Origin of the sequence: Bradyrhizobium diazoefficiens, assembly GCF_016616235.1 — a bacterium.
Classification (GTDB): domain Bacteria; phylum Pseudomonadota; class Alphaproteobacteria; order Rhizobiales; family Xanthobacteraceae; genus Bradyrhizobium; species Bradyrhizobium diazoefficiens_H.
The window spans coordinates 1078468-1134489 of sequence record NZ_CP067100.1 but is presented as its reverse complement, the minus strand read 5'-3'; the positions used below and the strand labels follow the sequence as shown (position 1 = coordinate 1134489).

Here is a 56022-nt window from a genome sequence, read left to right as displayed (position 1 = left end):
AATGATGGCCCACCCCGAGCCGGCCGGGCGAAACTTTGACGTCACGACGAAATCCCCACTACGCGGGGCGCACCATACACAGATTGGCGCGCTCTGGCGAGAGCCGGATGACCATGAAACATCAGCGAAATTTTGCCTTCAGCCCGATTTTCGCTCTTTTTCCAGCCGCTTCAGCCAGCTCTTCGCCTGCGACGCCACGTTCTTCGGCGCGGTGCCGCCAAAGCTGGTCCGGCTCTTCACCGACGATTCGACCGAGAGCACGCCGAGCACCTCCTTGGTGATCCTGGGCTCGATCGCCTGCATCTCCCTCAGCGGCAACTCGTGTAGCGCGACGCCGCCCTCGGACGCCTTGGCGACGATGCGGCCGGTGACATGATGGGCGTCGCGGAACGGCATCTTCAGCGTCCGCACCAACCAATCGGCGAGGTCGGTCGCGGTCGCATAGCCCTCGCCCGCCGCCGCCTTCATCCTGGCCTCGTCGGGGACGAGGTCGCGGACCATGCCGGTCATGGCGCGGATTGCCAGCGACAGCGCGGCAAAACCCTCCATGGCGCCCTGCTTGTCCTCCTGCATATCCTTTTGATAGGCGAGCGGCAGGCCCTTCATCACGATCAGCAGGCCATTGAGCGCACCGATGACGCGGCCGGTCTTGGCGCGCACCAGCTCGGCGGCGTCAGGATTGCGCTTCTGCGGCATGATCGAGGAACCCGTGGTGAACTTGTCGCTGAGCCGGATCAGCCCAACCAGCGGCGAGGTCCAGATCACGATCTCCTCGGCAAAGCGCGACATGTGCACGGCGCAGATCGAGGCCGCCGACAGCGTCTCCAGCACGAAGTCGCGATCGGACACCGCATCGAGCGAATTTGCCATCGGCCGGTCGAAGAGAAGCGCCTTGGCGGTGGCGTGGCGGTCGATCGGGAACGAGGTGCCGGCGAGCGCAGCGGCGCCGAGCGGCGATTCGTTGAGCCGCTTGCGCGCGTCCTGGAAACGGCCGCGGTCGCGCGCCGCCATCTCGACATAGGCGAGCAGGTGGTGACCGAAAGTCACGGGCTGCGCGGTCTGCAGATGCGTGAAGCCGGGCATCACGGTGCCGGCATGCTCGAGCGCGCGCTCCACCAGCGCCTGCTGGAACTCCGCGAGCGCCGCATCGGTCTCGTCGATGATATCGCGCACGAACAGGCGGAAGTCGGTCGCGACCTGATCGTTGCGCGAGCGCGCGGTGTGCAGGCGACCGGCGGCGGGGCCGATCAGCTCGGACAGGCGGCTCTCGACGTTCATATGGATATCTTCGAGCGCGCGCTTGAACGTGAAGTCGCCCTTGCCGATCTCTGACAAAATCGTGTCTAGACCCTTGCCGATATTTTTCGCATCAGAGCCAGTAATGATGCCTTGGCTGGCGAGCATCGCGGCGTGGGCCTTGGACGCGGCAATGTCCTGGGCAAAGAGGTGGCGATCGACGTCGATGGACACGTTGATCTCTTCCATGATCTCATCGGGACGTTCCGAGAACCGGCCGCCCCACATCTTGTTGCTCATGATCCCCTGCTCACGCCTTGCCTTGCCGCATGTTTGCTGGCCGCGGCCAGCCGTATTAAGAGGCCCCTGATAGCCATATCTGCGACCGGATGACAAACGATATGCTCGACCCAAAACCCTCCGCCACGCGCCGCATCCCCATCGTCGCCGCCACCGTGGTGGTCGGCGGCCTTGCCGGCTTCGCCGCGCTGTACGGGCTGGGCCTGAGCCGGGCTCCCTCAGGCGATCCGACCTGCAAGCCGGCGGTGGCCACGGCGCAAAAGATCGCCCCGCTGGCCCATGGCGAGGTGGCTGCCCTGACCATGGCGAGCGCGCCGTTGAAGCTGCCCGACCTCAGCTTCGAGGACGCCGACGGCAAGCCGAAGAAGCTCTCGGATTTCCGCGGCAAGACCGTGCTGGTGAACCTCTGGGCCACCTGGTGCGTGCCCTGCCGCAAGGAAATGCCGGCGCTGGACGAGCTCCAGGGCAAGCTGTCGGGCCCGAATTTCGAGGTGGTGGCGATCAATATCGATACCCGCGACCCCGAAAAGCCCAAGACCTTCCTTAAGGAGGCCAATCTGACCCGGCTCGGCTATTTCAATGACCAGAAAGCCAAGGTTTTCCAGGACCTTAAGGCGATAGGCCGGGCGCTGGGTATGCCGACCTCGGTGCTGGTCGATCCTCAGGGCTGCGAGATCGCAACGATCGCAGGGCCGGCGGAATGGGCGAGCGAAGACGCGCTCAAGCTGCTTCGCGCGGCGACCGGCAAGGCCGCCGCATTGCTTTAGGAGTTAGGCGGTGACATTCAGGTTGCCGCCGACGCCGGGGCCGACATTGGCAAGCGAGGGCTGACCGGCGCCCAGCAGCGTCAGCACGGTGGATTTCTCCATGTCCATGTTCTGCTTGGTCAGCGTCGCCGCAATATTCGACTGCAGCGCGCCTTGCTGAGCGGCCAGCATGGTGCTGACCATCGCCACCATGTCCATTACGCGAACCCTCGTACTCGGCACAGCCTAGAGGCGAGCGGTTAACGCGACATGAATTGTCACAAGTGCCGTTGGGGGGTTGTCCGTGTCCCGGACGCGGCGCGGCACGAAGTGACGCACCGCAGAGCCGGGACCCAGTGGTCATCGTGCACGCAGCTTCTGGACCCCGGCTCTGCAGCGCATCGCTGTCGCGCTGCACTGCGTCCGGGGCACGAGAGAGCCTTACCTCGTCGGAACCGGCTTGGCGCCGCGGTAGTCGTAGAACCCGCGCTGGGTCTTGCGGCCGAGCCAGCCGGCCTCGACGTATTTCACCAGCAGCGGGCACGGGCGGTACTTGGAGTCGGCGAGGCCCTCGTGCAGTACCTGCATGATCGACAGGCAGGTATCGAGGCCGATGAAATCGGCAAGCTCGAGCGGGCCCATCGGATGATGAGCGCCGAGCTTCATCGCCGCGTCGATTGCCTCGACGTTGCCGACGCCTTCATACAGCGTGTAGATCGCCTCGTTGATCATCGGCAGCAGGATGCGGTTGACGATGAAGGCCGGGAAATCCTCGGAGACCGCGACCTGCTTGCCGAGTTTGGCGACGAATTCCTTGGACGCCTCGAAGGTCGCATCGTCCGTTGCGATGCCGCGGATCAGCTCTACCAGCTCCATCAGCGGCACCGGATTCATGAAGTGAATGCCGATGAAGCGCTCGGGCCGGTCGGTGGCCGCGGCGAGCCGCGTGATCGAGATCGAGGAGGTATCGGAGGCGACGATCGCCTCCGGCTTCAGGATCGCGCAAAGCTCGTGGAAGATCTTGCGCTTGACCTCTTCCTTCTCGACCGCAGTCTCGATCACGAGGTCGCAGTCGGCGAGGTCGTCCAGCTTCTCGGCGAGCTTGATGCGCGCAATCGCCTTGGCCTTGTCGTCTTCACTGACAGCCTTCTTGGAGACCTGGCGCGCCAGATTGCCGTTGATGGTGGCCATGCCCGATTTGAGGCGGTCAGCCGAGACGTCGTTGAGTACCACATCGAAGCCGGCTAGCGCCGCGACATGCGCGATGCCATTGCCCATTTGACCCGCGCCGATCACGCCGACCTTCTTGATCACTGCCGCCATAATGTCATCCACCGGAACGGCGCGCATATCGCGCCCTGCCTATCCCCTGAGCCGGGAGGCCTGATTTGATCAGAAGCTTGATTTAATCAGAACCTTGGCTGGAAACCTAGATTGGATCGCTTCGAAGGCGTGCCCCACGCCAAAGAAAACGCCTCGAAAAAGCAACACCGGCCGGAGTTTATACCTCCGGCCGGTGTTTTAGTGCGTTTACTTGCCGAGCTTGCCGAGTTCGGCCGTCAGCTCAGGAACCGCCTGGTAGAGGTCGGCGACCAGGCCGTAATCGGCGACCTGGAAGATCGGCGCGTCCTCGTCCTTGTTGATCGCGACGATCACCTTGGAGTCCTTCATGCCGGCCAGATGCTGGATTGCGCCGGAAATGCCCACCGCGACATAGAGCTCGGGAGCCACCACCTTGCCGGTCTGGCCGACCTGCCAGTCGTTCGGCGCATAGCCGGCATCCACCGCCGCGCGCGAGGCACCGACGCCGGCGCCGAGCTTGTCGGCGAGCGGCTCGATGTATTTGGCGAAATTCTCGCGGCTCTGCATGGCGCGGCCACCGGAGACGATGATCTTGGCCGAGGTCAGCTCCGGACGGTCGCTCTTGGCGACTTCCTCACCGACGAAGGTCGACAGGCCGGGATCGGCCGCTGCCTGAACGCTCTCGACCGGAGCACCGCCGCCTTCGCCGGCAGCGGCGAAGGTGGAGGTCCGCACCGTGATCACCTTCTTGGCATCCTTCGACTTCACGGTCTGGATGGCATTGCCGGCATAGATCGGACGCTCATAGGTGTCGGGTGCGACCACCTTGGTGATCTCCGAGACCTGCATGACGTCGAGCAGGGCTGCGACGCGGGGCATCACGTTCTTGAAGCGCGAGGTCGCAGGCGCGACGATGGCATCATAGGACGGCGCCAGCGAGACGATCAGCGCGGCCAGCGGCTCGGCGAGATCGTGCGCATAGGTCTCGCCATCGGCGAGCAGCACCTTCTTGACGCCGGCCAGCTTGGCAGCGGCGTCCGCCGCGGCCCTGGCGTTCTGGCCGGCCACCAGCACCTCGACGTCCGCACCAAGCGCGGCGGCTGCGGTCAGGGCCTTGTTGGTCGCATCCTTCAACGACGCATTGTCGTGTTCGGCAATCAGCAGCGTCGTCATCAGAGCACCCCGGCTTCGTTCTTGAGTTTCGACACCAGCTCGGCGACGTCCTTGACCTTGACGCCCGCCTTGCGGCCTGCCGGCTCCGTCGTCTTGAGGACCTCGAGACGCGCGGCGATGTCGACGCCGTAATCGGCGACGGTCTTCTCCGCGATCGGCTTCTTCTTGGCCTTCATGATGTTGGGCAGCGAAGCATAGCGCGGCTCGTTGAGACGCAGATCGGTGGTGACGATCGCCGGTCCCTTCAGCTTGACGGTCTGCAAGCCGCCGTCGACTTCGCGGGTGACCTTGAAGTCAGAACCGTCGACCTCGAGCTTCGAGGCGAAGGTCGCCTGCGACCAGCCGAGCAGCGCAGCCAGCATCTGGCCGGTCTGATTGCTGTCGTCGTCGATCGCCTGCTTGCCGAGGATGATCAGGCCCGGCTGCTCTTCTTCCGCGACCTTCTTCAGGATCTTGGCGACGGCGAGCGGCTCAACGTTGCCGTCGGCCTTCACCAGGATGCCGCGATCGGCGCCCATGGCAAGACCGGTGCGGATCGTCTCCGACGCCTGCGCCGGACCGATCGAGACCACCACGACCTCGGTCGCCTTGCCGGCTTCCTTCAGGCGCAGCGCTTCCTCGACCGCGATCTCGTCGAACGGGTTCATGGACATTTTGACGTTGGCGAGTTCAACGCCCGATCCATCGCCCTTGACGCGGACCTTGACGTTGTAATCGACCACCCGCTTTACCGGCACCAAGACCTTCATCGATCCTCTTTCACTCAATTTGGGAGGGGGATTATCAACTGGCGCGGAACCTAAAGGCCTGATCCGGCCCGGTCAACGCGCGACCGGGCCAAATTTTAGACCTTGGAAATGCTGGGCTCAATGGGTCAGCGACCCTTGGGGTCAGCGACCCTTGGGGTCAGCGACCCTTGGGGTCAGCGGTTCTGGCCAGGAACCCAGAGCACGTCGCCGGCGCCGTTATGGTTTGCGGCGCGGCTGGCCACGAACAGGAAGTCCGACAGGCGGTTCATATACTGGATGCCAGCTGCGCCAATGGGCTCGCCAGGCTGCGCCGCCAGTTCCACCATCACACGTTCCGCCCTGCGGCATATTGTGCGAGCGACGTGGAGGTGAGCGGCGGCCGGCGTGCCGCCCGGCAGCACGAAAGAGGTCAGCGGCGCGAGCTTGTCGTTGAGCGCGTCGATCTCGCGCTCGAGCCGCTCGACTTGGCTCGCCACCACCCGCAGCCGTTCCACCTTGCCTTGCCGTTCGGGCACTGCGAGGTCGGCGCCGAGATCAAACAGGTCGTTCTGGATGCGGCCGAGCATCGCGTCGAGCTCGGGCATGTCGTGGGTGTAGAGCCTGACAACACCGATCGCGGCGTTGGTCTCGTCGACCGTGCCATAGGCCTCGATGCGAAGATCGTATTTCGGACGGCGCTCGCCCGAGCCGAGCGCTGTCGTGCCGTCGTCACCGGTTTTCGTGTAGATGCGGTTGAGCGTGACCATGTTAGCGCCCCATCGCCCAGACCGCGATCATGGCGACGACGATCGCCACGAACTGAAGCAGCACGCGCAGGCGCATCAGCTTCTGCGACGTGTTGGGCGAGCCGCCGCGCATCATGTTGATGAGGCCGAGCAGCAGCACCAACGCTACGGCGCCGGCTGCCGCCGGCAGGATGAAGGTACTCAGGATAGATGTCATTAGGGGTAGATAACACCGTGTGCGCCGGTTCGCTATGGCGTTCCCGATCTGGCTTTCAAGCCAGGAATATCAGATGGTAGCTCGATGAATTTGGACCCGATGCAGCCGTCCTTCACCTCTCCCCGCCTGCGGGGAGATGTCGAATTCGATCGCAGATCGAATTCGGGTGAGGAGGGCTCTCCAGGAATCCGGCTCTCACCGTCGCCGCGGAGACTCCCCCTCACCCGCCGCGCTGCGCGCGTCGGCCTCTCCCCGGAGGCGGGGCGAGGCGAACCGCGCCGCAAGCGGTGTGAGAAGGCATCGGCCGCCAATAGTGGTGCTGCGTGAAAGCCATCCGCTATATCTACTGCGTCCTGGAGGACGCGTTCTATACGTTCCTGGCCGACGACGGCTGGGCGATCGCGAGCCACATCGCGCTGTCGACGCTGATGGCGCTGTTCCCGTTCCTGATCGTGCTGACCTCGCTCGCCGGCTTCTTCGGCTCCAAGGAGCTCGCCGACCAGGCGGCCAGCCTGATGCTCCAGGTCTGGCCGAAGCAGGTCGCCGATTCGATCTCGGGCGAGGTCCACGACGTGCTGACCACCACCCGCACCGGCGTGCTGACCATAGGCGCGGCGCTGTCGGTCTATTTCGCCTCCAACGGCGTCGAGGCACTAAGGGTCGCACTCAACCGCGCCTATGCCGTGGTGGAGATGCGGCGCTGGTACTGGCTGCGGCTGGAATCGATCGCCTACACGCTCATTGCAGCTTTCACCGCGCTCGCCATGGCGTTCCTGATCGTGCTCGGTCCGCTAATCATCGAAGCAGCGCGTCGCCACATTCCGCTGTTCGTCGAGTCCAACGAGAGCATCCTGACCTGGCTGCGCTATGGCATCACCATCAGCGCGCTGGTGGTGGCGCTGATCATCCTGCACACCTGGCTGCCGGCGGGGCGGCGCAGCTTTTTCCAGATCCTGCCCGGGATCGTCTTTACCATCGTGGCCTCGCTGATCTCGGGCATCGTGTTCGGACAATATCTGGCGCGCTTCGCCAACAATTACGTGACGATGTATGCGGGGCTGGCCTCGGTGGTCATCGCGCTTGTGTTCCTGTACTTCATCGCCGCGATCTTCGTCTATGGCGGCGAGCTCAACGCCGCGATCATCAAGTCGCGGCTACCTCACGGCGTGTCGCTTCAAGCAGCGCAGTCGCTAGGGCGCGCGGAGACACAGGCTTGACGAGGAAGGCGTCGGCGCCGGCCTCCCGAGAGGCCGCTTCGTCCTCGCCGCGGCCGGACACGCCGATGATGGGGATCTGACCCAGCGGCGCCGGCATGGTGCGGATCCGCCTGATCGCCTCGACGCCGTCGATGCCCGGCAGCACCATGTCCATCAGCACCGCGTCGAACGCGCCCTGCGCCAGCCGGCCGACAGCGTCCTCGCCGCGCCCGACAAACTCGGCATGATGGCCGAGTTCGGTCAGGATGGTGTTGAGCACGACGCGGCCGAACGGATTGTCCTCGACGCTCAGCACGCGCAGCGCTGCCATCGCATCCGCCTCGGGCTGGTCCTTCGCCTTGCGGGACCTGACCGGTCCAGCCGCATCCAGCGACACCGTCAACGTGAAGGTGGCGCCGCCGGCGCGCCGCGGCGCGACGGCAATGTCGCCGCCCATCGCGCGCGCCAGCTGCTTCACCGAGGACAGCCCCAGGCCGGCGCCGCCGAAGCGCGAGGCGATGGTGACATTGGCCTGGGTGAATGGGCGGAACAGCCGCTTGATCTCGGCCATGGTGAGGCCGATGCCGCTGTCGGAGACCGAGAAGGCGACACCGACCCTGCTCTTCTCTTTTGCTTTGCCCTTCGGCTTGCTCTTGGCAGGACGCAAGGGCGCGACCGCGAGTGCGACGCCGCCGTGCTCGGTAAATTTCACGGCATTGTCGATCAGGTTCTCGAGCGCGGCGCGCAGGCGGACGGGGTCGCCGACCACGAGCCCCGGCAGCTTGTCAGAGATCTCGACCTGGGCCTGGAGGCCCTTGGCCGCGGCGCGGCCGGCCAGCGAATCGCCGGCGCTGCGGGCGAGCGTCCTGAGGTCGAACAGGTCCTGCCGGAGGATATTCCCACCCTTTCCGGTCCGGGCAGCGTCCACGAATACCGTGGCAAGGCTCGCCAGGTGCTCGGCACCGGCCTTGATGGTGTCGGCCCAGCGCCGCTCCCGCTCGCCAAGATCGGAGGTCGCGAGCAGGTCGCTGATGGCGAGAATGCCGGTTAGGGGAGTGCGGACCTCATGGGCAAAGGCGGCGAGCGCGGCCTGGACCACGTCCGGCGCGCCCGCTTTGGTGCTGCGCTTGCGCACTTGTCCGGCCGTCCCGGAGCGCTTCCGAGGCAGTTGCCTCGACGTCCGCGTGGTGCGCGCTGGGCGCGTTTTCGCCGCCATAACTCCCCTTCGAAGAATTCCTTCGAACCCCAGGCTCAAGGCAAGAATGGCACGGCGGAACACCTGGAGTCACGGCGGCGTTTGGCTAAACCCCAGAGAAACTTAACCTAATCCCACCAGCTGGCGGATTCCGGCAGGCATCACGCCGGCCGTGCGCAACTCGCGCAGGCCGGTCGAGCGGCTCGACTTCGACAGCTTCCGCCCCTCCGCATCGCGAATCAGGGCGTGGTGGCGGTAGGCCGGTTCCGGAAGGCCAAGCAGGAGCTGGAGCAAACGGTGAACCGAAGTGGCGTGAAACAGGTCCTGGCCCCGCACCACCTCGCTGACGCCCTGGAGGGCGTCGTCGACGACGACAGAGAGATGATAGCTGGTCGGGGTCTCCTTGCGGGCCAGGATAACGTCGCCCCAAGCCTCCGGCCGCGCCGGGACGGTGCCGCGCTCGCCGCCGGGGCCCTCGCCGAGCTCGTTCCAGCTCAGGCCGGCGGCGCGGCGGCAGGCGGCGGCCATGTCGAGCCGCAGCGCGTAAGGCGCGCCTGACGCGATCAGGTGCTTCTGCTCGCTCGCAGACAGCGATTTGGCGTCGCCGGGATAGAGCGGCGCACCGTCGGGATCGCGCGGCCACGGCCCGTCGGCCTCGCGCGCAACCACCAGCTTGGCAATCTCGGCGCGGCTTTCGAACGCGGGATAGACGAGGCCCAGTGCAGAGAGTTTTTCCAGCGCGGCGCGATAGTCGGAAAGATGTTCGGACTGCCGCCGCACCGGCGTCTCCCAGGATATCCCGAGCCAGGCGAGATCCTCGTAGATCGCCGTCTCGAACTCCGGCCGGCAGCGCGTCGCGTCGATGTCCTCGATCCGCAGCAATAGCCGCCCGCCCGCCTCGCGCGCGCGCTCGAAATTGAGCAGCGCCGAATAGGCGTGGCCGAGATGGAGGTAGCCGTTGGGGCTGGGGGCAAATCGGAAAACGGGTGGCGGCATATGCAAAGATCTCGTCATGGCCGGGCCTGCAGCCACGGTCGTCGTCATTCCGGTCCGATGCTCCTGGGCCGCGCTTCGCGCGATCCCATCGCATCGCCCCGGAATGACGGAGTAAGATATTCGACACGGGGTCAAGCCCGCGCATGAGAAGTCGAGCCATATGACCATCCATCTCGAAACCCAGTCTGATCTCGAAGACGCCGTCCACGCGCTGGTCAAGCGCGATCCGCGCCTCAAGCCGGTGCTCGAGCTCGCGGGCATGCCGGCGTTGCGCCGCCGCGAGCCGGGCTTTACGGGGCTGGCGCACATTGTCTGTGGGCAGCAGCTTTCGACCGCGAGCGCGGCGGCGATCTGGGGACGATTATCCGCAGCGTTCGATCCGTTCGACCATGACGCCGTGCGGCGCGCCCGCACCGACCGGCTGGGACGGCTCGGCCTGTCCGCAGCCAAGATCAAGACGCTGAAGCATCTCGCGCGCGAGATCGGTGCGCGGCGGCTGAACCTCGACGTGCTCGCCGAAGAAGATGCCGACGCAGCGCATCACACGTTGATCTCGCTGCCCGGCATCGGACCGTGGACCGCGGATGTCTATCTGCTGTTCTGTCTCGGCCATGGCGATGCGTGGCCGGCGGGCGACCTCGCCGTGCAGGAGGGCATCCGCATCGGGCTCGGCCTGAAGGCGCGGCCGACCGAAAAGCAGATGGCCCCGCTCGCCGAACCCTGGCGTCCGCTGCGCGGCGCCGCCGCGCACCTGTGGTGGAGCTATTATCGCGCGATGAAGAAGCGCGAAGGCGTGCTGTCGGGGACGAACAGCGTTTAAAACTATGTTGCGGTTGCAAACGGCGCGCGCGTGAACGATGGAGATGCCGGAACGAACCAAACCGCGATCGACATCATGACAGCCACCGACTTCATCGTCGCGCGCGACGATTTCGAAACCTGCAAGACGATCACAACCGAGCTGCCCGCGACGGATACCCTGCCGCAGGATGCGCTGCTGGTGCAGGTCGACCGCTTCGCCTTCAGCGCCAACAACATCACTTATGCCGTGCTCGGCGGCGAGATGAAATACTGGCAGCTCTTTCCCGCACCACACGGATTCGGCAACATTCCGGTATGGGGCTTTGGCGAGGTGATCGCCTCGAAGCATCCGAACGTGCCCGTGGGCGAGCGCCTGTTCGGATATTTCCCGATGGCGACGCATCTCGTCATCGAAGCCACCGATGTCAGCAAGCGGACCTTGCGCGACGGCGCCATGCACCGGCAACGCGTGGCGCCGGTCTATAACGCCTATGGACGCGTCAGCGGCGATCCCGCCTATACCGGACGGCAGGGCGACTACCAGGCCTTGCTGCGGCCGCTGTTCATGCTGTCGTTCCTGGTCGACGACTTCCTGGCCGAGAACGACGATTTCGGCGCGCGCCGCGTGCTGCTCTCGAGCGCCTCGAGCAAGACTGCGTTTGGGCTCGCCCATCTGTTGCACGCGCGCGGCCGCAAGGTGATCGGCCTGACCTCATCAGGCAACACCGGCTTCGTCGGCTCGCTCGGCTGCTACAACGAGGTCGTCACCTATGATCGCGTGACGTCGCTGCCATCAGACGCCCCGGTCGCCTTCGTCGACATGGCCGGCAACAGCGCGCTGCGCGCCGCGCTGCACCGGCATTTTGGCGACCAGATGAAATGCTCGGTGCGGGTCGGATTGACGCATCGCGCCACCGAGCCCGAGGAGGGCGAGCTCCCGGGCGCCAGGCCGCGCTGGTTCTTCGCGCCCGACCAGATCCGCAAGCGTGCCAACGAATGGGGTCCGGGCGGGATCGAGCAGCGTTTTGGTTCTGCGTGGTCGGGCTTCGCACCGTTGCTGGAGCGATGCCTGAGCGTGGTCGAGAGCCGCGGACCCGAGGCGGTACGGCAGGTCTATCTCGACACGCTGAAGGGGCGCATTCCGCCGGAGCAGGGCCACATGCTGTCGCTGCTCGGGTAAACCGCTTTTGACATAACCTGATCCAGTATAGCGTCTCCTTCAAGGGAAACGCCGCGAAGACGGCCACGAGGTCGCGCATGCTGGATCGTACGAAGGATATTGCTGCCTCCGCACAGGCCTGGCTCGACGAGTTCGAGCGCGCGCTGGGTACGTCCGATCCCGCCGCGCTCGACCGCCTCTTCCTCTCGGACAGCTTCTGGCGCGATGTGCTGGCGCTGAGCTGGAACCTGCAAACGCTCGCGAGCAGCGATACGATCGCACAGGAGCTGACCAGGCTCGCACCGAAAGCGGCGCCTGCCAATTTCAAGATCGCCCCCAACCGCGCGGCGCCCCGCTGGGTGACGCGCGCCGGCACCAACACTATCGAAGCGATTTTCAGTTTCGAGACCGCCCTCGGCCGCGGCAGCGGCATCGTCCGGCTCGTTCCTGATGCCGTCGACGGCGACCGTCTCAAGGCATGGACACTGCTCACCGCGCTCGACGAGCTCAAGGGCTTCGAGGAACCGCTCGGCACCTCGCGGCCGCGGGGACAGGCCTATTCGCGCGATTTCCGCGGTCCGAACTGGCTCGATCTCCGCAACGCCTCTCGCGACTATTCCGATCGCGATCCGACGGTGCTGGTGGTCGGCGGCGGCCAGGCCGGGCTTGCGATCGCGGCACGGCTGAAGCAGTTGAACGTCGACACACTGATCGTCGATCGCGGAGCGCGCATCGGCGACAATTGGCGCAAGCGCTATCACGCGCTCACCCTGCACAACCAGGTGCAGGTCAATCATCTGCCCTACATGCCGTTCCCGCCGAACTGGCCGACCTACATTCCCAAGGACAAGCTCGCCAATTGGTTCGAAGCCTATGTCGATGCGATGGAGCTGAACTTCTGGACCGGCACCGAATTCGAGGGCGGCGCCTACGACGAGGCCAAGGGTCACTGGACGGTCACCCTGCGCCGCGCTGGCGGCAGCCAGCGCACCATGCATCCGCGCCATGTGGTCATGGCGACCGGCGTCAGCGGCATCGCCAACATTCCGGAGATTCCGAGCCTGGAGAACTTCAAGGGTACGCTGCTGCATTCGAGCCGCTACGAGGATGGCGAGAACTGGACGGGCAAGCGCGCGATCGTCATCGGCACCGGCAACAGCGGCCACGACATCGCGCAGGACCTTTATTCCAGTGGGGCCGAAGTGACGCTGGTGCAGCGCTCGCCCACACTCGTCACCAATATCGAGCCATCGGCGCAGCTCGCCTATGCGACCTACAATGAAGGCACGCTCGAGGACAACGATCTGATCGCGGCCTCGATGCCGACGCCGCTGGCGAAGAAGACCCATGTGATGCTGACCGAGCAATCGAAGGAGCTCGACAAGGAGCTGCTCGACGGCCTTGCCCGCGTCGGCTTCAAGCTCGACTTCGGCGAGGCCGGCACCGGCTGGCAGTTCAAATACCTCACCCGCGGCGGCGGCTATTATTTCAACGTCGGCTGCTCCAATCTGATCGTCGAGGGCGCGATCAAGCTCAAGCAGTTCGACGACATCGAAGGCTTCACGGCCGGCGGCGCGCAGATGAAGGACGGCGCGACCATTCCCGCCGATCTCATCGTGCTCGCGACCGGCTACAAGCCGCAGGAATATCTGGTGCGAAAGCTGTTCGGCGACGCCACCGCCGACCGCGTCGGCCCGGTCTGGGGTTTTGGCGACGGCTTTGAATTGCGCAACATGTATGCGCGCACCAACCAGCCCGGCCTGTGGTTCATCGCCGGGAGCCTGGCGCAATGCCGGATCAACTCGAAATATCTCGCGCTCCAGATCAAGGCGATCGAGGAAGGGATTTTGGAGCGTGAGGTGGGAGCCACGTAAACATGCCGTCATTCCGGGGCGCGCGTAGCGCGAGCCCGGAATCCATTCCTCTCCGATAATGCCGTACGATGGATTCCGGGTTCACGCTTCGCGTGCCCCGGAATGACAGAAAGGAATCCCCATGCCAGTCATTCTCGGCAGCGGCGAGCACCGCTACCGTGTCGTCGACAATTTCGTAAAGCTGCCCGAGGGCTGGCAGCTCACCGACGTCGCCTCGGTTGCGGTCGACAGCAAGGACCGCGTCTACGTCTTCAACCGCGGCGAACATCCGATGGTGGTGCTGGACCGCGAGGGCAATTTCCTGCGCAGTTTTGGCGAAGGCCTGTTCTCCCGTGCGCACGGCCTGCACATCGACGCTGACGACAATCTCTACTGCACCGATGACGGCGACCACACCGTGCGCAAATGCACCACCGCCGGCAAGGTGCTGCTGACGATCGGCATCCCGGCAAAACCGTCGCCGTCCATGAGCGGCGAGCCCTTCCATCGCTGCACCCATACTGCGCTGTCGCCGAAGGGCGAGATCTACGTCTCTGACGGCTATGGCAATGCGCGCGTGCACAAGTTCACCCCCGGCGGCAAGCTGATCAAGAGCTGGGGCGAGCCTGGCACCGATCCCGGCCAGTTCAACATCGTGCACAACATCGCCACCGATGCCGACGGTTGGGTCTACGTCGCCGACCGCGAAAACCATCGCGTGCAGGTGTTCGACGGTGAGGGCAGATATGAGACGCAGTGGAACAATCTGCACCGGCCCTGTGCGCTGTGCTGCTGCGGCGGGGGCAAGAATCCGACCTTCGTCATCGGCGAGCTCGGCCCCGGTATGGCCGTCAATCGCAAGGTGCCCAATCTCGGCCCGCGGTTGTCGATCGTCGACGCTAAGGGCAAACGCATCGCCCGGCTCGGCGGCGAGGAAGGCCCGGGTATCGCCAGCGGCAAGTTTCTGGCGCCGCACGGCATCGCGCTGGATTCGAAAGGCGACATCTATGTCGGCGAGGTCGGAGTCACCGACTGGAAAACGAGCTTTCCGGATGAGGAGATGCCGGCGGCGGTGCGCGGCACGCGGTGCCTGCAGAAGCTGGAGCGGGTGCGGGAGTGAGGCACCAGCGATGGCGTCAGGCAGTTCCGGCCCGGCCTCGCGTCAGTCCCTCCCAGATCGCGGCGTTTTTGCGCGCCTTGCCACCCCGCCGCCGCATTGCTTGCGCCTGAATAAGTCGCTCAACGGGCTTCACAATCCCGTCACGCTGCATGTAGTATGTCAATACATGCTGCTTCGCAGCGTACATTGGAGGCCGGGAGCGTTACTTGAACGCACATGTCTCGCAAGGCAGTTGGCCGGTGCTGGTCCTCAACGCGGACTTCCGGCCGCTGAGTTACTACCCACTGTCTCTGTGGTCGTGGCAGGACGCGATCAAGGCGGTGTTCCTCGACCGCGTCAACATCGTCGCGCATTACGATCAGGCGGTCCACAGCCCGACGCTGCAAATGCAGCTGCCGAGCGTCGTCTCGCTCAAATCCTTCGTCAAGCCGACCACCCATCCGGCCTTCACCCGGTTCAACGTCTTCCTGCGCGATCGTTTTGCCTGCCAATATTGCGGCTCGCCCGAAGACCTCACCTTCGATCACATCATCCCGCGCAGCAAAGGCGGCCAGACCACCTGGGAGAACGTGGTCGCGGCGTGCTCGCCCTGTAACCTGCGCAAGGGCAATCTCACGCCCGCGCAAGCAAAGATGTTTCCGCGCCAGAGCGCCTTCGCGCCGACCGTGCACCAGCTCCACCGCAACGGCCGCCTGTTCCCGCCGAACTATTTGCACGACAGCTGGCTGGACTATCTGTACTGGGATACGGAGCTGGATCCCTAAGGTTCAGAGGCAGCTCCTCACATCCCGATCGCATTCCGCGCCACCACGTCGCGATAGAACGCGGCGCTCAGCTTGGGCACCCGCGCCTGCGTCTCGAAGTCGACCCGGTAGACCCCGAAGCGCTTGCCGTAGCCAAAAATCCATTCGAAATTGTCCATCAGGCTCCAGAGGAAATAGCCGCGGATCGGCACGCCTTCGGCGATGGCGCGCTGCATCTGAGTCAGGTAGTTGCGCAGGAACATGATGCGGTCGAGATCGTAGACCTGGCCGTCGGCGGCGATCTTGTCCTCGGACGAGGTGCCGTTCTCGCTAATGTAGATGTTCTGGATGTTCCAGATCTTTGCGGCGAGGCGCGGCGCCCAATAGATCACCTCGGGACCGATGCGCAGCCATTCCGAGTTCATGTGCGGGAACGAGACTGGAAACGGCAGCACGTGGAAGCCGGGTGCGCGGTCGGAGGCGGTGATGTAGAACTGCGGCGCGTAGATGTTGAGGCCGACGAAATCGTTCGGCGTGCTGATGATCTTCAACTCCTCAGGCGTGAATTTTGGTGCATCTGCGCCGGCATAGGCGAGGAAGCCGTCGGTGTATCTGCCCTCCAGCACCACGCCGAGGAAGCCGGCATTGAGCTCGCGCGTCGCAATCTCGGCGGCGCGGATGTTTTCCGCCGTTGCGATCGCCGGCACGCATGCGGCGATGTTCTCGGCCGCGCCGACGCGGGTGCCGGCACGCCCGGAGGCGCGGATCGCCTGCACGGCGAGGCCATGCCCCAGCGCGACGTGATGGCGCGCCTGGTTGAGCTGCGCTGGCGGCAGCTTGAGGCCGGGTGCGTCGATGCCCCAGCCATAGCCGAAATTCACGAAGCGACCGACCTCGTTGACGGTAAAGATGGTCTTGACGCGGTCGGTCAGGCGGGCGGCGACATAGGCCGCGTAATCGGCAAAGGCCTTCGACGTGTCGCTCGACTGCCAGCCGCCGAGGCGATCCTGGAGCGCCTGCGGCAGGTCCCAGTGATAGAGGGTGGCGTAGGGCTCGATGCCGTTCGCGAGCAACTCGTCGACGAGGCGGTAGTAGAAGTCGAGCCCCTTCGGATTTGGCTGGCCCCTTCCTTCAGGAAACACCCGCGGCCATGCGATCGAGAAACGGTAGGCCTTGACGCCGAGCGCCTTGATCAACGCGACATCCTCCTTGTAGCGATGATAGTGCTCGTTGGCGCGGTCGCCGGTGGTGCCGTCCTCGATTTTGCCCGGCGTGTGGCTGAAGGTGTCCCAGATCGACCTGCCGCGGCCGTCCTCGTTGACCGCGCCCTCGATCTGGTAGGATGAGGTCGCCGTACCCCACAGAAACTCCTTCGGGAACGGTGCCGGCGCGTGACGGTCCGCCGCCTGCGCGTCGTTCTCCGCGGCCGTCTGCGCAGCCTTTGCACCGGCCGCAGCGCCGAGCGCGGCGAGGCCCGCAAACCTTGTCGCAAGCCTTGCAAAGTCGCGCCGCGAGAACCTTGCGAACATCGCTATCTCCGCGCCTGCACCATTTCGATCTGATAGACGGAAATCCGGTCGATCTCGAATGCGACGCTCGGCGGCGATTCCGCATCGACCTGACTGACGCCGGGAAAGAATTTCGATCCGATCGCCAGATTGACGATCATGTACATGGGATCGTCGAAGCCGATGGGGACCTTGATGTCCGAGACCGGATTACGGTCGATGAAGTAGACCAGCCGATCCTCCTCCCACAGCACACCGTAATTGTGGAACGCGCTCGAGGCATCGGCGACCGCGAAGTCGAAGCCGCAGGACTGGATCTTCTGGGTCGACGGAATCCGCCAGTGCGTGGTCATGACCAGATCGCCGGGCCGCTCGCCGCGGCCTTCCAGCACGTCGACCTCCGGCGGCCAGCCGCCATCGTCCGCCAGCATCCAAAATGCCGGCCACACCGCATGGCCGACCGGCACCTTGGCGCGGATTTCGAAATAGCCGTGCTTCTGCGCAAACGTCCCCTGCGTGGTCAGGATCCCCGAGATGTATTCGTTGTTGAACAAGACCTGCTTCAGTTCCGGCGGCGTGCGGCTGGCGACGATCGACAGCACGCCGTCCTTGACCCTGAACGGATCGAGCCCGAGCGGCGTCGCTGCGCGGCCGGAATAACGCGGATCGACGTAGATCTGCTGTTCGCCATTGGCGCTGGTCTTGCGCTTGAAGTCGGAGCCGTCGCCGCCCCAATAGCGGGCCTCAGGCCAGGCCGCGCCGCCGGCATAATGCGGCACCCAACGCCCCGTCGCGAGCGGATGCTCGTCGAAATCGTCGTTGAAGGTCCGGCGCAGCGGCAGGAAGATCAGCGAAGTGGGGTCGACCCTCTCGAGCCTGCGGCATTCGACCGTGGACGGATCGGTCGTCACTTGCAGCGCGATGCTGCCTGGCGCGCCATCGAGGTCGTCCTGCGCAACGCCTGGCACTGATGCCACGAGCAACCCGGTCGCGACCAGCGCGCTCCTCGTCCAACGGTCGATCATCATCGCACATCGTGCATGCGGGGAAGGAGGCGGAGGATAACTCGCCCCTCTTCGCGCGGGCAAGAGTGATGGGGACGTTATGGCGTGATGATGTCCAGCCTGTCCCGCGGCGGAATTGTTGCCTTGAACGCCACAAGCGCTGAATTCACCTCCGCCGCATCGGCTAACGGCGTGCGATAGAAGGCGACATCGCGTTGCGACAAGGTCACGGTTCTCGTTCGCAGCACGGCGACCTTCGTCCAGCTCGACGGCACACCTTGCGGAAACCACGCGTCATAGATCATGGCGAGGCCTACCCCGTGATCGCTGGCGAGCGCTTCCATCTCCGCGGGTCCATACTGCCCCGCGGTCCTTGCCTTCCGCACCTGTTCCGAACCAAGTCCCCAGAGATCCAGCGTGTAGCTGGAATTGCCATAGGCGACCATGCCGAGGTCGTTGACTGCAACCGCGCGCCGGTAGAACGATTTGGCGAAGCGGGCCAGCTGATATTGCTGCTCGTAGATGTCGCTCGCAGCAATCGGCGTGACCAGCGCGGTCGTCACATAAGGCAACGCCGCAATGCCGAGTCCAAGGACCAGCGCGAGCTTCATGAGTGACCACTGCAACGCGCCCAAGCGCGGCCGGGCCTGCGCGGCGCCCCATAGCAACGCGGCCGCAGCGAGCGCCATGATGTAGACCTCATAGCGGTTGAACCAGCCATATTGGCCGAATGCGAGGTGGGCGCCGATGGCTGCGAGAACGGCCAGACAGACGATCCGTGCCTTGCGGTCGGTGCGCAGCCTGGAGGCGCATCCGGCTAGGGCAAGACCGAGCAGAATGAGCCGCAAGCCATAGGAGGTGGTGATGCTCCGCATCAAGTTCTTGACGATTGCGGGCAAATTGCTCGCGGAGTCGTCGAGATTTGCGAGATAGCCCTTCAGCAGCACGGAGCTCGGCAAGAGCGGAAGGCCGCGCGACGCCATCAGCGCAACGTAACAGGACAGGCTGACAATGATGACGAGCGCGGCCGCAGCGGCAAAGCGCCGATAGCCGAGGAGCGCGAAACCTGCGATAGCCGCACAAGCAAATGCGGCGCCTTCGAAGCGGATCAGGGGAAGCAGCACCAGCCCGATAAAGTGCAGCGGCGTCGGCCGGCATCCGCGCGCCGCTGCAACGAGGCCTGCAAAGGTCACGATGGACGCCCACACATGCGCGCTGTGCTCCATACCGGTCATCGGCAGCGCGACGGCGCTGACGTTGAAGATGAGGAGCAGCACGATCAAATAGCTGAACGGGCGATCGCCGGCGTCGCTGAACAGCCCGCTCGCTTCCAGCATACGCAACAGCGCAAATACCGTCGCAGATGCCGCGGCGGCGTTGATCAGCAACGGACCGAATACACCGAGATGCATGGCCTCGGTCAGCGCGAGAACGTAGGGCCAGATAATCGAGGAGCTTGGCGACGAATATTCGCCGGCGTTGACACCGTATCCTCCGGAGAGAATTTGGTCGGCAACCGCGAGATGGATATACGGATCGTCCAGCGCGAAGACGAACCTGAAGTCGCACTGCGCCAGCATTGCCACGAACTCCGCCGCGAACAGCGACAACCACAGCAGCACGGCTACGGTCGAGGGACGGGTCCACAGGTCTGCGCCGATACCTGCGGGCGACAACCGGCTTGCTCGATCCAGGCGATCGTAACGGTTCACGGCAATCGTCAAGAGCTCTCCCCGCCGTCAAAGCCGGGCCGATGGCAGTTCCCGGCCCTCATCCACCGGACCGATACGATCAAGAGCTTAATCACGCATTTTCGTCCTGTAATGCCTGACCGTTACGTCATCATTTCGTTAATAGCGATGGGGGCGCCGGGGCGCAGCCTCCGCGGTGACGGAACCGAAACGGGGCTGCGTCCGTTCAGTTTGGCAGGCCACGCGGCGGCGCGTGCCGCAGCGCAACCGAGGAAGCTCACCATGCCCACAACCGAGAAGGATCACGTCTACAAGATCCTGGATCTGGTCGGATCATCCGAGACCTCGATCGAGGATGCGATCAAGAACGCGGTCAGCCGCGCCGCCAAAACCGTGCGCGAGATGAAATGGTTCGAGGTGGTGCAGACGCGCGGCCACATCGAGAACGGCACAGTGCGCCACTACCAGGTGACGTTGCGCGTCGGCTTCACGCTGGACGAATGACGCAGCGGACGCGAGGCGAAGCGCGGCGTCGTGGTTAACGCCCTCCGACGAGAACCCGTCGCAATATCGGGGATTCCCTCCGGCCGAATACGGGCTCGGCAAATCGTCACGGATGTTGCAACAGGCCGTTAAGGCCATAGTGAGAGGTTTGCGCCGATTTGGAGCAAACCTGATGGTCACAAGCCGCGAACTCGGCAAGACGCGCCTTCCGCTCTGGGCGGCAGGCTTCGTCGTGCTGATTTGCGTGGCTATCCTCGGCCTGAGCGCCTGGCGCGAATGGGAGGCGCGCAATGCCGATCTCAGGAACGCCGAAGTCGACGTCGCCAACCTCGCGCATTCGCTGATCCAGCATGCCGACGACACGTTCGAGCTCGCGGACACGATCCTGGTCGGACTGGTCCACCGGCTTGAGCTCGACGGGACCGGTCCCGACACGATCGCAAAGCTCCAGACCTATCTGCCCACGCGCAGATCATCCGACCGCATCCGCGGAATTTTCGTCTATGACGAGACCGGCCGCTGGCTCGCCACGACCGAGCATGTCGATTTCTCCACGCTCAACAACAGCGACCGCGACTATTTCAGGCAGCACCGCGACTCCCCGGACAAGGGCACGCTGATCGGGCGGCCGGTCAAGAGCCGCGCCGGCGGCCAATGGATCATCACGGCGTCACGCCGGATCAACCATCCTGACGGCAGCTTCGCCGGCGTCGCGCTGCTCACGATCGACGTCGCCTATTTCGCGAAGTTCTACGCGCGGTTCGACGTCGGGCCGAATGGCTCGGCATCGCTGCTCAACAACGACGGTATCATGCTCGCGCGCAGCCGCGACGAGAGCGGCGCCTTCGTCGGACGCGATCTGTCCAATGCGCCCTTATTCAGAGAATGGAAAAGCCGACCCACCGCGGCCGTGTACTATTTCAAGTCGCCGATCGATGGCGTGCAGCGGCTGAGCTACTATCAGCGCAGCAACCGCTATCCCCTGATGGTGCTGGCGAGCAAATCGCAGGACGACGTGCTGGCGCCGTGGCAGCGCGCGGCCGCCGCGCGCATGACCTTCGTTCTCGGCCTGGTGCTGCTGATCGCGGTGATCGGCTGCTATCTGGTCCGCCAGTTGTTGCAGCGGCAGCGCATCGCGCAGGTCCTGGTCGCCAAGGAAGCGAATTTCCGCCTGCTGGCCGAGCAATCCAGCGACATGGTGACCCGGATCGGACTGGACAACCGCCTGCTCTACGTCTCTCCCGCATGCGTGCGCATCACCGGCTGGTCCGCCGAGGAACTGGTGAACACGTCATCCCTGGCCGGCATTCACGTGGAGGACATGGAGCGGGTCGAGCAGGCCATCACTGCGCTGAAGAACGGCGACGCCGAGGAGGCAAGGTTCGTCTACCGCCAGCGTCATCGCGACAAGGGCGAGATCTGGGCCGAAGCAGCGCTGCACGTGACTCTCGCTTCGGACAGCGGCGCAATCGACGGCGTCGTCGCGGTCGTGCGCGACATGACCGAGCAGAAGGATCTTCAGGACAAGCTCGCCTCACTGGCGACGACCGACGGTCTCACCGGCCTTGCCAACCGGCGCGCATTCGACGAACGCCTCGCCGACGAATGGACGCGTGCCCGCCGCGACGGCACGCAGCTTTCGCTCCTGCTGATCGATGTCGATCATTTCAAGAAATTCAACGACCATTACGGACACCTGGCCGGCGACGGATGCCTGCGCGCACTGGGCCGGATTCTGTCTAACCAGGCCAGGCGCCCGGCCGATCTCGCCGCGCGCTATGGCGGCGAGGAGTTCGCCCTGCTGTTGCCGAACACCGGCCCGGACGGCTGCGCCGAGCTCGGCGAAGGGATTCGCCGGGCGCTGCAAGATCTCGCCATGCTGCACGCGCAAAATCCGCCTTCCCGGCTGGTAACTGCCAGCATCGGCGCTGCGACGAGCCTGCCCTCCCAGACCGCGATGGACTGCAGCTCGCTGGTCGCTGCCGCCGACCGCGCGCTCTACGCCGCCAAGGACAACGGCCGTGACCGGCTGGTGATGTCGGGACAGGTCCTACCGTGGCCCGCGAAGAGCGCGTGAGGGGACCGACCGCTCACCAGGCGTAGCGAACGCCGCACTTGCCGGCGTAGCTGCGGATGACGCTCGAGAACTCGCCTTCGAAACTCGCGGCCGTGGCTCGGCACGAGCATAACGGCATTCGGCGAACGCGCTGTTCCGTCAGGCCAGATCGACGCCGCGCCGCTCCGGGATCAGCACGAGCAACGCCACGATGTCGATGAGGTAGAGCAGCGCAAGGCCCGCGATTGCGGTCGGGAAGCCGTAAGCAGCGCTGATGATGCCGACGACCAGTGGGCCGAAACCGGCAACGGCTCGACCGATGTTGAAGAACACATTCTGCGCGGTGGCGCGCGCCGCGGTCGGATAGAGCTCGCTCATCAACGCGCCGTAGCCGCCGAGCATGCCGTTGACGAAAAAGCCCATCACGGCTCCGCCGATCAACAATGCCGTGGCGCTCGTCAATTGCGAATAGACCACCACCATGATGGCCGCACCTGTCATGTAGGTCAGGAACGCAGGACGGCGGCCGAAGCGGTCGGCGACATGGCCGAACAGAAAGATCCCGATCGCCATGCCGGCGACGGTGACTGATGTCCATAGCGCCGATTGCGTCAGACCATAGCCGAAACGCGTCGAGAGATAATTCGGCAGCCAGATCATGATGCCATAGTAGCCAAAATTCTGCACCGAGCAGAGGATGATCATCCCGAGGCTGATCCGGGTCGTTTCGCCGTCGGTCACCAGCGCGCGCAACGAGGAGCCGGCATCCGCCGTCTTCGCCTTGTGCGCCATGAAGACATCGGGCTCGTGCAGCTTGCGCCGGATCACATAGGCGACCACGGCTGGAAACACGCCGAGTGCGAACATCGCGCGCCAGCCGAAAATCGGAAGCAGAATCGGTGTCGCCAGCGCCGCCATGAGCACGCCGAACTGCCAGCCGAGGCCGACATAAGAGCTTGCCCGCGCGCGCTTGCTCGCCGGCCAGGCCTCGGCCACTAGCGCCATGCCAATGCCGAACTCACCGCCGAGACCGATGCCCGCGATGGCACGGTAGGTCAGCAGGTCCCAATAGCCCTGCGCGAGTGCGCAGAGTCCGGTAAAGACCGCGAACAGGACGATGCTCCAGGTCAGGACGCGTACGCGACCGAGCCGGTCCGACAGCACGCCGAAGACGAGTCCTCCGACGACCGCGCCGACCAGGGTCCCGGTCAGGAGCGAGGCCGCCTGCGGCTGCGTGAGATGAAGGTCCTTCGAAATCGCCGTCAGCATGAAGCCGAGGATGAGGAGGTCGAACCCGTCCATGGCGTATCCAAGCGCCGATCCCCACAGCGCCCGGCGTGCTTCCGCGTCACGATCCCCCGTGCGCGCTGATGTTGCAGCTCCGAGAGTGACGTTCCTTACCTGGCTCATGACCCCCCTTTCGCCGGCCGATCCCACCGAGATCGCCCCTCGACTGCTCCCTCAGGCGAGATGGCACGCCACGACATGCCCACCCGCCCCCTCCTTCAGCTCCGGCGCACTTTCCGCGCAGCGCGGCTGGGCGATCGGGCAGCGGGTGTGGAAGTGGCAGCCGGACGGCGGCTTCATCGGGCTCGGCACGTCGCCCTTCAGACGAATGCGCTCGCGCTTGAGTTTTGGATCCGGCACCGGCACTGCCGACAGCAGCGCCCTTGTGTAGGGATGCTGCGGATTGCGATAGAGGTCGCTGGCCTTCGCGAGCTCGACGATGCGGCCGAGATACATCACCGCCACGCGGTCGGAAATGTGCTCGACCACCGAGAGGTCGTGCGCGACGAAGAGATAGGTCAGGTTCAGTTCGGCCTGGAGATCCTCCAGCAGATTGATGACCTGGGCCTGGATCGAGACGTCGAGCGCGGAGACCGGTTCGTCGCAAACGATCAGCTTCGGCTCGACCGCCAGCGCACGTGCGATCACGATGCGTTGGCGCTGGCCGCCGGAGAATTCGTGCGGATAGCGGCGCATATGCTCGGCTTTGAGACCAACCTTGACAAGCAGGCTGGCGACGCGCTCCTCGCGTTCCTTCGCCGTTGACCCAAGCTTGTGAATAACGAGGGCTTCGCCAAGGATGGCGCCGACCGTCATGCGCGGGTTGAGCGATGCGAACGGATCCTGGAACACCAGTTGCATGTTCCGCCGCATCGCGCGCAAATCGTGGCCGCCGAGCTGGCGCACGTCCTGGCCGTCGAAGGTGACCTCGCCATCGGTCGGCTCGATCAGGCGCAGCACGCATCGCCCCGTGGTGGATTTGCCGCAGCCGGACTCGCCGACGAGGCCGAGCGTCTCGCCGCGATCGACCGAGAACGACACGCCGTCGACCGCATAGACGGTGCCGACCTGGCGCGACAGCAGCCCGCCAAGCACGGGGAAGTGTTTCTTCAGGCCGCTGACGCGGAGCAATGGTTCGCTCATGACGCGTTCCCCAACAGCGGATCTCCCAAATGACAGGCCATGCGGTGGCCGGGTGCGACCTCGCGGAGCAGCGGCTCCCTCTCGGTGCAGACCTTCATTGCAAACTTGCAGCGCGGCGCAAAGCGACAGCCGACCGGCGGGTTGATCAGGATCGGCACCGAGCCGCCAATCGCCTCCAGCCGCGTCTTGTGCTCGCTGTCGAGGTCGATGCGCGGGATCGAGCGGATCAGGCCTTGCGTATAGGGATGGCGGGGATCGCCGAACAGTTCGTCGACGCCCGCCTCCTCCACCACCTTGCCGGCATACATCACGACGACGCGTTGCGCGGTCTCGGCGACGACGCCCATGGCATGGGTGATCAGCATCACCGCCATGCCGAAACGCTCCTTCATGTCCTGGAGCAGGTCGAGGATCTGGGCCTGGATGGTGACGTCGAGCGCAGTGGTCGGCTCGTCCGCGATGATCAGCTTCGGCTTGCAGGCGAGCGCCATCGCGATCATCACGCGCTGGCGCATGCCGCCGGAGAACTGGTGCGGATAATTGTGCACGCGGCCTTCGGCGTTGGGGATCTGCACCAGCTTCAGCATCTCGATGGTGCGCTCGAGCGCCTGCTTCTTCGTCACGGGCTCATGCCGGCGCAGGCTCTCGGCGATTTGCTCGCCAATGGTGAGCACCGGGTTGAGCGAGGTCATCGGCTCCTGGAAAATGAAGCCGATCTCCTTGGCACGGATATCGTCGAGCTGATTGCTCGTCAGCGGCACGAGATCGCGGCCCTCGAAGATGATCTGGCCCGCCGCGATCCGGCCCGGTGGCATCGCGATCAGCTTCAGGATCGACATCGCGGTCACGGTCTTGCCGCAGCCGGATTCGCCGACGACGCAGAGCGTCTCGCCGCGGTTGATTGAGATGTCGACGCCGTCGACGGCCTGAAGGATGCCGTCGTCGGTGGAGAAATGAGTCTTGAGCCCTTTGATTTCGAGCAGCGGCGTCATCAGATCACCCGTCGCGCATCGAGCGCGTCACGCAGGCCGTCGCCGATGAAGTTGATGGCGACCACCGCGATGAAGATCGCGCCGCCGGGGAACAGCGCCCAGTGCGGCCCGATGTCGAGAAAGTCCTTGGCGTCGAACAGCAGCCGGCCCCAGGTTGGGGTATCCGGCGGAAAGCCGAGGCCGAGGAACGACAGCGTCGATTCGGCGATGATCGCGGCCGCAACGTCGATGGTGCCGGCGATGATCACGGGGCCGAGCGCGTTGGGCAGGATGTGTCTCAGCACCTGCCGCACCGGGCTTGCGCCAAGCGCGCGCGCCGCTTCGACGAATTCCTTTTCGCGGATCGACAAGAACTGCGCGCGCACGAGCCGCGCGACCGGCATCCAGCGCAGGCCGCCGATGACCAGCACGATCAGGATGAAGATGCCGCCCTCGGGGCCGAATACCTGCTTCAGCCCGTCGCGGAAGAGATAGATGAGGAGCAAGAGCAGCGGCAGTTGGGGCAGCGACAGGAACAGATCGGTCAGCCACATCAGGGCGTGACCGAGCGCCCCGCGCGACATGCCGGCGAGCGCGCCGATCAGGGTGCCGATAAAAACCGAGACCAGCATCGCGGCGAGCCCGACTGCGAGCGAGATACGGCCGCCATAGATCATGCGCGCGAGGATATCTTGTCCGAGATCGTCCGTGCCGAAGGGATGGGCCAGCGACGGCCCCTGCAGGCCCGCCACGATGTCGATGTCGTCGATCTTGACCCGCCAGATGAAGGGGCCAGCCACCACCGCAAGGATCAGAACGAGAAGCAGGAACGCACTCACCACGGCGAGCTTGTGGCGGCTATAGCGCCGCCACGTTTCACGCCATGGCGAGTAGACCCGCCGCTCAGCGGAGGGAGATGCGAGGGTCAAGCCAACCATAAAGGACGTCCGCGATGAGATTGAACAGCACCACGAGGCACGCGAAGACGAAGGTGACGGCCATCACCACCGGCGTGTCGTTGGAGAGGATGGAGGAGATCAGCAGCGAGCCGATGCCGGGAATGCGGAAGATCTGTTCGGTGACGATGGCGCCGCCGAACACCGCCGGCATCTGCAGCGCGATCAGCGTCACCACCGGGATCATGGCATTGCGCATGACATGCTTGACGATGACCTTGGCCTGGCCGAGGCCCTTGGCGCGCGCCGTGGTGACGTAGTCGAGCCTGATGACGTCGAGCATCGCCGAGCGCACGAAGCGCGTCATCGAGGCCGCCTGGAACAGGCCGAGCACGGCCACCGGCATGATCGCCTGACGGATCATCTCCAGCACCCAGTGGATACCGGTGCCCTTGATGTCGGTGGTGTAGACGAAGGGCAGCCAGTCCAGCGTGACCGAGAAGATCAGGATGAACAGGATGCCGGTGAAGAAGGTCGGCAGCGAGAAGCCGACAAAGGCAAGTGTGTTGGCGATCTGGTCGAACAGCGAATAGGGTTTCGTGGCCGCATAGACCCCGACCGGGATCGCGATCAGCAGAGCCAGGATCTGTGCCGAGCCGATCACATAGAGCGTGGCCGGCAGGCGCTGGAGAATGAGCTGATCGACGTTCATCCGGCTAACGAAGGAGAAGCCCCAGTCGCCGTGCATCATGGCGTTGAGCCAGTGCAGGTAACGAAGGTAGATCGGATCGTCGAGGCCGAATTTGGCCCGAAGTGCGGCCTGCACTTCGGGCGGCACGTTCGGGTTCGTCGCCAATTCGGAGAACGGATCGCCGGGGGCGAGCGCCAGCACGACGAACAGCACGACCGAAATTCCGAGCAGGCTCGGAATCGCGATCAGAAGGCGACGCAGGACATACTGACTCATGACAGAAGGACCCCGCCTAGCCGCGCGTGATCATTCCTCGCGGTACCAGTCGTGCAGATTGTCGGTTTCGTTGGCCCATCCGCTGATGATCGGACGCAGATTGTTGGCGGCCGCCTCCACCTTCAGCCGATGCTGCACCGGGATGAATACGGTATCCTGGAACATGAGATCGTTGGCCTTGATGTAGAGCGCCGCGCGCTTGACCGGATCCATCTCGCTTTCGGCGGCTTCGATGGTCGCGTCGTAATCCTTGTTGACCCACCGCGGGAAGTTCGTGCCCTGCCACTTGTTTTCCTTGGTGGCGACGAGCGTCGACAGATAGCGACGCATGTGCTGCGCCGGATCCGGCTGGCTCAACGGGATCTGGAACATCTCGAGGTCAGCGTAGAAATGCGCATAGGTATCGGGGTTGGCGACGTCGGAGGAAAAGAACACGGACGCGACCACCGATTTCAGCTCAACGTCGATGCCGGCCTTCTGGCAGGCCTGCTTGACGATCGCCTGGGTCTTCTGGCGCGGGCCGTTGATCGAGGTCTGGTACAGCAGCTTCAGCTTCTTGCCGTCCTTCTCGCGGATGCCATCCGCGCCGGGCTTCCAACCGGCATCGTCGAGCAGCTTCGAAGCCTTCTCGATGCTGAACTCCCAGGAGGTGTTCTTGGAAACGAACTTCTCCGGACCGTTGAGGAAGTTGGCGGTGGTGCGGCCGGCGCGGCCGTAGATCGCCTTCTTGACGGACTCGCGATCGACCAGCAGCGACAGCGCCTTGCGCACTGCGGGGTCGGACAGCAGCGGATGCTTGGTCTTCATCGACGAGCGCTCGCCGTCAACCTCGGTATTGGGATCGGTGAAGTTGAGCGCGATGAACTCCGTGTCGCCGCCGACGGCGTAGATGGTCCTGCCCTTGCCGCCCTTCTCCAGCCGCAGCAGCACGTCGTCCTCGACCTGGATGTTCCAGCCGAAATCATATTCGCCGGTCTGGATCACCGCGCGCGCCGCCGAAACGGCATCGCCGCCGCCCTTCATCTCGACCGTATCGAAATAAGGCCGGTTCGGCATGTGGTAATCGGGGTTGAGCTGGCCGCGTACGAGATCGCCCGGCTTGAACTCGACGAACTTGTAGGGGCCGGTACCGACCGGCGAGAGGTTGGCCGGCGCCTCGCGCGACTTGGCTCCCTTGTAGTCGGCGAAAAGATGCTTCGGGATGATGGTGTTGGGAGCGCCGACGAAGGCGTCGGCCCAGAACGGCGTCGGCTTGTTGAAGAGGATCCGGACCGTGAGATCGTCCACCTTCTCGACGGTGATATCGCGATAGGTTCCGATCGTCAGCGCGGAGGTCGCCGGATCCTTGGCGTACTCCCAGTTGAACACGACGTCGTCGGCGGTGAACGGCTTGCCGTCGTGCCATTTGACCCCGGGCTTGAGCTTCCAGGTCACCGACTTGCCGTCGGCGGCCAGACCGCCGTTCTGGACCGACGGGATCTCGGCCGCCAGAACCAGCTTCATGTTGCCGTCCGGATCCCAGCAGGCGAGCGGTTCATAGAACAGGCGCGAGCCGTCCTGGTCCTTGGTGCCGGTGGCGAAGTGCGGATTAAGCAGGGTCGGGCCTTGCCACCACAGCAGCTTCAGCGCGCCGCCGCCGCCGCGCTTGGTCGGCTTGTAAACTTGCGGACCTTCCGCCATGGCAACGCCGCCGAGCGCGAGGATCTGGTTGGCCAGTGGTGCGGTAAGACCGACTGCGGCCATGCGCTTGATGAAGGCGCGGCGATCCATCCGCCCGTCCTTCACGTCACCGATCATCGAACGCAGTTCTTTGTCCAGCATGGTTGTCCCCCGTCTGGTTCCGGTACGGATGCAGGCAGCCGCGAGCCGCGGCCGCCGAGTTTGGCTGGCGATAGATGGCACACCGAATAGGCCGCACGTCAACTGCGACTGTGTGTATGCAAACAGTCCTCTGGCTGTCTGTTGGGCAAAACCGCGATCCGCAGCCCAACTGCTCGGCAATCCGGCGTCAAAACACGCCGGATTCCGCGCTGCACTGCGGAAAATTTGTTCGCCGGATCAGACGAAATGACGAGGCGAAATTCTACGCCACGGACATGTCGAGCGGCGGCGCGACGTGGTCCGGCAGTGGACAGACATAAGGTGTCTTGGCCGTCCGCTTCATGAGATCCGCTTTCGCGGCCTTGATCAGTTCCGGCTCCATCAACGCCTTGATGCCGAGACCGGCCATCGCCTTGGCTGCCTGCACCATGGCCTTGTGGGCGTGCGCGCTCTTGCCCTGCGCCACCACCTGCCAGGTGTGGAACGGTGTGCCGATTGCAACCGTCGGTGCGTGAACCTGCACGGTCGGCACCACCCAGCTGACGTCGCCGACGTCGGTCGAGCCCACCAGCGGATTGCGCTTGGCATCGAGCGGCACCAGGAAGTCGGCCAGCGGCCGATCGGTCGGCTCCATGCCGATGGCGTAATAGACCGACGCGATGTCCTTGTCGCTCAGCGTCGCGCGGATCTGGCTGGCAAAGCCCTTGTCGGCGTCGTCGAAATGCGGCGGTCCGAGCTCCTCCATCACCCGGTGCAGCGCCTGCTCCAGCGGCGCGTTCGGCAGGATGTTGGAGACCGCCGAGATGATCTTCATCTCGACCTTGGTCTCGGTCATCAGCGCCGCGCCCTCCGCGATCTTGCGCACGCGTCCGACCAGCTCGTTCATACCGGGCAGATCGCGCGCACGGATCGAGTAGCGCACCCGCGCATGGGCCTGCACCACGTTGGGTGCGATACCGCCGGTGTCGAGCAGCGCGTAATGCACGCGCGCATCGCTCGGCATGTGCTCGCGCATATAGTTCACGCCGACATTCATCAGCTCCACCGCATCGAGCGCGGAGCGGCCGAGATGCGGCGAGGCGGCCGCATGCGAGGTGCGGCCCGTGAAGGTGAAGTCCGCGCGGGTGTTGGCGAGCGACGGCGTCACTGCGACTTCCCAGAAGCTGTGCGGATGCCAGGTGATGGCGATGTCGGCATCTTCGAACGCACCAGAGCGCACCATGAACGCCTTTGCCGCGCCGCCTTCTTCCGCCGGGCAGCCGTAATAACGCACGCGGCCCGGCACCTTGTTCTCGGCGAGCCAGTCCTTCACCGCGGTCGCGGCGAGCAGCGCCGCGGAGCCCAGCAGATTATGGCCGCAGCCATGGCCATGGCCGCCGGTCTCGATCGGACGATGTTCCGCAACGCCCGCCTCCTGGCTAAGGCCCGGCAGCGCGTCATATTCACCCATGAAGGCGATGACCGGACCGCCCTCACCCCATTCGCCGATCAGCGCGGTCGGGATGCCCGCGACGTTCTCGGTGATGCGGAAACCCTGGTGACGCAGCTCGGCGAGATGCTCGGCGGCGGACCGTGCCTCGGTGTAACACACCTCCGGCATGCCCCAGACCCTATCGCTGAGGTCGATGAAACGCGCCTTGATCGTGTCGATGCCACGCCAGATGTCGCTGCGGTTATCCATTGCTTCGGTCCGTGATCCCTAGGTCAAACGAAGCGGCAATGGTTAGCAGCTTCGCGCAACGCGGACCAGCGCCAGCCAGGAGATCAGCCATGCAATCGGTGTCGGCAAAAGCGATGCGACGTCTGCCTACTCCGCGGCCTCCAGTCCGCGCCGGATCGGTTGATCGGCTGAAATCACCGCGCCATCGATCCGCCGCGCGATCGTCAGCTTGCGGTCGTGATAAGCCTCGAGCTCGGGGCGATGACCGACGCTGATGATGGTCGCTTGCGGCAGTTCGCGCGTGATGACCGCCATCAGGTCGGCCTGACCCTGGACATGCAATGCGGAGGTCGCCTCGTCGAGCGCGACGATATCGGGGCGGTGCAACAACAGTCGGGCGATCGCCAGGCGCTGCTTCTCGCCTTCCGACAAGATGCGGTCCCAGGCCGCAACGTGATCGAGCCGGCTTGCGAATTGTCCAAGGCCTGCCAGGACGAGCGCCCTGGAGACAGTCGCGCTCTCGAAGTCTGCGGCGGGCAACGGATAGGTGACCGCGTCCCGCAACGTGCCGAACGGCACATAAGGCCGCTGCGGCACGACCTGCATGTGCTGGCCCGAGGCGAGCGTGACGCTGCCCTGCCCCCACGGCCAGCAGCCGGCAATCGCTCGAACCAGCGAGCTCTTGCCGCTGCCGGATTCCCCAGCAATCAGCACGTGCTCGCCGGCCGCGATCGTGACGCTGGCGCCGCGCACGATCGGCGTGCCGTCGTCGAGCGCCACCACGACATCGTTCAGCTCGAGCGCCGCATCGCCTCGGCGGCGCTCAATGCGCAGCGCGCGTCCGGCTTCCGCCGATTCAATCTCGTCGATGGCCAGCATCAAGGCGCCGACCCGCCGTGCGGACGCGGTCCAGTCCGCAAGCCGCGTATAGTTCTCCATGAACCAGCTCAGCGCATGTTGGACGATGGTGAAGGCGGAAGCGATCTGCATGATCGCGCCTAACGACATGCTGCCGTCGAAATAGCGCGGCGTGCACAGCAGGACCGGCACCACGCCGCAGAGCTGCGCGCTGCCTTGTTGCACGATGACCGCGCGCATATGCTGCCCCATCAGATCGCGCCAGCGCGCGATGACGGCGCCGAACCCCTGGTCGAGCCGCTCAGCTTCGGCAGCGGCTCCGCCGAGCAGTGCGATGCTCTCCGCGTTCTCGCGCACGCGGGTCAGCGCATAGCGGTATTCGGCTTCGGCCTGATTCTTCTGCTCGGTCAGCGGAATGAACCGGAAAGCCACCGCCAGCATCGACCCATTGACGATCAGAGCGTAGAGCACGGCCGCAATCACGAGGGCTCCGGGGATGACGACGACATCACCGCCCAGATCGAGTTTAAATGCACCGCCGACGTTCCAGAGCACGACGATGAAGGTCGCGGCCGACAACAGCGAGGTGACGAAGCCGGAGACGAAATCCACCGGCATCTCGGTGGCGATGCGCAGGTCGTCGTTGATGCGATGCTCGGGGTTCTTGTGGTCGCCGCCGACCAGCTCCAGCTTGTAGAAGCGGCTGTGGGCGAGCCAGCGCTTGAGGATATGCGCATTCAGCCAGGCGCGCCAGGTGCGCTGCATGGTCATGCGCGCCCACATCGCGAACACGCACAGGCCGAGATAGAGACCGACCAGACCAGGAAACACGAGCGCCTGGTGCAGCGCCGCGCCGGCGTCCTTTGCCCCGAGCGCGTCGTAGAAGTGCCGGTTCCACAGATTGAGGCCGTAGGTGATGCCGAGGCTCGCAAACACCACCGCCGTCATGCTGATCGTGACCAGCCAGGCCATGCCGGAGCCACTGACCCAATACCCCGCGGCGACTCGGCAAAAGCGCCGCAGCCGCGAAGGCGCTTTCGCCGTCGCCGGCGTGGTCCGTCGCATCACACCGAGATTGACCATGGACCCCCCTTGCCTGGAACGGAGCCGCAAGCCGTGTGAAACGCAGGCTAGGCTTGTAAGTTCCTGAAGGGAAGAGGGAGCTTCGCGCGCTATTGCGCCGCCGGCACTGCCGAAGGATCGACATCGTTGTCGATCAGCCCGCGATGCTGACGGCGGACCAGCGAGGCGTAATAGCCGTTCTGCCGCATCAATTCGCCATGACGTCCGGATTCGGCGATCCGGCCCTCCTTCAGCACGATGATGCGGTCCGCGTTGACAACCGTCGACAGCCGGTGCGCAATCACGAAGGTGGTGCGCGCGGCCACGAGCTGGTCGATCGCGGTCTGCACGGCTTCTTCCGATTCCGCGTCAAGTGCGGAGGTTGCCTCGTCCAGGATCAGGATCGGCGGATTTTTCAGAAGCGCGCGAGCGATGGTGATGCGCTGGCGTTCGCCGACCGACAGCAGACCGCCGCGCTCGCCGACGCGCGTCTCATAGCCGTCCGGCAGGCGCATGATGAAGTCGTGCGCATGCGCGGCTTTGGCGGCGGATTCGATCTCGGCATCGGTCGCCTCCGGCCGGCCATAGGCAATGTTGGCCTTGACACTGTCGTTGAACAGCAGCGGATCCTGGAGCACGACGCCGATATGCCGGCGCAACGAGCTTTGCTTGATGCCGCGCAGATCCTGGCCGTCGATGCTGATGCGGCCCTCCAGCGGATCATAGAAGCGCATCAAGAGCGCCATCAACGTGGTCTTGCCGGAGCCGCTCGGGCCGACGATTGCAATCGTCTCGCCGGGCGAGGCATGCAAGGTCAGACCATCGAGCAGGGGACGCTGCGGCTGCTCGTAGCGGAAATGCACGTTTTCGAAGCTGACTTGGCCCTTGATCCCGGCAAGGTCGATCGCGCCCGGGGCATCGCCGAGATGCTCCTGGATATTGAGAATGCCGAAGATCTCGTCGAGCGAGACGGAGGCCTTGCGCAAATTCGAATAGACGCCGCTCAGGCCCTGCACCGGACCGAACAGCCCGCCGATATAGCCCAGGAATGCAATCACGGTCCCGACCGTGACCTCGCCCTGCACGACGAAATACGCCCCGAGCGCCAGGCCGCCGAGGCGCGCCAGCGCGACCACGAGATTGCTCGCGGAGGCATAGCCGGCATCGACCGCGACGCCCTGGATCACGACCTTGTTGGCCGCGGCGACGTCACCCAGAAAGCGCGACTTCTCCGCATCTTCCATCGCGAAGCTGCGGACGATGACGATCCCGGACAGCACCTCGTTGAAGCGCGAATAGATCTTGGCCCAGCGGTCGAGCAAGGTGCGCTCGCGCCGCATTTGCTCGGGTCCGGCAAAAGCCGCAATGACCGCCGGCAGCGGCGCAAAGACGAGCACGAGCAGGGCCAGCCGCCACTCCAGCCGCAGCATGATCGCGATCGCAAGCACCAGAAAGATCAGCGAGGGCATGATGCTGAACAGGATCAGCGCGACGGCCGAGGTAAATCCCTGGATGCTGCGGTCGAGCCGCGTCATGATGGCTCCAATGCCCTCGCTGCGCTGGATGCGGAGCGGCATGCGGTGCAGCTTGCCGATGGTGGCCTCGAGCAGCGCATATTGCAGGCCGATCCGCGTCCGCCAGGTCAGCCAATTGGCAAGGCCGTCCATCGACTCCCGGCAAATGGCAAAGCCAAGCAGCAACAGGACGCCGGTCACGATGGGGCCGGGCTGCTGCAGATCCGTCAGCTGATCGAACACCCATTTGAGCACCAGCGGCTCGAAGGCATTGATGCCGGCGACCGCAAGCACCAGCACGATGATGATCGTCACCGCATGCCGCTGCGGCAGCGCGAATCGCACGGCCGCGTGCAGGCGCCGGAGCTGGCCGAGGGCGCCGGGCGCACTCAGCTTTGGATTCGACTTGGTCATGCTCACAAAGGGCATGCCCGGACGTAAAATTATTTTGCAGGCAAGAAAAGACGGAACTCACATCTATCAACGGGAGGCGGCGCCGGAGCGCCGGACCGACATGGTTCCTGGCGGTGCTATGCAGCCGCCTCGCAACCTGCCGCGTAGCCGCGAGCAAGATTTTTTGGCGCGATGAAGCCTTTTAAGATGGTCCTTCGCGGCTTAGATTACCGCTGCGCTCCGGCTGCTACGGCGCGGCAGGACGACTAGGAGTAAATGCGATGCCCGCCCTGACCGAATGGAGAGTGCCGCCGGCCAACCAGCCGCGTGCGAGCGACTATGGTTTCGATCTCGACCGCGCGCTCGGCTCCGTCGTCGGCCTGCATGCCATCATCCCGCCGGACGCCTTCAGCGCGGAAACATTGGGCACCGAGCGCGCCGGCAACGGCGTCGTGATCGACAACGGGCTGGTGCTCACCATCGGCTATCTCATCACCGAGGCGGAATCGGTATGGCTGCACCTTGCCGACGGACGCGTCGTCGAAGGGCATGCCCTCGGCTTCGATTCCGTCACCGGGTTCGGCCTCGTGCAGGCGCTCGGCGATCTCGGCGTTGAGCCCTTGCCGCTCGGCAGCTCGGCCGACACCCGCATCGGCGACCGCGTCGTGGTCGGCGGCGCCGGCGGGCGCACGCGCTCGGTCGCGAGCCAGATCGTGGCCAAGCAGGAATTCGCTGGCTATTGGGAATATCTGCTGGACGAGGCCATCTTCACCTATCCTGCGCATCCGAACTGGGGCGGCACGGCGCTGCTCAACGAGCGCGGCGAGCTGATCGGCATCGGCTCGCTCCAGCTCGAGCGTGAACGCGATGGCAAGGCCGAGCACGTCAACATGATCGTGCCGATTGACCTCTTGAAGCCGATCCTGGACGATCTGCGCAGGTTCGGCCGCGTCAACAAGCCGGCCCGGCCCTGGCTTGGGCTCTTCTCGACCGAGATCGACGACCGCGTGTTGGTGATCGGAATATCCGCCAACGGCCCCGCCGCCCGCGCCGAGCTCAAGACCGGCGACGTCATCCTCGCGGTCGACGGCGAGAAGGTGACGAGTCAAACCGAGTTCTACAAGAAGATGTGGGCGCTTGGCGCCGCCGGCGTCGACGTACCGCTCACCGTGCATCATGAAGGCGTCACCTTCGATGTCACGGTGACTTCGACCGACCGCTTCAAGCTTTTGAAGGCGCCGCAGCTGCACTGATCCAAAAGGAAGCCGCGATGAGCGAGGCCGTGATCGACGACATCGTGGCCGTGCTGCCGCCGCTGCTCAACGCGCTGGAAGCGCTCGGCTTCTTCCAGCGGCATTTGCATCCGCCGGCCTTTGCCTCGGTGATGAATGCGATCGGCATGCCCGACGCGGCGTTGCAAACGGCACACCTGGCGATTGGAGGAGAATGGCCGGAGCCGTTCGCCGCGCTGCGCGAGCGGCTCGATCGCACCTGCAACGAGACGCTCGCCGCCTTTGCCGGCATTCGCGATGTCGAGCGCGGCAACGGCGATCTCGTCGCGGTGTTCCGCGCGCTGCGCCACGTCCCCCGCGCGCAGGAGGCGCTGTATCCGCTGGCGGTGCAGTTTCCGCCGGTGAGCAGCTTCTTCCTCAACGTCGCCAATCGCGAGGATGGCGATCTGCTGGCGCGGCTCGAAGCCGGCCCGAGCGAAGACACCGGCATCTTCCACGACCACAACGAGCCCGGCAGCCGCGGCGGCTTCTCGGTCTACGTGCCCGAATATTACGCGCCCGATCGCGCCATGCCGCTGGTGATGGCCTTGCATGGCGGCAGCGGCAACGGCCGCGGCTTTCTCTGGAGCTGGCTGCGCGACGCCCGCAGCCTGGGCGCGATCCTGGTGGCACCGACCGCGACCGGCCCGACCTGGGCGCTGATGGGCGATGATGCCGACACGCCGAACCTCATGCGCATCCTCGACAGCGTGCGCAGCCGCTGGAGCATCGATGCCTCGCGCCTGCTGCTGACCGGCATGAGCGACGGCGGCACCTTCTGCTACGTCACCGGCCTCGACGGCGCTTCGCCCTTTACGCATCTCGCACCGGTCTCGGCCACGTTCCATCCGCTGATGGCGGAGATGGCCGACGCCGCGCGGCTCCGAGGTCTGCCCATCTTCATCACCCATGGCAAGCTCGACTGGATGTTTCCGGTGCAGACGGCGCGCCAGACGCAAGCGACGCTCGCCGCTGCCGGCGCCGAGGTCACCTATCGTGAGATCGACGATCTCAGCCACACTTATCCGCGCGAGATCAATGCGGAGCTGCTGGAGTGGCTGAATGAAGGATGAACGAGCCGTCCTTACCGCGCCGCACTGCCGCGGAACCATCACTCCGGGCCGACGTTATCCGCCCGTCACCGGAGGTTCGCCATGCAGACTTTTTTCGGAATGATTTTGGGCGCGCTGCTGCTCGCTTGCGGCGTTTACGCCTATGACTCCATGCAGACGTCGTCCGTTGCCAATGGTCAGGTCGCAGCCACCAATCGCACCATCGTCAACTGGGATGTCGCGAAGGCCGACTGGGACGCGCTGCGCGATCGCGCACACAAGGACTGGGTGCGCATCTCGTCGAAGTAGTTTCGACCGTCAATGAACAAGGCGCCGTCGCGGGTCCGCGACGGCGCCTTTGTATTGGCCCTGATCGATGCGCCGACTCAGTTCATCTTCGCCTTGCGGGCATCGGCGATGACCTGCTCGAACTCGTTCATGCTGAGCACGCCGGGCACGCGGTACTTGCCGACGATGAAGGACGGCGTGCCGCGGAAGCCGAAGGCTTCAGCCTGCTCGTTGTTGCGCTTGAGGATGGCGTCGATATCCTCAGCGTGGCCGGTGAGATCGCGCTTCAGGCGGTCCATGTCGATGCCGGCCGCCGCCAGCAGCTCGTTGATGCGCGGCTCGGTCAAACGCGAGCTGACGCCCATCATGGCGTCATGGGCCGGGTGATACTTGTCCTGGAATTTCGCCGCGAGCGCGATCCGCGCCGCGGTGACCGAGACCGGTCCGAGGATCGGCCAGTCCTTCATCACCAGCCGCACCTTGCCGTCGTCCTGGACGACTTGGCGCAGCTCCGGCTCGAGCTTGCGGCAATAGGGACAGTTGTAGTCGGACCACTCGACGATGGTGATGTTGCCGTCGGGATTGCCGGCGACCGGCGTGTCGGGGTCGCGCAGCACCCTGGCTTCGGTCAGGACCTCGTCATCGTCCGCGGCTGCCAGCGCCGAAGCGATACCGCCCGCCGCGAGAGCACTCGCCCCGATCAGCGTCAGCGCGGCGCGCCGCGTCGCCACGAAGCCCTTCTTGCCAAATCCAGTCATATCTCGTCCCGTTTCGGTCCCATCCCGCAGATACGACCCAGGACCGGGAATTGTTACGGCTCATATAGAACGCCGCGGGCGCGATGTCATCGCCGCGCCATGCGCAAATCGTGTCCGGGGCGCTAGGCCGCTGCGCGAGGCAGCAGCGCCATCAGCGTTCCGGTCATGGTGGCAATCAGCCCGGTCTTGCCCTCATGCTCGGCAAAGGCTTTGGCCTCGCAGAAGCTCAGCGTGCGACCGGGCTTGACGACCTCGGCCTTGAAGACGAAGCGCGTGCCGCGAGCGGGCGCGAGCAGCGTGGTCTTGAACTCGACCGTCAGGATATCCGCCTTGGACGGCATCAGGGTGAAGGCGGCCACGCCGCAGGCATTATCGAGGCCCGCGGTGATGATGCCGGCATGGATAAAGCCGTTCTGCTGCGTCAAAGCCAGCGAATGCAGCATTGCCAGCTCGGCCTCGCCCGGCGCGAGACGTACGATCGCGATGCCGAGCGTGTGCATCGCCGGCTGGCCGTCGAACATGGCAATGGCCGCTGCGCGATAGCCGGGGTTCTTCGGCTCGAATGCGGCCATGACCTAGGCCTCCACCAGCTCGGCGGATCGCATCCCGACGTGATCGCATTGCCCCGGATTTACCGTGCCGCGATAAGTTGCCTCCTGCTCCATCACAATCTTCTCCCTGCCCGTTTTTGTATTTTCTCCATTGATACGGTAGCGTATCAAGACTTCGCCGGGCTAGCAATACGGCACCGTATCGAGAACCGGTGAGGCCATTTCATGAGTGACGGCAAGGGCGATCTCTGGGTCGAGGCCGGGTTAGCCGAGCTGGCCCGCTCGGGGGTCGAGGGTGTCAGGGTCGAAGTGCTGGCCAAGAATCTCGGCGTCACCAAGGGCGGCTTCTACCGCCGCTTCACCGACCGCGCCGCGCTGCTCGATGCCATGCTGGAATGCTGGCGCGAGGGACGATCGGCCTCGATCGCGCAGCAGACCAGCCTGGACGGCGAGGCGCCGCGCGAGCGGCTGAGGACGATGATCCAGCTCTATTCCGAGCGGCTCAATCCGGAAGGCATGGCAATCGAGCTCGCCATCCGGCAATGGGCCCGTTCGGACGAGAACGCGGCGGCGACAGTGGCGAGTGTGGATGCGGCGCGGCTCAGGCACGTCACTGAACTCTATCGCGCGAGCGGTCTTGCGGCCGAGGACGCCGAGGCGCAGGCCTTCCTGTTCTACTGCTTCATCTTCGGCCAGAGCCTGCTGTTCGTCGAGCGCGGCCCACGCAAGCGATCGCAGCTGGTGGCGAAATCGGCGGAGAAGCTGCTCGACTGAGCAACAGGACGAAAAGAATGGCCGGAGCTTTGCTCCGGCCATCGCATCAATTCGAAGTTCAGGCGGCGCCCTTCAGCTTCTTATTGCACTCGCTGTAGTAGCCGCCGCCCTTCTCGATCCACTTCATGCCGCCATTGCCGTTGGTGGCCTTATTGGCATTGTACTGGTCGACACAGGTGTGGAGGCGGGCCTTGCCGGGGGTTTCCTTGGCATATTTCGGATCGACCGCGTTCGGATAGATCGCGGGGCCGGCCGGCAGGGTCGGCGCGGCAGCGGGGGCCGCCTCCTTCTTCGCCTGCTTCGGCTCAGCGGGAGCGGCGGGCGCAGCCGGAGCCGCCGCGCTCGGCGCAGCAACGGGCGTCGCGTCCGCGCCGCACTGGGCCTTGCGGAAATCATTCCACTTCATGGTGCCGAGCGAGCCGTCCTTCTTGGCGGCCTGATATTTCGCGCTGCACTCCTGCGAGGTCAGCGCCTGCGCCGGCGCGCTCACCGCCAGCGCGGCAAAGCCCGTCAACGCAACGGCACACAGCAGCTTTGATTGGATGGTCATCCTTGGTCTCCTCCTTGTCCTTGGTCTTTCCCCGGGGGAAGCGAAACGAGGATTGCTATCCTAGCGTGTCGGCGATTTGCGACAAGGAAGCGACGGCTCCCGCCGCCAAAATTTACTTATGGCCTCTGCTTGAATTATTCATGTGGCGTTCAGCAACCCGGGCCGACGTTCCAAGCCCTCCGTAATTCTCGCAAAGAAGAGTGCAACACCATGACCTTCGCGTCCCGCCTCGCTATCGTCGCCCTCGCCTCCCTGCTCGCCACCGGCACCGCCTTCGCGCAGACGGCCGCGCCGGCCGCCAAGACCGACACTGCCGCCACAGTAGACAAGAAGGCGCCGAAGGAGCGTACGGCCGAGTCGCTCGAATGCTCCAAGCAGGCGGACGCCAAGGGACTGAAGGGCAAGGAGCGCAAGAAGTTTCGCCGCGACTGCATGAAGGAAGCCAAGGCCGGCACCGCCGCCCCCGCCGCCGACAAGAAGTAAATCCGTCACAATACGGCTCGCACGCGTCCGTGGGAGGCGCGCGCATTGCGGCATGACGAGCCTGCAATTGTGCGCCTCCCGCTGATTTGCGATAAGGTGGCGTGAAGCAAATCACCACCTCCCTGGCATTCGAATGGCCGAGCCGTGCCAAGCTCTTGAGCACGGTGGAGACGCTGGTCATCGGCACCGCCGGCGGCCTCCTATTTGTGCTCGCCGGCCTTCCCGGCGGGCTGATCTCGGGCTCGATGATCGCGGTCGGCATCGCCGCGATCGCCGGCCGCCAGCTCTCGCTGCCGCCGATCCTGACCCAGACCGTGCTGGTGCTGCTTGGCATCTCGCTGGGCTCGGTCGTCTCGCGCCACCTGATCCAGCAGGTCAGCGCCTATCCCCTCACCATCGGGTTGCTCGCGCTCGCCACCTTCTGCTCGACCTTCGGCTCGAGCTATTACCTGCAGCGCATCCATGGGTGGGACCGCACCTCGGCCTTCCTCGCCGGCAGCCCTGGCGCGCTGTCGCAGATCACGATTTTGGCGGTCGAGCGCGGCGCCGATCTGCCTGGTATCGCCGTGGTGCAGACCATGCGCGTCATCATCCTCACCGCGGCGCTGCCGATGGTTTTGGCGATCGCGGGCGTTGCGCCCTCTGCCGCGCCGACGCTGACGACCGCGATCGCCTCACCCGTCGATCTCGTGGAGCTGGTCGCGGCCTCGCTGGCCGCCGCGCTGCTGCTGCGGCTGATCAAGTTTCCGGCGAGCTGGATGTTCGGCGCCATGATCGCCTCGAGCGTGCTACATGGTGCGGGCTGGGTCGAGGGCGGCCTGCCGAACTGGGTGCGCGGCGTGGCGCTGGTCGGCATCGGTGCCCTGATCGGCAGCCGCTTCGCGCGGATGCGGATCAAGACGCTCGCCGGTCACATCAACGCGGCGCTCGGCTCGTTTGCCGTCGCGATCGCCGTCTCCGCTATCTTCGTCGGCATCGCCGCGCTGACCACGCAGGTGAAGTTCTCCGACGTCGTCGTCGCCTTCGCGCCAGGCGCGATGGACGCGATGCTGGCGCTGGCCCTGACCCTGCACATCGACCCGATCTTCGTCGGTGCCCATCACCTGTCGCGCTTCGTGTTCGTCACGATCGCGACCCCGGGCATCGTGCACCTGTTCGGCCGCACCCAGGACGATGTGGACGATTGAGGCTTAGCGCGCACGAGGCGCGCATCGAAGCCGAGATTGCCGGCCATCCGCGTCGTGGTCTCGACGCAATGATTGGTGGTGGCGCCGCAGATCACCAGCATGGCGATGCCGCCTGCGCGCAGGCGCTGCTCGAGATCGGTGCCGATGAAGGCGCTGTTGACGCGCTTGACGATGACGGGCTCGCCCGGCTGCTCGCGCGCCTCGTCCTTGACGGCGTAGCCGGGCCGCGATGGCAGAAACGTCGAGTTCGGCCTGGAGCCTTCGTGGCGGATATGAAAGACCGGCGCGCGGTGCGTCCTGAACGCCGCCAGCAGATCGGCGATGCGCGCCACTGCGTCCGGGTTGTTGCGGCGCCGGCCCGCCGCTTCCCATTCGTCGAAGGAGCGCTGGACGTCGACGACGATGAGGGCGGAGAGGGGGCTGGCCATGGCGGGATGGAGTCCGGATCTCGTCGAGACGAATATGCGAGCGCCGCGCGGTGGCGGGCAATGCCGATATTCCCTCGGGGACGCAGGAAGCGAAGCTTCGCCGCCGTTCGGCCGCTACTTGAACGGATCCTGGATGGACGGCGCCGACTGCCGGATGCGGCGCACGCTCACCGGCGTGCCGTCGGAAACGAACAGGAGTTCGTAGCTGCGGCCTTCATTGTCGGTTGCCGAGCAGGTGACATCGTTGACCTTCCGGGCGGCGAAATTGCCGGTCTGGCGGCAGATACCCTTGGAGGCCTGCTCCGCCGGCACCGGCAGGCCGTCGACCTTGGGCCGGTCCTTGGAGTTGAGCAGCATGCGGTCGATCGGCAGCTCATAGGAATTGTCGTCGGCCCGCTTGCCGTTCTCGCCGGAGAACGACACCACGTGGTTCTCGTCGGTGGGATCGTCGACGGCGACCGCGAAGTTGACCCGGCCTCGATCGTCATGGGCGTAAGCCACGGTCTTGCAGGCAAACGGGCGCCCGGCCACCTTCAGCGTCTTGCAGTGGCCGGATATCAGCGCCAGCAGGTCGACGAAGGAATTTTGTTGCGCGGGCGGATTATTCACCGGGATGGGTGTGGAAGACTCGGCAAAACAAGGGCTTGCGAGCATGATAAGGGTTGCAGCCAGGACCGGTCGGCGGAGGCGCATCGTCAGGCTCGCGTGCCAGGGGCCACGGAAAAGTTCCATCCAATAACCATCGAACCGCAAATTGGTTGCGATCCCGTTCGTGCTGCCGAGCCTGACTGGAATACCACCGCGCCACCCATCGGCGATTCGTCCAAATCGCCTCATCCCGTCCTAGCAGGCACTAATTGCCAAGCCGATGTTTTTTTCGTGGCGGACCGCGAAGCGATCACGCTGCCTGCTTCATCATCCGCGCGAAGGCCGGATAAGTCTCGGCGAGCTCATCGAGAATCCGTCCGCGCAAGAGCGCCAGCGTTGCGGCATCCGGTCGCGGCGTTTCGCGCACGACCTCCGGCTCGTCATAGTCGAAGCCGGTATTCTCCCTGATATCGGCCGGAGTGAAGGGTGGGTGGACCGAGCGCAGCGAGAAGCGGCCCGCGTCGCGGTCGAAGTCGAACAGCGCCATGTTGGTCAGCAGCGCGTGCGGCCCGCCGCGGCGCGGCACTTCCGGTGTAACCGCTCGCGCGCTGACGAAATCGACTTTGGGCACAAACACGCGCCGCGTATGCTCTTCGCGAAACAGGATCACGCGCGGGACGAGGTGATAGAGATAGGCCGAGCCGAACGAGCCCGGCCAGCGCACGTCCGTCCTCGGATATTCGCCGGTGCCGACCAAATTGATATTGCCTTGGCCGTCGATTTGGCCGCCGCCGAGGAAGAAGGCATCGACCCGGCCCTGCGCGGCACAGTCGAACAGCTCGATTCCGCCATTGGTGAAGAAATTGTGCGCCCGCGATCCCAGAATCGAGATGCGCACCGGCGGCTTGCCACAGAGCTCGTGGCGCGCCCGCAGCAGCATCGCGCCGGCCGCGGGGATCGGCGACGACGCGCCGACCGCGACATGGCGGATGCCGTCGAGCAGGTCGGCGATGGTGGCGATCAGGATCTCGCGCCGCTCAAGCGCGGTCGGCATCGTCACGCCGCCTGCTTGTGGTCGGCGAGGAAGCCGGAGAGATAGGCGTGAAAGCCCTCCTCGCTGCGCGCCATCGCCGCATAGCGCGCCACCTCGGCTTCGTCGGCGGGATATTCGTCCCACAGCGGCAGCGGCCAGGCGCCGCGCTCGGCGATGGCGATAGTGTCGACGTAGAGCGAGGGCAGCACGCCGGCAGCGGAATCCTCGCTCTCGAGCAGGTTGCGATCGACGATGCGTTCCACGGTGACGAAGGTGCGCCTGGCGGCATAAGCGAGCTCGGCGAGCTCGCGGTGGCGGCCGATGCGGACGTTGCCGGCGCGATCGGCCTCGGGCGCGTGGAACAGCGCGACATCGGGGGAGATCGCGGGCACCACGACCACCTTGCGCGCCTCGCCGACGGGGCTGTCGATCACTTGCCAGTCGGGGCGTACGTTGAGGAGATCGCTGCCGATGATGCCGGCGACCGGCATGAACGGCACGCCCTTCTGCGCCGCCAGCAGGCCGGCGTAGATCGCAGGACAGGTGGAGTCGCGCATAGCGAAGGCGCCGCTCTTGATGCCGGCGGTGAAGCGCGGCGCTGCTCCGGCCTCACCCAGGGACACCGCGCTGGTCTCGAGCGAGGCGATCGCGCCGGCGCCGATCAGCAGATCGGCCTGCATGCCGGAGATCGGGACGCAGATCAGCCTGATGTCGCAGATGCCGGCTTCGATCAGCGCGGCGGTGGCCGCCATCGCCACGCCGGAACCGTCGACGGGAATTGCCAGCGATTGCCCCGGCGCGACGCGCGCGGCCAGCGCCTCCAGCGCAACGATCTCGGTCATGGGCGTCCTCCAGCTTATTTGTCTTATCCTGCCTCAAGCCATCGCCGCCTGCCAGCGCGTATCGCGCAGGGACGGGCGGCGGTGGAGGCGGGCATCGAGCAGGCTGCGGGCGCGCGGCAGCTCGCCGCAGCGCATCAGCGCGACAATGTAAGTGTCCTCGACCAGCTCGCGCTGGGCATGGCTGCCGCCGATGCGCACGACGTCAGCAAGAGCCGGCGCGAGCGTCTGCACGCAAACCGGATAGTCCTCGTCGGCAAAGGCGGCGAGCGCGCGGCAGATAGCGGGCACCACGGGCCCGGCCGGCAGCTTGCCCTCGGCGAGTCGCTGCTCGATCATGGCAAGCCGCGCGGCGAGCGCGTCGCGATTTTGCGTTGCGGCTGCGAACAGCGCCATGTGGACGTCGGCAAAGGGGAGGCTCGATTTCGGAAACAGTTTTTGCGCGGTGGCATCGGCCTCGAGCCACAGCGCTTTCGGGACGCCGTGGCCATACGCGGACAGGCGCCAGAGCAGCGAGGCAGCGTCGGTGACGACGTTGAGCGGCGGCGCCTGCGTGGCGGAGGGCTGGAGGACGTCGGCGTAGATCGCGAGCGCACGGGCCGCATCGCCATGCTCGAGCGCGCCGAGCGCCTGGTGCCAGCGGATGTGGCCGTGCAGAATGCCGGCGCGATCGTAAGAAGGGATCCATTCGTCGACGAGGCGGTCGGCCTCCTCGATCGAGCCGTCCTCGAACATCGCGTGCAGCACGGCATGCGCGGCATGGGCGTTCTGCCGGCGCAGGTCGAAGCCGCGCTCGGTCACGGTGCGGCCACGGGCGACATCGCCATTCTCGGTCATGGCCCAGCCATGCATGGTGAGGAACCACCAGTCCTCGCCATAGTGACGCGCGACGCGCTCGCACAGCTCATGCCGGGCGCGGTCGTGGTCGGCCATGCCGGAGAAGGCGAACAGGCCGAAGGCGCCGAGCGGCAGCGACAGCACCAATGCGTCGCGCGGCCATGCCTCGATATGCTTCAGCGTCGCTGCGATCGCCTCGGGCAGCCGGCCCTCGATCGCCAGCGCCAGCGTCTCGACATGCGAGCGCTCGCGCTCCGTGCCGTGTTTGGCGACGAGCTCGCGCGCGGCCGCCGCCTTGCTCCGTGCGAGATCACCCTGTTGATAGAAGGCATGCACGCGGGCGCGGGCGATGTGGGGCAGCGCGAAATCCGGATCAGCCGCAATCGCGCGCTCCAGCGTCTCCGCCGTACCGGTCCAGCCCGCTAGCATGAGGTCGGCGCCGTCGCGATAGGCGCTTGCTGCCTCGGGCGAAGAGGTGGAGAGCGGCAGGCCGTAGCGGTCTTCGAGCGCCATCGTCGTCTCCGTGAGTTCAGGCGGTCCGCGCGCGGCGGCCTTCGATCGGATAGGCCGGGTCGTTGTAGCCCGGCGTCGAGGGGTGGCCGGGCACGACCAGGCGGTCGATCAGCGCCTCGTCATCGGCGGTGAAGCGGTAGTCGAGCGCGCCGATGTAGCCGTCCCATTGCTCCTCGGTGCGGGGACCTGCGACGATTGAGGAGACGAAGGCGGAGTTCAGCACCCAGGCGACGGCGAACTGGCCGGCGGTAATGCCTTTCTTCTCGGCGTGGGCCTTGATCTCCTGCGCGAGCTGGAGCGATTCCGGCCGCCATTCGGTCTGCATCATGCGGGTGTCGTTGCGGCCCGCGCGCGTCTCCTTGTCGGGAGCAGCATCCGGCGCGTACTTGCCGGTGAGCACGCCGCGTGCCAAGGGGCTATAGGGCACGATGCCGAGGCCATAATAGGCGCAAGCCGGGAAGTGCTCGACTTCGGGCATGCGGTTCATCGCGTTGTAATAGGGCTGGCTCGCCACGGGGCGGTCGATGCCGAGGCGGTCGCAGATGTTGCAGATCTCGGCGACGCGCCAGGCGCGGTAGTTGGAGACGCCGAAATAGCGCACCTTGCCTGATCGGATCAAATCGCCCATCGCGCGCACGGTCTCTTCCAGCGGCGTCGCATGGTCTTCCTTGTGCAGATAGTAGATGTCGATGTGGTCGGTGCCGAGGCGCTTGAGACTCTCGTCGGCGGCCTGCAGCACCCAGCGCCGCGACAGGCCGACGCGGTTGGGATCGCTGCCCATTTCGTTGTTCATGGGGTTGGCGAGCTTTGTGGCGAGCACCCAGCCGTTGCGGTTGGCAGCTATGGCGCGGCCGACGACCTCCTCGGATGCGCCTTTCGAATAGGCATCCGCGGTGTCGATGAAGTTGATGCCGGCGCCGTGCGCCTTGTCGATGATCCGTTTCGATGCGGCTTCATCGGTTGGCCCGCCGAACATCATGGTGCCCAGGCAAATCGGCGACACTTTCAGGCCGCTGCGGCCAAGCTGGCGGTATTGCATGGGGCGGGTCCTCAACGCTATCGGAGCTGGCAGCATAGCCGCCCGCTTTCGTCATTGCGAGCGCAGCGAAGCAATCCAGAGATGCATCCGCCGCTGTCATCGTCCGCGAAGGCGGACGATCCAGTATTCCAGAAGCAGCAGTGACAGCGCCGAGAAGCCGCGGCGTACTGGACTCCCCGCCTTCGCGGGGAATGACAAGGGTGGGTGTGGTTGGCAGCAGTGGCGGTATCAGCGCGCGAGCCTACGCCGGCCCCTTCAATATCTTGAACACGCCGTTGGCCATCACGATGCAACGGCCATCCACCGTCACCTCGGTGCTCATGAAGATCAGGCTGCGGGTCGAGCGGACCACGCGGGGGCGGGAGATCAGGATGTCGCCGATCTGGCCGGCCTCGACGAAATGGGTGTCGAGCTGCACCGTCGCCATGAATTCCTTGCCGGAAACGTAGCGGGCGGTCATGCCGCAGGTGCGGTCGGCGAAGGTCATCATCACGCCGCCCTGGACCAGGCCGCGGCGGTTGTGATGCTTGTCTTCGGTGGCGAGCGCGAATTCGTATTGGCCGTCGACCTTGCGCTCCCACAAGGGCCCGATCAGATGCATGAAGCCGGTGGTCTCCAGGATGGTCCAGCCGTCTGATTTCAGCCTTGTGGCGGCCTTGCTCGTCATCGCTCCGTCCATCCCTGCAACGCGTCCGTCTCCTCGTTTCATCAGATGCGGTCCTGGTGTAGTCAAGCATCATGAGAGCTTTCGACGATGCCACCAGACGGAATATTGCACAGGCCTGCGCGTCCTTCGCGCGGCTGCCTGATGCGGCCGAGCCGTCAGCGCTGAAGCGCGCCGCGGTGGTGCTGGCATTGACGCAATCCAATGACGGCGACGACACGGCTTTCCTGCTCACCAGACGTGCATCGAGCTTGCGCTCGCATCGGGGTCAATGGGCGCTGCCGGGTGGACGCTGCGATGCCGGCGAGACGCCGGTCGAGGCGGCGCTGCGCGAACTGGAGGAAGAGCTCGCGCTCCGGCTTTCCGCCGACGCGGTGCTCGGTCTGCTCGACGATTATCCGACGCGCTCGGGCTATCTGATCACGCCGGTCGTGGTCTGGGCGGCCGACAGCGCGGCGATCAGGCCGAACCCGGATGAGGTCGCCTCGGTCCATCGCATCGCGCTCGACACCATCGAGCACGACGACGCCTTCGACTTCACTGATATCCCCGAGAGCACGCGTCGGTGATCCGCTTCCATCACCAGATGAGCCTGATCCATGCGCCGACGGCGGCGCTGATCTACCAGTTCCGCGAAGTGCTGGCGGGACGGCACACCCGCGTCACCGAGCTGGAACAGCCGGTGTTCGCCTGGAAATGAGATGGTAAACGGCGTGTTAACGTGACGGTTACCGGATGCCTGCTAAGAGGACGGCATGCATCACTCGATTCGACATTCCCTGGCGCTGGTTCCACTCGCTTTTCTCCTGCTCGCACCCGCCGCGCGTGGCGGCGAGGCCGATGCGCTGCCGCCCGCTATCCGCGATGCCAAGGCCCAGCTGCTGTCGCAGTTTTTTGCCCAAGGCGCGGGCGCCTCGCCGGCCGTGCTCGAATATCGCCGCAAGCTTGCGGAATATCAGGCCGCGCGCGCCGCCTTCGACGAAGAGGCCGGCGCCTATTGGAGCCAGATCTCGGAGAAGCGGAAAGGTCGCAACGCCAAGCGGCGCATCGGCCAGCAGGTCACGCTCGACGACTATGTGCTGGAGCATCCGCCGCTCTATACCGGGCCGAAGCGGCCGGTGAATCCGGAGCCGGAGGAAACGCCGGAGCGTCCCGCCAAGAAGCCGATTCCCGTCGTCGCCGATTTCCTGCGCGCGGCGCAGGAGCTCTACCAGTTCGCGCCGCAGCGGCCGTCCAGCGAGCTCGAGTTCAAGCGCGCCTATGCGCGCTACGCGCTCGCCTCGGGGCTGACGCGCGAGCAGGCGGTGCGGGTCTATTCGTTCGAGACCGGCGGCACCGGCAGCTATGACGTGCAAGCGGGCATCGAGCATGGCGGCAAGCGCGCGATCTCGACCGCGATCGGCTACAACCAGCTCCTGACCACCAACAGCGTCGAGCTGCTGGCCGAGCAGGGCCATGAATTCATCCGCGCGCTCGCCGACAAGGTGGCGCGAACCTCGGGGCCGGCGCGCCAGGCGCTCGAGCACAAGCTCGCGGTGCTGAAGAAAATGGTGGCGTATGCGAAGTCGGTGCCGGACACCTGGTCGGAGCACGAGAGGATCGGCAACACCCCGCAGGGTTGGGCCATGCATGCGATGGTGCTCGACGTCGATGTCGGCCCGATGCTCCAGACGCACAAGCTGCTGACCTCGGTGCTGTTCGCGCGCGCCAAGGGCTATAGCCGCCCGCTCACCGCGGCCGAGCTCGAGATGATGAACCTGACCGGCGACGGCACAGGCCTCGATATGGTGACGATGCCGCAGGCCATGCGCGAGCAGGTGCCGACTTCGAACTTCTTCCAGCGCGGCGGCTACGAGCGCAACCCGGTCGCGATCCGCCACAACACGGTGGCGAAGCTGCTGGCGGTGACGGATACGCGGATGGACTCGAACGGCAGCAATGCTGGCGCGAGGGAATTGGCGGGGGCGTTTTAATTCTCGGTAGCTGTCATGCCCCGCGAAAGCGGGGCATCCAGTACGCCGCAGCGTCTCGATTCAAGCACTGGCGGCTCTGGAATACTGGATCACCCGCTTTCGCGGGTGACGACACCGAGTTTGTAATCCCTATTGGTCCGGCCCGAACTTGAACTTGCCGTCGCCCTCGAGATACGGGCCGCTGCGCATGTAGAGCTGGCCGTTCTGGCCGATGAAGAACAGCGTGCCCTTCGGTACCTTCTTGGCGCCCTTCAAGAGCTCACCGGCGTTGCTGGTGCCCATCTTGTAGGAGAAGGTCTTGCCTTCCTTATCATAGGCGTAGCCCATGTCGGGCTTGAGCTCCCACGGCGTTGCCGTCGTCTGCGCCGATGCGGGCGCGCTGAACGCGCCAAGCGCAGATACAAGTGCAGCCGAAACAAATGTTTTCGTTGAAAACGTCATCATCCATCCTCCCCGCTATTGGGGTGTTCGTCTTGAACAAATCACGAACGACGTATCCGGGTCAATTTGTGAAAGCGTAGCAGCGCATCACGTGTTGCCCAGCAGTTTGTGATTTTCCCTTCGTCCCCGCGCGACTATGTTCCGCTTTCCGTCTAGAACGCAATTCGACAAAAATATTGGTGGGGATGATTCGGATGATGCATGTGATGAGGTTTTGCTCGGCTGTCGCGCTGTTGCTGACGGTGCTGGCCCCGGCCGCCCGGGCCGATGACTTCCAGCTCAGCCATAATCAGCGCATTTCGTGCAGCCGCGGCCTTGCCCCGGGCAAGCTGAACACCGCGACCTGCAAGTCCTACACCTATCTCTTCAACACCAAGACCTCGGAATATTTCCGCTGTCAGGTCTCGCTGGCGCTGACCCGCGACAACAAGGAGGTCATCAACGTTCAGACCGACGGCGGCTGCACCAAGAAGCCGCGCATCTTTGAGACCGATGGCAAATATGATTTCGACGTCACTGAGACCGAGCCGCCGAACACCAACTCGTTCTTCGGCCCCGGCGGCTACTCGGTCTGGGCCGCCGACGTCGGCGCGCAGAAGGTGCGCGGCTGCATCACCATCTCGTCCGGCCTCGGCTCCGACATTTCGAAGTGCCTGGATATGACGTTCCAGTGAGGGCTTGCCAGTGAGGGTGCGCTCGATCGCCGCCCCATAGGAGGTACGCTCCCTCCCCGCGTGCGGGGGAGGGTTGGGGAGAGGGTGCATCCGCATGGGAATTCCCCAAGAGGACAGAACCCTCACCCGGCGCTATTCGCCGAGCTCTCCCGCAAGCGGGAGAGGTTACATCGAGTCCAGCCGCGCGAATGATTTCGCCCTCACGTGAGCCTCGTGCCTCCTGCGCCACCTCGCCGCACCTACCGGGCTCCTAAAAAAGTCGAGCCGGAACGGCCGTTTACCGCAGGCCTGTTTTGACTTTTGGACGGGTTGACCCGCTCCGCTCATCCGGCCACTTTCGCGGCCGGTTTGGGGAGTACAACAACCATGAAACGGACGATTTTCGGCGCGGCCGCGGCTCTTGCTCTGGCGGCGTCGGCACCTTGCGCCCATGCGCAGTCTTTCATCAACGTGCTGACCGGAGGCACGTCCGGCGTCTACTATCCGCTCGGGGTCGCGATCGGGAAGATCTACGGCGACAAGATCCCGAACGTGAAGACGCAGGTTCAGGCCACCAAGGCGTCGGTCGAAAACCTGATCCTGCTGCAGCAGGGCCGCGGCGAACTGGCGTTCACGCTGGGCGACTCGCTGAAAGCCGCCTGGGAGGGCGACGAGGAAGCCGGCTTCAAGACCAAGCTTAACAAGCTCCGCACCATCGGCGCGATCTATCCGAACTACATCCAGATCGTCGCGACCACCGAGAGCGGCATCAAGACGCTGGCCGACCTCAAGGGCAAGAGCCTGTCGGTCGGCGCGCCGAAGTCGGGCACCGAGCTCAATTCCCGCGCCATCCTTGCCGCCGCCGGCATGAGCTACAAGGACCTCGGCAAGGTCGAGTATCTGCCGTTCGCCGAGTCCGTCGACCTCATGAAGAATCGCCAGCTTGGTGCGACCCTCCAGTCCGCCGGCCTCGGCGTCGCTTCGCTGAAGGACCTCTCGACCTCCAGCCCGATCACGGTGGTGTCGGTGCCGAAGGAGACCGTGGACAAGATCGGCCCGCCCTTCATCGCCGCGACCATTCCGGCCAACACCTATACCGGCCAGGACAAGGACGTGCCGACAGCAGCCGTGGTCAATTATCTCGTGACCAGTTCCGCCGTCTCCGACGATCTCGCCTATCAGATGACAAAGCTGGTCTACGAATCGCTGCCGGAGCTTGCCAACGCGCACGCGGCGGGCAAGGAGATCAAGCTCGAGACCGCTGCCACCGGCAGCCCGGTTCCGCTGCACCCCGGCGCGATCCGCTATTACAAAGAGAAGGGGCTGATCAAGTAAGATCGGCTCTCTCCGTATCGTCATGCCCGGGCTTGTCCCGCCTGCGCGGCCGAAGCCGCTTCGGCGAGGCGAAGGCCCGGGCATCCACGTTCTTAGAGGCAGTGTCACCGTGGATGGCTGGGAAAGCCCGGCCATGACGTGTGCGGGGACAATGCCTTTGCTATAACGACGGCCACTAGGGCGCAGGGACATATCGATGTTGCAGGCAGAGGGCACCGAGGCGGCGCCGATCAAGGTCGAGTTCGACAATTTCGAGCACGGTTTCCCGGAAGGGTTTGGCCCGGGCGGGTGGGGCCGGCTCGCCTACTGGATCGGCATCGCGTTCGCGACCTTCCAGCTCTATGTGGCCGCCTTCAACTATCTGCCGAGCCAGGTGGTGCGCGGCGTCCATGTCGGCTTCCTGGTGCTGCTCACCTTCGGCCTGATCGCCAACTTCACCGCGAAAGGCAATGCCGGCCGCGCGCTCGGCTGGCTGATCGGCGGCGCCGGCTTCCTCTGCGGGCTCTATCAGTGGATCTTCTACGCCGATCTGATCGCGCGCGACGGCGATCCGACCCGGCTCGACCTTGCGGTCGGTACGCTGCTCGCGGTGCTGATCTTCGAGGGCACGCGGCGCCTGATGGGCGCGGCGCTGCCGCTGATGTGCGGCGCCTGCCTCGTCTACTGGTTCTTCGGCCAGTATCTGCCGTCGCCGCTCAATCATCGCGGCTATGATTTCGATCAGATCGTCACGCATCTCTCCTTCGGCACCGAAGGCTTTTACGGCGTGCCGATCTACGTCTCGGCGACCTACATCTTCCTGTTCATCCTGTTCGGCTCGTTCCTGGAGCGCGCCGGCATGATCCAGCTGTTCACCGACGTGTCGCTGGGCCTGTTCGGCCGCACCCGCGGCGGCCCCGCCAAGGTCGCGGTGTTCGCCTCGGGCATGATGGGCACGATCTCGGGCTCAGGCGTTGCCAACGTCGTCACCGTCGGCCAGTTCACCATTCCGCTGATGATCCGGTTCGGCTACCGCCGCGCCTTTGCCGCCGGCGTCGAGGCCACCGCCTCGATGGGCGGACAGATCATGCCGCCGGTGATGGGCGCGGTCGCCTTCATCATGGCGGAGACGCTCGGGGTCCAGTACTCCGAGATCGTGAAAGCGGCGGCGATCCCTGCGATCCTCTATTTCGCCTCCGCGTTCTGGATGGTGCATCTGGAAGCCGGCAAGTACGGCCTTACCGGCATGAAGCGCTCTGAGACCCCGAGCGCCTGGAAGGCGCTGGTGAAGGGCTGGTATCTCGTGCTGCCGCTCGCCGCGCTGGTCTACATGCTGTTCGAGGGCTTTACGCCGCTCTATGCCGGCAGCATGGGCCTTGCGCTCACGGTGACGCTGATCCTCGGCACCGCCATCACGACGGGCGCATCGTCCAACGTCATCCGCTACATCTTCTGGATCGGGCTTGCGCTTGTCGTTGCCGCGCTGTCGCGCGACGGCCTCCAGATCGTGCCGGTTGCGAGCGTCGTGGTCGGGCTCATCGTCCTCACGGCGTTCGTGCGCGGCGGGTTCAAAGCCCTGCGCGAGTGCCGCGACTCGCTTGCCGAAAGCGCAAAGTCCGCGATCACCGTCGGCATGGCCTGCGCCATCGTTGGCGTCATCATCGGCATGATGTCGCAGACGGGCGTCGGCACCATCTTCGGCGGCTGGGTGATCGGGCTCGGCGAGAAGAGCCTGTTCCTGGCGCTGATCATGACCATGCTGCTGTCGATCCTGCTCGGCACCGGCATTCCGACCATCCCGACCTACATCATCACCGCCGCGCTTGCCGCGCCGGCGCTGGCCAAGCTCGGCGTGCCGCTAATCGCGAGCCATATGTTCGCGTTCTACTACGGCATCATGGCCGACCTCTCGCCGCCGGTCGCGCTCGCAGCGCTCGCGGCGGCGCCGATCGCGAAGGAGAACCCGGACAAGATCGGCTGGGAGGCGATGCGCATCGCGCTCGCCGGTTACGTCATCCCGTTCATCTTCGTCTATTCGCCGGCCCTGATGCTGCAGGCGGGCGATCCCATGGCGGCAGAACTCGGCTTCTACGGCGCGGTGGCGCTGGCGAGCTTCAAGGCGCTGGTGGCGATCGCACTGTTCGGGATGGTGGCGATCGGCTTCCTGTTCACGCGGCTGACGATCGTCGAGCGCGTGGTCGCGTTTGCTGCCGCGATGTGCCTGCTCGGCGATTTCCCGTTCAGCGACACCGCGGGCTTCATGCTCTCCGCAGCGCTTGTGCTGTGGCAGTGGCGGCAGCGTCCGCCTGTAACGGTCGAGGCGGTGTGAGCCTCTGCTTCGCAACAGTTGGGGGCGTGAAGACGCTCGCGCTGTCCGCTTTCACGCTGGTGTGGACGCACTCGATCGCCAAGGTCGACTGGCAGGAGGATTGGCGCGTCACGCCCGCCGGCCTCGAACTGGTGCAGGCGCGCGTCAAGGGCACCGGTCCCGGCATGGAGCCGCCGCCCGAGGCGCGGCTGGTGGACGGCTGGTTTCAGTGGCAGCCGCAGCGTGCGCTGATGCCGGAAGTCGTGCTCGGCAATTCCGGCGCGGCGGGGGAATGGCGGCTGTGCGATGACGGCAAGTGCCGAACTTTATCCGAGATTGTCGGCCATCCCATCGGTGCTAACGTCACGACGATGAAGGTCTGCAACGACAAGAACTAGGGAGACACGCGATGGATCGGCTCAAGGGAAAGGTTGCGATGGTGGTGGGCGCCGGTTCGATCGGACCGGGCTGGGGCAACGGCAAGGCCACTGCGGTGACCTTCGCGCGCGAAGGCGCGCAGGTGTTTTGCGTCGACCGCAACGGAGCCGCGGCCGAGGAGACCGCAAAGATCATTGCCGGCGAGGGCGGCAAGGCGACCGCGTTCACGGCCGACGTCGCGCGGCCCGCCGAGATCGAGGCCATGGTGGCGGCGTGCCTGAAGGCCTATGGCCGCATCGACGTGCTCGACAACAATGTCGGCATCGCCGAGATGGGCAGCGTGGTCGAGGTGAGCGAAGAGAGCTGGGACCGCGTCTTCAGCGTCAATCTCAAGAGCGCCTATTTCGCCATGAAGCACGTCATTCCCGTCATGGTAAAGCAGGGCGGCGGCTCGATCATCAACATCTCCTCGATCGCCTCGATCCGTCATATGGGCATTTCCTATGTTACCTACGGCACCTCGAAGGCGGCGATGAACCAGATGACGCGCACCACGGCGATCGAGTTCGCGCGGCACCATGTCCGCGTCAACGCGATTCTGCCGGGACTGATGAAGACGCCGATGGTGGAGCATTCCGCCGGCCTCGCCAACAGCTACGCCAAGGGCGACGTGGAGGCGATGTGGCGCGCCCGCGACGCGCAGGTGCCGATGGGCCATATGGGCGATGCTTGGGATGTGGCGAATGCGGCGCTGTTCCTGGCGTCGGACGAATCGAAATATGTCACGGGCATCGAGTTCGTGGTGGACGGCGGGATCACGTGCAAGGCGGGGGCTTAGGCGTCGCCTCACACACTCCGCTGTCGTCCCGGACAAGCGCGCCTCAAGCGCGCGCCGATCCGGGACCTATAGCCACATGGAGGAGTCGTAGCGCGAACCGGTCACCCCGAGTCTTCGCCAAACCACATCCTGTGGGTATGGTCCCGGATCGGCGCTTCGCTCCAGACAACGCTGCGCGTTGTCGGGAGCTGCGCTTGTCCGGGACGACAGCGGTGGTTGTGGCCGCCTACTGCGCCAGCGCCAGAATCCCGCCGGCAAACGCATGCCATGCATTGGTCTCGCTGACCGGCCAGTTCAAGAACTTCACCGCCAACATCGCCAGCGTGCCCCAGACATAGACCGGATGGACGCGGCCTTCGGTGCGCCAGTCGCGCACCATGGCGACCACGAGCAGGAGCGAAGCGAGGACGGCCGGC

At 65.1% G+C, this 56022-nt stretch carries 55 protein-coding genes and 1 pseudogene (2 of these 56 cut by a window edge); 22 read left to right on the top strand and 34 right to left on the bottom strand.

Going from position 1 to position 56022, the window contains the following annotated elements; genetic code table 11:
- Together lptM and argH are read right to left on the bottom strand one after the other, a co-directional pair.
- Positions 1 to 45: the 5' portion of an LPS translocon maturation chaperone LptM gene (lptM, locus tag JJB99_RS05375; RefSeq protein ID WP_200497749.1), read on the bottom strand. The gene continues 249 nt to the left of window position 1, outside the view; the window shows 45 of its 294 coding nt (coding positions 1-45); its start codon is at positions 43 to 45; the stop codon falls past the left edge of the window.
- A gap of 93 nt (positions 46 to 138) precedes the next feature.
- Entirely contained in the window at positions 139 to 1536 is a 1398-nt protein-coding gene (argH, locus tag JJB99_RS05370) for an argininosuccinate lyase (protein WP_200497748.1), read from the bottom strand.
- 101 nt (positions 1537 to 1637) lie between these two features.
- On the opposite strand from argH, the gene tlpA reads away from it, so the two are divergent.
- The gene (tlpA, locus tag JJB99_RS05365; RefSeq protein WP_200497747.1) at positions 1638 to 2303 is read left to right on the top strand and encodes a thiol:disulfide interchange protein TlpA; all 666 of its coding nucleotides are present in this window, start codon (positions 1638 to 1640) and stop codon (positions 2301 to 2303) included.
- A 3-nt stretch (positions 2304 to 2306) separates the two neighbouring features.
- Here the strand turns inward: tlpA and JJB99_RS05360 are convergent, their stop codons facing one another.
- The 6 genes from JJB99_RS05360 to JJB99_RS05335 all read right to left on the bottom strand — a co-directional run bounded on the left by JJB99_RS05360 (position 2307) and on the right by JJB99_RS05335 (position 6448).
- Positions 2307 to 2501 (bottom strand): putative motility protein, encoded by a 195-nt coding sequence (locus JJB99_RS05360; RefSeq protein WP_200497746.1) that lies wholly within the window; start codon positions 2499 to 2501, stop codon positions 2307 to 2309.
- Positions 2502 to 2723: 222 nt separating this feature from the next.
- Positions 2724 to 3605: a 3-hydroxybutyryl-CoA dehydrogenase gene (locus JJB99_RS05355; RefSeq protein ID WP_200497745.1), complete on the bottom strand. Its 882-nt coding sequence runs from the start codon at positions 3603 to 3605 to the stop codon at positions 2724 to 2726.
- A gap of 207 nt (positions 3606 to 3812) precedes the next feature.
- The gene (locus JJB99_RS05350; RefSeq protein ID WP_200497744.1) at positions 3813 to 4757 is read right to left on the bottom strand and encodes an electron transfer flavoprotein subunit alpha/FixB family protein; all 945 of its coding nucleotides are present in this window, start codon (positions 4755 to 4757) and stop codon (positions 3813 to 3815) included.
- Complete coding sequence (locus JJB99_RS05345) at positions 4757 to 5506, bottom strand: electron transfer flavoprotein subunit beta/FixA family protein (RefSeq protein WP_200497743.1); 750 nt, start codon at positions 5504 to 5506, stop codon at positions 4757 to 4759. The genes JJB99_RS05350 and JJB99_RS05345 overlap by 1 nt, the downstream gene beginning before the upstream one ends.
- Before the next feature lie 173 nt (positions 5507 to 5679).
- Positions 5680 to 6252, bottom strand: a complete 573-nt coding sequence (locus JJB99_RS05340) for a cob(I)yrinic acid a,c-diamide adenosyltransferase (RefSeq protein WP_200497742.1) — start codon at positions 6250 to 6252, stop codon at positions 5680 to 5682.
- Between the two features lies 1 nt (position 6253).
- The gene (locus JJB99_RS05335; protein WP_200497741.1) at positions 6254 to 6448 is read right to left on the bottom strand and encodes a twin transmembrane helix small protein; all 195 of its coding nucleotides are present in this window, start codon (positions 6446 to 6448) and stop codon (positions 6254 to 6256) included.
- Between the two features lie 323 nt (positions 6449 to 6771).
- On the opposite strand from JJB99_RS05335, the gene JJB99_RS05330 reads away from it, so the two are divergent.
- Positions 6772 to 7665, top strand: a complete 894-nt coding sequence (locus tag JJB99_RS05330; RefSeq protein WP_200497740.1) for a YihY/virulence factor BrkB family protein — start codon at positions 6772 to 6774, stop codon at positions 7663 to 7665.
- Here JJB99_RS05330 and JJB99_RS05325 read toward each other — a convergent pair.
- A complete protein-coding gene (locus tag JJB99_RS05325) occupies positions 7592 to 8860 on the bottom strand; it encodes an ATP-binding protein (RefSeq protein WP_200497739.1) in 1269 nt (422 codons plus the stop codon). The genes JJB99_RS05330 and JJB99_RS05325 overlap by 74 nt on opposite strands.
- 102 nt (positions 8861 to 8962) lie before the next feature.
- Positions 8963 to 9835: a tRNA glutamyl-Q(34) synthetase GluQRS gene (gene gluQRS, locus JJB99_RS05320; RefSeq protein ID WP_200497738.1), complete on the bottom strand. Its 873-nt coding sequence runs from the start codon at positions 9833 to 9835 to the stop codon at positions 8963 to 8965.
- A gap of 160 nt (positions 9836 to 9995) precedes the next feature.
- Here gluQRS and JJB99_RS05315 point away from each other — a divergent pair, with 160 nt between their 5' ends.
- From JJB99_RS05315 to JJB99_RS05295, 5 genes are all read left to right on the top strand, one after another.
- Entirely contained in the window at positions 9996 to 10655 is a 660-nt protein-coding gene (locus JJB99_RS05315; RefSeq protein ID WP_200497737.1) for a DNA-3-methyladenine glycosylase family protein, read from the top strand.
- Between the two features lie 75 nt (positions 10656 to 10730).
- Entirely contained in the window at positions 10731 to 11816 is a 1086-nt protein-coding gene (locus JJB99_RS05310) for a DUF2855 family protein (RefSeq protein WP_200497736.1), read from the top strand.
- A gap of 77 nt (positions 11817 to 11893) precedes the next feature.
- Positions 11894 to 13669: a flavin-containing monooxygenase gene (locus JJB99_RS05305; protein ID WP_200497735.1), complete on the top strand. Its 1776-nt coding sequence runs from the start codon at positions 11894 to 11896 to the stop codon at positions 13667 to 13669.
- A 121-nt stretch (positions 13670 to 13790) separates the two neighbouring features.
- Positions 13791 to 14768, top strand: coding sequence for a peptidyl-alpha-hydroxyglycine alpha-amidating lyase family protein (locus tag JJB99_RS05300; protein WP_200497734.1), 978 nt, complete (start codon positions 13791 to 13793; stop codon positions 14766 to 14768).
- Between the two features lie 206 nt (positions 14769 to 14974).
- Positions 14975 to 15532 (top strand): HNH endonuclease, encoded by a 558-nt coding sequence (locus tag JJB99_RS05295; RefSeq protein ID WP_008142962.1) that lies wholly within the window; start codon positions 14975 to 14977, stop codon positions 15530 to 15532.
- A 17-nt stretch (positions 15533 to 15549) separates the two neighbouring features.
- Here the strand turns inward: JJB99_RS05295 and JJB99_RS05290 are convergent, their stop codons facing one another.
- The 3 genes from JJB99_RS05290 to JJB99_RS05280 all read right to left on the bottom strand — a co-directional run bounded on the left by JJB99_RS05290 (position 15550) and on the right by JJB99_RS05280 (position 19747).
- Positions 15550 to 17040: a GH1 family beta-glucosidase gene (locus JJB99_RS05290; RefSeq protein ID WP_200497733.1), complete on the bottom strand. Its 1491-nt coding sequence runs from the start codon at positions 17038 to 17040 to the stop codon at positions 15550 to 15552.
- Between the two features lie 2 nt (positions 17041 to 17042).
- Complete coding sequence (locus JJB99_RS05285; protein WP_200500053.1) at positions 17043 to 18044, bottom strand: glycoside hydrolase family 16 protein; 1002 nt, start codon at positions 18042 to 18044, stop codon at positions 17043 to 17045.
- A gap of 77 nt (positions 18045 to 18121) precedes the next feature.
- Positions 18122 to 19747, bottom strand: a complete 1626-nt coding sequence (locus tag JJB99_RS05280) for a hypothetical protein (protein WP_246775146.1) — start codon at positions 19745 to 19747, stop codon at positions 18122 to 18124.
- A 249-nt stretch (positions 19748 to 19996) separates the two neighbouring features.
- Here JJB99_RS05280 and JJB99_RS05275 point away from each other — a divergent pair, with 249 nt between their 5' ends.
- Together JJB99_RS05275 and JJB99_RS05270 are read left to right on the top strand one after the other, a co-directional pair.
- The gene (locus JJB99_RS05275) at positions 19997 to 20218 is read left to right on the top strand and encodes a dodecin (RefSeq protein WP_200497732.1); all 222 of its coding nucleotides are present in this window, start codon (positions 19997 to 19999) and stop codon (positions 20216 to 20218) included.
- A 172-nt stretch (positions 20219 to 20390) separates the two neighbouring features.
- A complete protein-coding gene (locus tag JJB99_RS05270; RefSeq protein WP_200497731.1) occupies positions 20391 to 22295 on the top strand; it encodes a sensor domain-containing diguanylate cyclase in 1905 nt (634 codons plus the stop codon).
- Between the two features lie 138 nt (positions 22296 to 22433).
- On the opposite strand, the gene JJB99_RS05265 is transcribed toward JJB99_RS05270, so the two are convergent.
- From JJB99_RS05265 to JJB99_RS05225, 9 genes are all read right to left on the bottom strand, one after another.
- Entirely contained in the window at positions 22434 to 23576 is a 1143-nt protein-coding gene (locus JJB99_RS05265; RefSeq protein WP_200497730.1) for an MFS transporter, read from the bottom strand.
- Positions 23577 to 23735: 159 nt separating this feature from the next.
- The gene (locus JJB99_RS05260; RefSeq protein WP_200497729.1) at positions 23736 to 24704 is read right to left on the bottom strand and encodes an ABC transporter ATP-binding protein; all 969 of its coding nucleotides are present in this window, start codon (positions 24702 to 24704) and stop codon (positions 23736 to 23738) included.
- The gene (locus JJB99_RS05255) at positions 24701 to 25696 is read right to left on the bottom strand and encodes an ABC transporter ATP-binding protein (RefSeq protein ID WP_200497728.1); all 996 of its coding nucleotides are present in this window, start codon (positions 25694 to 25696) and stop codon (positions 24701 to 24703) included. The genes JJB99_RS05260 and JJB99_RS05255 overlap by 4 nt, the downstream gene beginning before the upstream one ends.
- Complete coding sequence (locus JJB99_RS05250; protein WP_200497727.1) at positions 25696 to 26613, bottom strand: ABC transporter permease; 918 nt, start codon at positions 26611 to 26613, stop codon at positions 25696 to 25698. Before JJB99_RS05250 ends, JJB99_RS05255 begins: the two co-directional genes overlap by 1 nt.
- Positions 26579 to 27538, bottom strand: a complete 960-nt coding sequence (locus JJB99_RS05245; protein WP_200497726.1) for an ABC transporter permease — start codon at positions 27536 to 27538, stop codon at positions 26579 to 26581. Before JJB99_RS05245 ends, JJB99_RS05250 begins: the two co-directional genes overlap by 35 nt.
- A gap of 30 nt (positions 27539 to 27568) precedes the next feature.
- On the bottom strand, positions 27569 to 29359 hold the full coding sequence (locus JJB99_RS05240) for a peptide ABC transporter substrate-binding protein (RefSeq protein ID WP_200497725.1): 1791 nt from the start codon (positions 29357 to 29359) through the stop codon (positions 27569 to 27571).
- Between the two features lie 262 nt (positions 29360 to 29621).
- Complete coding sequence (locus tag JJB99_RS05235; protein WP_200497724.1) at positions 29622 to 31040, bottom strand: M20 family metallopeptidase; 1419 nt, start codon at positions 31038 to 31040, stop codon at positions 29622 to 29624.
- Positions 31041 to 31166: 126 nt separating this feature from the next.
- Positions 31167 to 32960, bottom strand: coding sequence for an ABC transporter ATP-binding protein/permease (locus JJB99_RS05230; protein WP_200497723.1), 1794 nt, complete (start codon positions 32958 to 32960; stop codon positions 31167 to 31169).
- An 89-nt stretch (positions 32961 to 33049) separates the two neighbouring features.
- On the bottom strand, positions 33050 to 34867 hold the full coding sequence (locus JJB99_RS05225) for an ABC transporter ATP-binding protein (protein ID WP_200497722.1): 1818 nt from the start codon (positions 34865 to 34867) through the stop codon (positions 33050 to 33052).
- Positions 34868 to 35127: 260 nt separating this feature from the next.
- Here JJB99_RS05225 and JJB99_RS05220 point away from each other — a divergent pair, with 260 nt between their 5' ends.
- The 3 genes from JJB99_RS05220 (at position 35128) to JJB99_RS05210 (ending at position 37478) form a co-directional block, all read left to right on the top strand.
- Positions 35128 to 36099, top strand: coding sequence for a S1C family serine protease (locus JJB99_RS05220; protein WP_200497721.1), 972 nt, complete (start codon positions 35128 to 35130; stop codon positions 36097 to 36099).
- Positions 36100 to 36116: 17 nt separating this feature from the next.
- Entirely contained in the window at positions 36117 to 37190 is a 1074-nt protein-coding gene (locus JJB99_RS05215) for a phospholipase (protein ID WP_200497720.1), read from the top strand.
- Between the two features lie 81 nt (positions 37191 to 37271).
- Positions 37272 to 37478: a hypothetical protein gene (locus tag JJB99_RS05210; protein WP_200497719.1), complete on the top strand. Its 207-nt coding sequence runs from the start codon at positions 37272 to 37274 to the stop codon at positions 37476 to 37478.
- A 77-nt stretch (positions 37479 to 37555) separates the two neighbouring features.
- Here the strand turns inward: JJB99_RS05210 and JJB99_RS05205 are convergent, their stop codons facing one another.
- Together JJB99_RS05205 and JJB99_RS05200 are read right to left on the bottom strand one after the other, a co-directional pair.
- Complete coding sequence (locus JJB99_RS05205) at positions 37556 to 38215, bottom strand: DsbA family protein (protein WP_200497718.1); 660 nt, start codon at positions 38213 to 38215, stop codon at positions 37556 to 37558.
- 122 nt (positions 38216 to 38337) lie between these two features.
- Positions 38338 to 38787 (bottom strand): PaaI family thioesterase, encoded by a 450-nt coding sequence (locus JJB99_RS05200; protein ID WP_200497717.1) that lies wholly within the window; start codon positions 38785 to 38787, stop codon positions 38338 to 38340.
- Between the two features lie 204 nt (positions 38788 to 38991).
- On the opposite strand from JJB99_RS05200, the gene JJB99_RS05195 reads away from it, so the two are divergent.
- A complete protein-coding gene (locus tag JJB99_RS05195; protein WP_200497716.1) occupies positions 38992 to 39540 on the top strand; it encodes a TetR/AcrR family transcriptional regulator in 549 nt (182 codons plus the stop codon).
- Positions 39541 to 39598: 58 nt separating this feature from the next.
- On the opposite strand, the gene JJB99_RS05190 is transcribed toward JJB99_RS05195, so the two are convergent.
- The gene (locus JJB99_RS05190) at positions 39599 to 40090 is read right to left on the bottom strand and encodes a hypothetical protein (protein ID WP_200497715.1); all 492 of its coding nucleotides are present in this window, start codon (positions 40088 to 40090) and stop codon (positions 39599 to 39601) included.
- A gap of 210 nt (positions 40091 to 40300) precedes the next feature.
- Here JJB99_RS05190 and JJB99_RS05185 point away from each other — a divergent pair, with 210 nt between their 5' ends.
- Positions 40301 to 40573 carry a PsiF family protein gene (locus JJB99_RS05185; RefSeq protein WP_200497714.1) on the top strand — a complete coding sequence of 91 codons (273 nt, stop codon included), beginning with the start codon at positions 40301 to 40303 and terminating at the stop codon, positions 40571 to 40573.
- 101 nt (positions 40574 to 40674) lie between these two features.
- Positions 40675 to 41760 carry an AbrB family transcriptional regulator gene (locus tag JJB99_RS05180; protein WP_200497713.1) on the top strand — a complete coding sequence of 362 codons (1086 nt, stop codon included), beginning with the start codon at positions 40675 to 40677 and terminating at the stop codon, positions 41758 to 41760.
- Here the strand turns inward: JJB99_RS05180 and JJB99_RS05175 are convergent.
- From JJB99_RS05175 to JJB99_RS05145, 7 genes are all read right to left on the bottom strand, one after another.
- Positions 41673 to 42188: a cysteine hydrolase family protein gene (locus JJB99_RS05175; RefSeq protein WP_200497712.1), complete on the bottom strand. Its 516-nt coding sequence runs from the start codon at positions 42186 to 42188 to the stop codon at positions 41673 to 41675. The genes JJB99_RS05180 and JJB99_RS05175 overlap by 88 nt on opposite strands.
- A gap of 114 nt (positions 42189 to 42302) precedes the next feature.
- Entirely contained in the window at positions 42303 to 42881 is a 579-nt protein-coding gene (locus JJB99_RS05170) for a hypothetical protein (RefSeq protein ID WP_200497711.1), read from the bottom strand.
- A 205-nt stretch (positions 42882 to 43086) separates the two neighbouring features.
- Entirely contained in the window at positions 43087 to 43830 is a 744-nt protein-coding gene (locus JJB99_RS05165) for a CoA-transferase (RefSeq protein ID WP_200497710.1), read from the bottom strand.
- Positions 43831 to 43832: 2 nt separating this feature from the next.
- On the bottom strand, positions 43833 to 44651 hold the full coding sequence (locus tag JJB99_RS05160; protein ID WP_200497709.1) for a CoA transferase subunit A: 819 nt from the start codon (positions 44649 to 44651) through the stop codon (positions 43833 to 43835).
- A gap of 33 nt (positions 44652 to 44684) precedes the next feature.
- Positions 44685 to 45998, bottom strand: a complete 1314-nt coding sequence (locus JJB99_RS05155; RefSeq protein ID WP_200497708.1) for a tetratricopeptide repeat protein — start codon at positions 45996 to 45998, stop codon at positions 44685 to 44687.
- Between the two features lie 16 nt (positions 45999 to 46014).
- Entirely contained in the window at positions 46015 to 47037 is a 1023-nt protein-coding gene (locus JJB99_RS05150; protein WP_200497707.1) for an aldo/keto reductase, read from the bottom strand.
- Positions 47038 to 47278: 241 nt separating this feature from the next.
- Entirely contained in the window at positions 47279 to 47704 is a 426-nt protein-coding gene (locus JJB99_RS05145) for a PaaI family thioesterase (RefSeq protein WP_200497706.1), read from the bottom strand.
- A 68-nt stretch (positions 47705 to 47772) separates the two neighbouring features.
- Between JJB99_RS05145 and JJB99_RS05140 the strand changes: the two are divergent.
- A pseudogene (locus JJB99_RS05140) lies at positions 47773 to 48401 on the top strand (NUDIX hydrolase).
- 55 nt (positions 48402 to 48456) lie between these two features.
- Positions 48457 to 49674, top strand: a complete 1218-nt coding sequence (locus tag JJB99_RS05135; protein WP_200497705.1) for a hypothetical protein — start codon at positions 48457 to 48459, stop codon at positions 49672 to 49674.
- A gap of 129 nt (positions 49675 to 49803) precedes the next feature.
- Here the strand turns inward: JJB99_RS05135 and JJB99_RS05130 are convergent, their stop codons facing one another.
- Positions 49804 to 50115: a hypothetical protein gene (locus JJB99_RS05130; RefSeq protein ID WP_200500051.1), complete on the bottom strand. Its 312-nt coding sequence runs from the start codon at positions 50113 to 50115 to the stop codon at positions 49804 to 49806.
- Between the two features lie 194 nt (positions 50116 to 50309).
- On the opposite strand from JJB99_RS05130, the gene JJB99_RS05125 reads away from it, so the two are divergent.
- From JJB99_RS05125 to JJB99_RS05105, 5 genes are all read left to right on the top strand, one after another.
- Positions 50310 to 50789: a hypothetical protein gene (locus JJB99_RS05125; protein ID WP_200497704.1), complete on the top strand. Its 480-nt coding sequence runs from the start codon at positions 50310 to 50312 to the stop codon at positions 50787 to 50789.
- A gap of 366 nt (positions 50790 to 51155) precedes the next feature.
- Positions 51156 to 52103: a TAXI family TRAP transporter solute-binding subunit gene (locus JJB99_RS05120; protein ID WP_200497703.1), complete on the top strand. Its 948-nt coding sequence runs from the start codon at positions 51156 to 51158 to the stop codon at positions 52101 to 52103.
- A 196-nt stretch (positions 52104 to 52299) separates the two neighbouring features.
- Positions 52300 to 54411 (top strand): TRAP transporter permease, encoded by a 2112-nt coding sequence (locus tag JJB99_RS05115; RefSeq protein WP_200497702.1) that lies wholly within the window; start codon positions 52300 to 52302, stop codon positions 54409 to 54411.
- The gene (locus tag JJB99_RS05110; RefSeq protein ID WP_200497701.1) at positions 54372 to 54788 is read left to right on the top strand and encodes a DUF1850 domain-containing protein; all 417 of its coding nucleotides are present in this window, start codon (positions 54372 to 54374) and stop codon (positions 54786 to 54788) included. The genes JJB99_RS05115 and JJB99_RS05110 overlap by 40 nt, the downstream gene beginning before the upstream one ends.
- 11 nt (positions 54789 to 54799) lie before the next feature.
- Entirely contained in the window at positions 54800 to 55606 is an 807-nt protein-coding gene (locus tag JJB99_RS05105; protein WP_200497700.1) for an SDR family NAD(P)-dependent oxidoreductase, read from the top strand.
- A 226-nt stretch (positions 55607 to 55832) separates the two neighbouring features.
- Here the strand turns inward: JJB99_RS05105 and JJB99_RS05100 are convergent, their stop codons facing one another.
- Positions 55833 to 56022 carry the 3' end of a hypothetical protein gene (locus JJB99_RS05100; RefSeq protein WP_200497699.1) on the bottom strand. 581 nt of this gene lie beyond the right edge of the window, so 190 of the gene's 771 nt are visible here — the last part of the coding sequence; the start codon falls outside the window, past its right edge; its stop codon occupies positions 55833 to 55835.

Coding starts and splice junctions, on each gene's coding strand:
- argH (WP_200497748.1), bottom strand. CDS start 1,536: ATGAGCAACAAGATGTGGGGCGGCCGGTTCTCGGAACGTCCCGATGAG.
- tlpA (WP_200497747.1), top strand. CDS start 1,638: ATGCTCGACCCAAAACCCTCCGCCACGCGCCGCATCCCCATCGTCGCC.
- JJB99_RS05360 (WP_200497746.1), bottom strand. CDS start 2,501: ATGGACATGGTGGCGATGGTCAGCACCATGCTGGCCGCTCAGCAAGGC.
- JJB99_RS05355 (WP_200497745.1), bottom strand. CDS start 3,605: ATGGCGGCAGTGATCAAGAAGGTCGGCGTGATCGGCGCGGGTCAAATG.
- JJB99_RS05350 (WP_200497744.1), bottom strand. CDS start 4,757: ATGACGACGCTGCTGATTGCCGAACACGACAATGCGTCGTTGAAGGAT.
- JJB99_RS05345 (WP_200497743.1), bottom strand. CDS start 5,506: ATGAAGGTCTTGGTGCCGGTAAAGCGGGTGGTCGATTACAACGTCAAG.
- JJB99_RS05340 (WP_200497742.1), bottom strand. CDS start 6,252: ATGGTCACGCTCAACCGCATCTACACGAAAACCGGTGACGACGGCACG.
- JJB99_RS05335 (WP_200497741.1), bottom strand. CDS start 6,448: ATGACATCTATCCTGAGTACCTTCATCCTGCCGGCGGCAGCCGGCGCC.
- JJB99_RS05325 (WP_200497739.1), bottom strand. CDS start 8,860: ATGGCGGCGAAAACGCGCCCAGCGCGCACCACGCGGACGTCGAGGCAA.
- gluQRS (WP_200497738.1), bottom strand. CDS start 9,835: ATGCCGCCACCCGTTTTCCGATTTGCCCCCAGCCCCAACGGCTACCTC.
- JJB99_RS05315 (WP_200497737.1), top strand. CDS start 9,996: ATGACCATCCATCTCGAAACCCAGTCTGATCTCGAAGACGCCGTCCAC.
- JJB99_RS05310 (WP_200497736.1), top strand. CDS start 10,731: ATGACAGCCACCGACTTCATCGTCGCGCGCGACGATTTCGAAACCTGC.
- JJB99_RS05305 (WP_200497735.1), top strand. CDS start 11,894: ATGCTGGATCGTACGAAGGATATTGCTGCCTCCGCACAGGCCTGGCTC.
- JJB99_RS05300 (WP_200497734.1), top strand. CDS start 13,791: ATGCCAGTCATTCTCGGCAGCGGCGAGCACCGCTACCGTGTCGTCGAC.
- JJB99_RS05290 (WP_200497733.1), bottom strand. CDS start 17,040: ATGTTCGCAAGGTTCTCGCGGCGCGACTTTGCAAGGCTTGCGACAAGG.
- JJB99_RS05285 (WP_200500053.1), bottom strand. CDS start 18,044: ATGATCGACCGTTGGACGAGGAGCGCGCTGGTCGCGACCGGGTTGCTC.
- JJB99_RS05275 (WP_200497732.1), top strand. CDS start 19,997: ATGCCCACAACCGAGAAGGATCACGTCTACAAGATCCTGGATCTGGTC.
- JJB99_RS05270 (WP_200497731.1), top strand. CDS start 20,391: ATGGTCACAAGCCGCGAACTCGGCAAGACGCGCCTTCCGCTCTGGGCG.
- JJB99_RS05265 (WP_200497730.1), bottom strand. CDS start 23,576: ATGGACGGGTTCGACCTCCTCATCCTCGGCTTCATGCTGACGGCGATT.
- JJB99_RS05260 (WP_200497729.1), bottom strand. CDS start 24,704: ATGAGCGAACCATTGCTCCGCGTCAGCGGCCTGAAGAAACACTTCCCC.
- JJB99_RS05255 (WP_200497728.1), bottom strand. CDS start 25,696: ATGACGCCGCTGCTCGAAATCAAAGGGCTCAAGACTCATTTCTCCACC.
- JJB99_RS05250 (WP_200497727.1), bottom strand. CDS start 26,613: ATGGTTGGCTTGACCCTCGCATCTCCCTCCGCTGAGCGGCGGGTCTAC.
- JJB99_RS05245 (WP_200497726.1), bottom strand. CDS start 27,538: ATGAGTCAGTATGTCCTGCGTCGCCTTCTGATCGCGATTCCGAGCCTG.
- JJB99_RS05240 (WP_200497725.1), bottom strand. CDS start 29,359: ATGCTGGACAAAGAACTGCGTTCGATGATCGGTGACGTGAAGGACGGG.
- JJB99_RS05235 (WP_200497724.1), bottom strand. CDS start 31,040: ATGGATAACCGCAGCGACATCTGGCGTGGCATCGACACGATCAAGGCG.
- JJB99_RS05230 (WP_200497723.1), bottom strand. CDS start 32,960: ATGGTCAATCTCGGTGTGATGCGACGGACCACGCCGGCGACGGCGAAA.
- JJB99_RS05225 (WP_200497722.1), bottom strand. CDS start 34,867: ATGACCAAGTCGAATCCAAAGCTGAGTGCGCCCGGCGCCCTCGGCCAG.
- JJB99_RS05220 (WP_200497721.1), top strand. CDS start 35,128: ATGCCCGCCCTGACCGAATGGAGAGTGCCGCCGGCCAACCAGCCGCGT.
- JJB99_RS05215 (WP_200497720.1), top strand. CDS start 36,117: ATGAGCGAGGCCGTGATCGACGACATCGTGGCCGTGCTGCCGCCGCTG.
- JJB99_RS05210 (WP_200497719.1), top strand. CDS start 37,272: ATGCAGACTTTTTTCGGAATGATTTTGGGCGCGCTGCTGCTCGCTTGC.
- JJB99_RS05205 (WP_200497718.1), bottom strand. CDS start 38,215: ATGACTGGATTTGGCAAGAAGGGCTTCGTGGCGACGCGGCGCGCCGCG.
- JJB99_RS05200 (WP_200497717.1), bottom strand. CDS start 38,787: ATGGCCGCATTCGAGCCGAAGAACCCCGGCTATCGCGCAGCGGCCATT.
- JJB99_RS05195 (WP_200497716.1), top strand. CDS start 38,992: ATGAGTGACGGCAAGGGCGATCTCTGGGTCGAGGCCGGGTTAGCCGAG.
- JJB99_RS05190 (WP_200497715.1), bottom strand. CDS start 40,090: ATGACCATCCAATCAAAGCTGCTGTGTGCCGTTGCGTTGACGGGCTTT.
- JJB99_RS05185 (WP_200497714.1), top strand. CDS start 40,301: ATGACCTTCGCGTCCCGCCTCGCTATCGTCGCCCTCGCCTCCCTGCTC.
- JJB99_RS05175 (WP_200497712.1), bottom strand. CDS start 42,188: ATGGCCAGCCCCCTCTCCGCCCTCATCGTCGTCGACGTCCAGCGCTCC.
- JJB99_RS05170 (WP_200497711.1), bottom strand. CDS start 42,881: ATGCGCCTCCGCCGACCGGTCCTGGCTGCAACCCTTATCATGCTCGCA.
- JJB99_RS05165 (WP_200497710.1), bottom strand. CDS start 43,830: ATGCCGACCGCGCTTGAGCGGCGCGAGATCCTGATCGCCACCATCGCC.
- JJB99_RS05160 (WP_200497709.1), bottom strand. CDS start 44,651: ATGACCGAGATCGTTGCGCTGGAGGCGCTGGCCGCGCGCGTCGCGCCG.
- JJB99_RS05155 (WP_200497708.1), bottom strand. CDS start 45,998: ATGGCGCTCGAAGACCGCTACGGCCTGCCGCTCTCCACCTCTTCGCCC.
- JJB99_RS05150 (WP_200497707.1), bottom strand. CDS start 47,037: ATGCAATACCGCCAGCTTGGCCGCAGCGGCCTGAAAGTGTCGCCGATT.
- JJB99_RS05145 (WP_200497706.1), bottom strand. CDS start 47,704: ATGACGAGCAAGGCCGCCACAAGGCTGAAATCAGACGGCTGGACCATC.
- JJB99_RS05135 (WP_200497705.1), top strand. CDS start 48,457: ATGCATCACTCGATTCGACATTCCCTGGCGCTGGTTCCACTCGCTTTT.
- JJB99_RS05130 (WP_200500051.1), bottom strand. CDS start 50,115: ATGACGTTTTCAACGAAAACATTTGTTTCGGCTGCACTTGTATCTGCG.
- JJB99_RS05125 (WP_200497704.1), top strand. CDS start 50,310: ATGATGCATGTGATGAGGTTTTGCTCGGCTGTCGCGCTGTTGCTGACG.
- JJB99_RS05120 (WP_200497703.1), top strand. CDS start 51,156: ATGAAACGGACGATTTTCGGCGCGGCCGCGGCTCTTGCTCTGGCGGCG.
- JJB99_RS05115 (WP_200497702.1), top strand. CDS start 52,300: ATGTTGCAGGCAGAGGGCACCGAGGCGGCGCCGATCAAGGTCGAGTTC.
- JJB99_RS05105 (WP_200497700.1), top strand. CDS start 54,800: ATGGATCGGCTCAAGGGAAAGGTTGCGATGGTGGTGGGCGCCGGTTCG.